This is a genomic window from Roseofilum acuticapitatum BLCC-M154 (assembly GCF_030068475.1).
In the GTDB taxonomy this organism is placed as follows: Bacteria; Cyanobacteriota; Cyanobacteriia; order Cyanobacteriales; family Desertifilaceae; genus Roseofilum; species Roseofilum acuticapitatum.
Map to the genome: position 1 here is coordinate 1 of NZ_JAQOSP010000053.1, position 52,770 is coordinate 52,770.

Genomic DNA, 52,770 nt, shown 5'->3' on the forward strand with positions numbered 1-52,770 from the left:
GGCATTATTAGCGTAGGTTACTTGTTTAATCAACTGCTATAGCCTTGCTCGAATAGATGATACAGCAGTTTTCGCGCTTTATGTGGGACATCTTGATCCCCCTAAATCCCCCTTAAAAAGGGGGACTTTCCTATTCCCCCCCTTTTTAAGGGGGGCAAGGGGGGATCTTTTCCTACTGTCCACCGATACAGCGCAAAGCCCTGTATCCCCTACGATCGCCTAAAATAACAATTAAACTCTCATCAGATAAACAGATCATGGTTGCCTTGTCTCCAGAACTGCAAGCTCGACTCTCTTCTCCCCTGAAAATCGGCACGGTAGAAGTCAACTCTAGGGTCTTACAATCTCCCCTATCCGGAGTGACGGATTTGGTGTTTCGTCGCCTGGTGCGTCGTTACGCTCCCAGTTCCATGATGTATACGGAAATGGTGAATGCTACGGGATTACACTATGTACGAGAGTTGCCGAAGCTGATGGAGGTAGACCCCAATGAGCGCCCTATTAGTATTCAACTGTTTGACTGTCGCCCGGATTTTTTGGCGGAAGCGGCGCAAATGGCGGTAGACGAAGGGGCGGATACGGTGGATATTAATATGGGCTGCCCGGTGAATAAGATTACGAAAAATGGGGGCGGGTCGTCTTTGTTACGGGAGCCGGAAGTGGCGGAGGCGATTGTGCGGGAAGTGACATCTGCGGTCGAGGTTCCGGTGACAGTCAAAACCCGGATTGGCTGGTCAAATCAAGAAATTAATATTTTGGAGTTTGCCCAACGGATGCAGGATGCGGGGGCAAAAATGTTGACGCTCCATGGTCGGACTCGCGCTCAGGGGTATAATGGGCCGGCCCGTTGGGAGTGGATTACGAAGGTTAAGGAGATTTTGTCGATTCCGGTGATTGCTAATGGGGATATTTTTTCCGTAGAAGCTGCGGTGCGCTGTTTGGAGGAAACGAAAGCGGATGGGGTGATGTGTTCGCGGGGGACGTTGGGGTATCCGTTTTTGGTGGGAGAGATTGATTATTTTTTGAAGACGGGGGAAATCTTGCCGCAACCGTCGGCGATCGCCCGTTTAGAATGTGCTAAGGAGCATTTGCGAGCCTTGTATGAGTATAAGGGCGATCGCGGCATTCGTCAGGCCCGCAAGCATATGACTTGGTACGCAAAAGAGTTTTATGGTGCGGGAGAATTGCGCGGTAAACTGGCACGGATAGAATCGGTGGAAGACGGGGTAACCTTATTAGAGGAGGCGATCGCCCAACTCAGGAAATTAGACCTCGATCCAGCTCCTGTATCCGTGGGCTAGTTTTCTCCAGTTTCCGGGAGATGGCCCCACTTGGCATGTATCCTCAAGAATGGCATTTAGACAGGAATGTGGTTATGAAAGCGCTAAAAATGGTGGCTTTAGTCGGAGGAGTGGCGATCGCCACTATAGCAGGAGCAATGGTCGCCACCAACCCCAAATCCCCCAACTATGAAGAATTTGCCTCCCAACAGCTAGTCGAATATCTCCAAGACAACGTTTGTGACAAAGCCAACCAAACCCTCGGCAACCTCCTCCAACAATCTTGTGATAACTTCCTCCAAGACGCTAGACCCCAACTGCAAAATATCATTGCCCAACGCACTGAACGGCAAGACTATATACTATTCAGTATCTATCGAACTAACCTTTCAGTTGCCGCCTTTCTGCCTGCCTACGAATTTGAAACCCTAGGGGTTTTTTCCAATTTCCATATCTTGAAGGCAGAAGAAACTTCAGCCCCATAAAGTAACCTTCCTGATCAGGATACTCCCATGAGTTACTGCGTTAACCCCGACTGCAAATCCCCCAAAAATCCCGATAGCGCTAAATTTTGCTCTAGTTGTGGCACATCCTTGTATCTCCGGCAACGCTATAGACCCGTTACCCAACTCGGTCAAGGAGGATTTGGTAAAACCTTTATTGCCATTGATGAAGATATTCCCTCCCAACCTCTACGGGTTGTCAAACAACTCTACCTCAAGGGCTTTAGCGATCAGATTATTCATAAAGCGCAACGGTTATTTCGCCAAGAAGCCATGCGCCTCGATGAGCTAGGAAAACACGATCAGATCCCCAATTTACTGGCCCATTTTGAGCAAGATCGACAGCTCTATTTAGTGCAAGAATTTGTAGACGGCCCAAACCTAGCTCAAGAACTCCAACAGAAAGGGTCTTATGAACCGGAAGAAATTGAACAACTCTTACGAGATCTATTACCCGTTTTACAGTTTGTCCACGATAATAATGTCATTCATCGGGATATAAAACCCCAAAACATCATTCGCCGCAAAAGTGATAATCTACCGGTACTTATTGATTTTGGCGTATCCAAATGGGTTTCCCAAACCACCCTAAATCAAACGGGAACCATAGTCGGGAGTGCCGAGTATATGCCCTTAGAACAGTTGCGGGGAAAAGTTTTTCCTGCCAGCGATTTATATAGTTTAGGGGCAACTTGCTTGCATTTGTTAACCGGACTACCTCCTTTAGAACTCTATGATATTGCTAATGAAAAATGGGTATGGCGAGATTACTTGCTGCCAGAAAAACGGGTGAATTTAATTTTAGCTGAAACCCTCGATCGCATGGTCTCTCGGAATGTCAATCAACGCTTTCAATCGGCCTCGGAAGTTTTGTCTGTATTATCGGCTGCTCCAGGTTCCTTAACAGCCATCGCTGCACCGAAAGCCAAAACCCCAAAACCCCAAACCTCAAAACCCCTCCCTCCTCCTTCGAGCCGGACTGCTCTAAGTAACCAACCTACGGAGATTACCCCGAAACCCTTTAACCCCCTTCATGTGGTCAAAACTTGGGTCTTTGGTTCCTCTGAAATCTACGCAAAATTAACCTCTTCTATGGGAGTGGATTATACGCAACTGCAAAGCCTCCTGCAACTCAAACGCTGGAAAGCAGCCGATGAGGAAACCTGGAACTGTCTCCATCAAGCCGCAGGTAAACCCCTCAGTCGCTTTTTAGCTCCCCGCGATCTTACTAAGATTCCTTGTGAAGATTTACAGATCGTCGATCGCCTGTGGCTAGAAGCAAGTGAGGGACGCTTTGGCTTAACCCTTCAGGTTCAAGTCTATCAACAGTCGGCAGACAACTATTTTCAGTTCTGTCAAACCGTAAAATGGCCCTTACGACCGAGTGGCAATACGGAGGACTATATTAAGTATAAAACTAATGCGGTTGTTGCTCATTTGCCCTCCCCGATTCGCTTCAAAGGCTCCGATTGGTCAAAGCATGTGGAGGCGATCGCCTCTAAGTGTATCAGTTGTGGCTTGGTTTAGGGTCTTGATTATCTCTAGGAGAAAACCGGTTTCTCTCTCCCTAAACTTCGGCTTCTAATTAAAAAGTAAACCTTAAAAATGCTCTGCTCTGTGTCAAGGGTAACTTAGGATTAGGGTATTCATTGACTAGGTTATTGAGTACAAGATTATGGGTCTGAATAGTTCTTCGGTGTGGCTATTGTTTGGTGCTTTTTTCATTCTGCTGCTCATCTCAGCAACTCCCATCCTGGGATCGCTGGAAGTTAAAGGATCTCTAACCTTTCTTCTCTGGCTGTTTGGGATCTTTTTTGTGGGAGGATGGGTGCTGTTTATTTGTTATCCTTTGTTTTCTTGAGTTGGCTTTGTTGATGTTTCGCTTGTTGACGGGCCCGTTTTTCTGGGGTAAGGCGATCGCCGCAATGGGGACAGCAAATCCCTTCTTCATACTCTGGTGAAGCCTTATCTGCTTCAGAAATGGGATAACCACATCCGGCACAGAGATCGTAACTCCCTGGACGTAAGCCGGTTTTGACAGCGATCCTTTGGTCAAAGACAAAGCATTCCCCTTCCCATAAACTTTCAGGTTCGGGGACTTCTTCGAGATATTTCAGAATCCCTCCTTGCAAATGGTAGACTTCCTGAAAGCCTTGTTTGAGCATAAAGGCGGTTGCTTTTTCGCAGCGAATGCCCCCAGTACAGAACATGGCTACCTTGGGATGCTTTTGGGGGTCGAGATGGGTTTTCACATAGTCGGGGAAGTCCCTAAATGACTCGGTGTGCGGATTTTGGGCCCCTCGGAAGGAGCCGATCTGTACTTCGTAGTCATTGCGGGTGTCAATGAGGGTGACTTCTGGATCGCTAATTAATTGATTCCAGTCTTGGGGACTGACATAGGTTCCCACTTGCTCATTGGGATTAACGTCGGGTTGGCCGAGGGTGACGATTTCGGATTTGAGCCGCACTTTCAGGCGATCGAAGGGATAGTCTGGAGCAGTTGATTCTTTAGGGGTGAGATCCGATAGCCGAGGATCGGAGCGCAAATAGGCGAGGAGGGTATCGATAGCAGAACGGGAACCGGCGATCGTGGCGTTGATGCCTTCGGCAGCTAGGAGGATGGTTCCTTTGATCTCTTGTTGTTCACATAAAGCTTGGAGAGGCGATCGCCATTGGGCATAATCAGCAAAGGGAAAAAAGTGATAAAACGTCGCGACAACAAGGCTCATAGTCATCCCCCGAAAAAAAAATTAGCTCAACCTCTTTTCAAATGAAGTCTTATGTGTATAATAGATCGAGTGGGGTGAATTTCAACGTCTTCACCCGTGCTGAAATGTTCTGGGGGTATAGCTCAGTTGGTAGAGCGCCTGCTTTGCAAGCAGGATGTCATCGGTTCGAGTCCGTTTACCTCCATCCCAATCAATTTATATAGAGAAAAACTTTCACCGATGACATCCTGCTTGTAAGGCAGGCTTGCACCTAAATTTCACACGAAATGACTATAACCTTCCCTTTTTGGGGAAGTCAAGTGATGGGTCAGAGGGGAAATACTCATTAACCAATGAACATACCTGCTTTTTCTAGTATTTGCCCTTAAAAAGTAAGCCCCTAAAGAAATTCAAATCATACCCAGTTCAACCGGAAATAGGTTAACCTGATAAGTAAAGGAATAAAAAAGATGCCTCTTATTTTAGATACGGTTCAATCCTATCGATGAGGCAACTCAAAGTTTTGAGTGTAGTTTAGGTATAGCAAAGCTTCAATTCAGTACGCTTTGCTATAGAGCTTGGGGTGCAGAACCATCTAAAAAGGGGCAACTACCATGGGACCTAGTTTAATGGATGAAAATTATCCACCCTCTGGTTTCAAGACAACAGAACTGAGGAAGAATATTGGTCAATATCAAGAAACCATTTATTGTTATTTTTTAGCCATTGTCAAAAGGGAGAGTCCCGAACCAGTGGTGCAAAAATTTCGACAGCTATTCATCGATCATACTGAGATCGATGATCCGGCGATCAACCAAGCTTTATTGAATCTAGTTTTTGCTAATCAAGAAGAGAATTTTTCTCATACCTTAAAACGCTGTTGTTATATTTTAATTAATAACTGGGAAGCCAACAGAAATCATAATGCAGTCCGGGAATTAGTCAATAGTTTTGAAAGAGAGACCATTGGTCGTAATAGCCATTCTATAGCGATCAAGCGACTCAAAAATTGGACGATAAACTTTGTCAAAAGTCCGGATTATCAAGAACTCAAACTGTTTTGTGCTAAGTTTGACTTAGACTCAGAGCAATGGAGCGATCGCTACACATCCTATCTATTAGTGCCCCAATATATTAACCTCAAAAATTCGGCTGAACAACGCCAAGCAGCAAAAGTGCGATCCCACGAACTCAAAGAAAAGTTCAAATTTGATTTAGCTATGTACACTACCCGGTCTCAGCTTACCCATCACCAGGACAGTGAACCGCCACAAAATCCCACTCGCTTGGGGGATGAAGTCTTACACCTGATTAAAATGATTCTCCTCAGACGAGGGCCATACAATTATGTGAATTTAGCCCATATCTTTTTACAACAAACCCAGGATATTAGTTATCAGGAATTTAAGCAAGCTCTCCAACGTTACCTGGTTTTTTCTGTAGATGATACTGCTTTTATTCATTTAATCGAAAAGAAATTATCGGTTCAGTTAAATAACCTCTACTCTAACTATGACGATCTACCGGTGAATAAAGCTTTATTGCTGAGAACTTGTAACCGAGTGGTAGAGTATTTGACGACTGAAGATCGTAAGACTCCTTCAACTTTATTTGTGCTGTGGGTGGCTCAAAATAACCCGTTAACTTTGGTCACTATGATGCTGAAGTTAATCTTAATCAGTAAACCGACAAGAGTTCACCTGGAAGCGAGAATTGCGGATTTAATTCACTACTACAAAGATTATCCAGAAAATGAATGTCAGTGGCTGATTAATTTTATGGAAGTGTTGAACATTGCCTTTGCAATTTATGCGGATAATGTGCAATATAATTTGGTTCGCATTGACCAAAAGAGCTTGGGGAGTCAGTCCTTATCGAACTTAGATAAGTATAAAGTATTTTCTCAACTGAACAAAGCTCAACCCGTTGATTTTGTTCATGAAAATCATGAGGATTTCCTGGAGGACGAGGAAGAGTAATATTAAGTCTGCTTGTTCACCCTTTATCCGGACTTGATATTATGTAAGTCAATGTGTAAGGTGGGCACTGCCAGCCCTACTCGTTGGGGTCTCACTAAAATGGCTCAAAGCGCTACCCAATCTGTTATTTTTTCCCCCTATCCCCCTATCACAGCGAAAAGCGCTGTAAATCCTAATGGTTAAATGTGGATCGGGCTAATTCGAGGGCGGTTTGATAAACCTGTCGCCAAGGGAGATGGTGTTGGCGGGCTAGTTCGGCACAGTCTTCATATTCGGGTTGTAGATTGGAGAGTTGTTGCCCTTGCCAAGCGAGCTTAATCTGAACGGAGCCATAGGGGGTTTCTAGGGTGCGGAGTTCTCGACGCAAAATGGAACGGTTTTGGAGGGTTCGGCGAATGCCTAATGTGGTGGTTTCTTGGAATAATAGGGTTTCGCAGGCTGTGATGTGGGTGGGGGGACAAATGACGGTTAAGAGTACGCCGAGGCGTGATTTTTTCATGGTGATGGGTTGGGTGAATACATCTAAGGCTCCGGCAGCTAGGAGTTGATCGCAACAGTAGGCGATCGCCTGGGGACTGAGGTCATCAATTTGAGTCTCTAATACGGCTACTTGCTCTAAACCCTGCGGTTCACCTGGGGAACCCACCCACAAGCGGAGCAAATTGGGTAGGGGTAACTGTGCCGATCCGGCTCCTAAACCGACCTGTTCTAAGCGCATGGAGGGAACGGAACCGAAACCTGTGGCTAGAGTGGTGGCGATCGCCGCCCCCGTAGGAGTCACCAACTCCCGCTCAATCCCATTACTGTAAACCGGAACCTGGGCCATTTCCCACAACCTCAACACCGCCGGAGCAGGAACCGGTAAAATCCCATGAGCTGCCTTGACTGTACCCCCTCCCGTCGGCAGAGCCGAACAAAACAGGCGATCGATCCCTAACCACTCCAACCCCAAACAAGTGCCCACAATATCCACCAGAGCATCTGTTGCCCCCACCTCATGGAAATGTACCCGCTCTGGTTCAATGCCATGAACCGCAGCTTCTGCTAAAGCCAAACGGTGAAAAATGGCTAAACTGCGCTCTTCCACCCGTGGAGGCAGTTGAGCATCCTTAATCATCTCCACAATCTCCGGTAAATGGCGGCTTCCGTGGTGATGATCGTGATGAGGGTGATGATCGTGGGAATAACTCAGATCTACATGAACCTTAGTGCCCACTTGGCCATGATGGGTCACCGTTTCCTCGCGTAACTGATACTCATCCTCGATTTGTAAGGATTTCAAGCCCTCTTGCAGGTATTCTAGAGGAACTCCAGCATCCACCAAAGCGCCCAAACACATATCACCCGCTAAACCCGTGGGACAATCCAGATACCCGATTTTATTCATTCATCTACCCCCAAAGTTATGGCAATCCTGTATACCCTACATCCCGAAACACCGCAACAGCGAACCCTCCAAGAGATCAAAGAAGCTCTTCAAGATGGAGCGGTGATGTTATATCCCACTGATACCGTTTATGCGATCGGTTGCGATCTGAATGCTAAATCCGGTATCGAGCGCGTCAGACGGATTAAACAACTCTCTAATGATAAACCTTTAACCTTCCTCTGTTCCTCCCTTTCTAATGTAGCCAGCTATGCCACAGTGAGTGATGTGGCTTATCGGATTATGAAGCGTTTAATTCCTGGGCCCTATACCTTTTTATTGCCTGCAACCAAGGAGGTTCCCCGGTTGGTGATGTCTCCCAAACGCCGAACGACTGGAATTCGAGTGCCGGATAATCCCATTTGTTTAGGTCTGTTGGAGGCTTTAGAGAATCCGATTATCTCCACCTCCGCGCACTTGGTGGGCGATGAGGAAATGTCCGCCACTCCCAGCGCTCCCGAATATACTTCGACACAAGAACTCTTTGACCGTCTCGATAAACTGGTGGATATCATTATCGATGATGGTTTACCGGTTGAATCCCAAGTTTCGACCGTTCTGGATTTAACTCAGATGGAACCAAAAGTGGTGCGTGAAGGTCTGGGATGGGAAGCAGCATCGGATTGGGTGTCCGATGCTGATTAGTCTAGAGGATCGATCGTCACCCCTAGGGTTGGACGATCTCTCTAGGGTTTCGGAATCAGGGAATTTCAGAGGCATCTACCCCACACCAGTTTTTTTAGCCACTCCTGCAATTGTCTACTCATGACTGCTCTAGGGGGTTTGCTGCTCTAGCCCCCAATTAGGGAATTGAAAATGGCTTAAAGTCTAGCGTTGACCAAGGTTTGGACGATCGCCCATCAAGGTGCGATCGCCAAGTCTTCCCCTGCGCTCTTGTTCTGGAGTCGATCTACCTGATCGAAGAGTGCCACAGCAGAACCCCTTTATTTTCTGAGGGACATCTACAGTCAGAGTATAGACAGCGCGAGGGATTCAACCCGAAACGATGTCATCACGCCGAGTGCATTTAACCTAAAGGAGATTCAACTGATGAATACTAAATCCAGCCCTTCTGCTACCCTCTCTAATCTCGATTCCGCTCAATCCAATCCCTCTTTCACTGCTCTTAACTCTTGTGCAACTCCAAGCGCCCCAATTCCGGAGTCTTCTGAACCCGTGATGGATGTCCAAGCGCTACTAGGGTTAATTAGTGCTGAACTTGGCAATGGGATGCAGATTAATTGTCGCTCTATTCGGGGAGTGGCTGAACGGATGGCGCGGGAAGTCGAGCGCATTTGCCAAAAGAGCGATCGCATTCAAAAATCGGGAATCATTGAATCTTGGCAACGGACTCTAGCCCATAACCGGATTGAAAAATGCTTACAGTATTACAAACTCGGTTCCCGTCAAGGTCGGAGTGAACTCCACAGCAATCTGAGTGTAATGGTCTATCGCCATGTGGCTAAAACGAGCGCTCGCTTAGGGTTTAGGGCGCGCTATAGTTTGATAGAAGACTTCATGCAAGGTTTTTATGTGGAAACCCTGAAAGCCTTCCGTCGGGAAAATGAGCTGACACAAGAGTATAGCCCCCGCACCCGCTTAGAATTAGCTGAATATATGGCGTTTACGGAACAATATGCCAAACGACGCATTGGTTTACCCGGTGGCATTTCCCAAAGATTGATTGTCCTCAGAGCGCAAGGATTTTCTCGTCGTCAACCCCAAGAGATGTCCGTAGATATGGAAATGGCAGTAGAATCGGGGAAAACGGAAGAGGCGCAAATGTACAGCCGCGATCCTGCCCTGCATCAAATTCGTGAGAAAATGGTTGCCGGTGCGATCGATCCTTCTGAGTCGGTACTGCGCGATCGCGTCATTCGGGAATTAACCGAGTATCTCCAATCTCAGGAACAGTTCGATTGTATCGATTACCTGAATCTGAAGCTGCAAGATTTCTCGGCTACCGAAATTGATGAAACCCTAGGCTTAACCCCACGCCAACGGGATTATCTACAACAACGGTTTAAGTATCATGTGGAAAAATTCTCCCGCTTCCATAACTGGCATTTGGTTCATCAGTGGCTGGGTGCGGATCTCGATCAAAATCTAGGGTTGTCTCCTTCCCAATGGCAAGAGTTCTTTAGTCAACTCGCTCCTGAGCAACAACAACTGTTCCAACTCAAACAAGCGGGAATTGAGGATACTGAAATTGCTACCGCGATCGGCTGTACCCCCAAACAATTACAAAAGCGCTGGAATAAATTACTGGAATTGGCTTGGAAGGCACGCAATCAGGTTAACTCCTAGTCAGAGCTGTGGAGTTAGAATATGAAAAAGGGGATCTTGATGGCAGACTGTTCACCTCGAACACTCTACTTTCCCCTTTGTACCTTATGGTAATCTTGAGGGTTAGCTAGTTCGTATATTATCAACCCATCCTTTTGTTTTATCCCCTTCAAACCCGCTCATGGCAGGGAAAGTAAAAAACCCTTTGTTTCCAGAATCTAAACAAGTACCGCTTGGTTGGGTTCTGATTGTTCCTTTTCTGATTCAGATTTTTGCCGCAGTGGGTTTAACCGGTTGGTTTTCTCTGCGTAATGGTCAAACTGCCGTTGAACAGGTGACGACTCAACTGCGAAATGAACTCACCGCTCGCATTGAGCAACATCTGGACACCTATCTACAAACGCCTCATTTGATTAATCAGATGAATATCCAGGCGATCGCTAGTGGTCAATTGGATATCAATGATGAAGTAGCCGTTCGTAACCATTTATGGCAACAAATTAAACTCTTTCCCCATATTGCCCAAATTGGATTTTTGACCCCTAACGGTTATTTTCAGTCCATTAATCACGAGTTGAATCCTCCGTCTTTACATTGGATTATCAGTAATAAAAACAACTTAAAAAATTTAAATATTTATCCCCTGGATAACCAAGGGAATCCTGAAAAAGTAGCAATTCCCTGGAACTCTGGCGATCCTAGACAAGAGCCATGGTATCAAAATGCCCTAAATCATTCAGGGCTAGTCTGGACACAGCAGAAAGAATTTCCTCCCGATCGGGAACCGGAATTGATTTTAAATGCAAGTCAAATTTGGAACAATAAAGAGAAGGGAATTGCCGGAGTCATTAAAAGCAGTCTCAGCCTATCCCAAATCCAAGATTTTTTACAAGGACTACAGATTGGGCGATCGGGTCAAACCTTTATTATAGATAGTCAAGGCTATTTAATTGCCAGCTCTCTACCCGAAAAATCGGCAAATCCTCAACCCAAAACCTCCTTCCCCAAGACAGCAGAAAATAGCCCTAATGCTCTTATTCGCTTAACCACCAAACAGATCGAAAATGAATTGGGAAATATTGAACAAATTCAACAGTCTCATCAACTGAGTTTTTTATTTAAACATCAACGGCAATTTGTGCAAGTCACGCCCCTCGAAAACAATCAAGACCTCGATTGGCTCATTGTTGTTATTATCCCTGATGCAGACTTTATGGGAGTGATTTATGAAAATATTCGCAATACCATTCTCCTCTGTTTTGTAGCATTAATGGTAGCTGCAAGCCTCGGATTAGTGACTGCCCGTTGGATCTCTAAACCTATTTTTAACTTAATTAAAGCATTAGAATCAATCTCCGCAGGCAACCTGGATCAAACCTTAAACATTCATCAATCACGCCTACCCAAAATCCATGAATTGGAGGTTTTATCTCGGTCTTTTAACCAAATGTCGGATCGATTTCGTCAGTCCTACGAAGAACTGGAAATTCGAGTCCAATTGCGAACGTTTGAATTAAAAGAAGCCAAAGAAGCAGCCGATGCTGCCAATTCTGCTAAAAGTGAGTTTCTCGCCAACATGAGTCATGAATTACGCACTCCCCTCAATGGCATTCTAGGCTATACCCAAATCTTAAAACGTTCCCAAAGTATTCCCGAAAAAGAACAAGATGGAATTGAAATCATTCATCAATGCGCCACTCACTTACTGACCCTGATTAATGATATTCTCGATCTGTCTAAAATTGAAGCTAGAAAATTAGATATTCATCCATCAGATATCCATTTCCATACCTTTTTAGAAGGAGTGGCAGAGATTTGTCGGATTCGCGCCGATCAAAAAGCAATTGGCTTTAACTATTTAGCCGATCCAAACTTACCCCATGGCATCCATGGAGATGAAAAACGAATTCGTCAAGTTTTAATTAATTTATTAGGAAACGCAATTAAATTTACCGATGTGGGCAAAGTTTCCTTTAAGATAGAGAGTTTAGAGAAAATCGAGCAAGAAGAACAAACTATCCATAAAATTCGCTTCCAAATTCAAGATAGTGGAATTGGAATTGATTCAGAAAAATTAGAGTCCATTTTTTTGCCGTTTGAACAAGTAGGAGATGTCTCTAAACAAGCTGCCGGTACAGGGTTAGGACTAGCCATCAGTCAAAAAATTGTGGCGATGATGGGCAGTAAGATCCAGGTAGAAAGTGAACTCGGTAAAGGAAGTTTATTCTTTTTCGATTTAGAGTTACCTGAAGTGTTAGCATATAAAGAAGAGAGCAATACTCTTCCCACGAAAAAAATTATCGGTTTTGAAGGACTTGAAACTGCCAAAATCATGGTCGTTGATAATCATTGGGAAAATCCATCCATTATTAGGAATCTTCTAGAGCCAATGGGATTTACTATCACTGAAGCTAATAATGGTCAAGAGGCTCTCGAACTACTGCCTGTGTTTGTCCCTAATTTGATAATTACCGATTTAGAAATGCCGATTATGGATGGAATTGAGTTAATTAAAGCTGTGCGATCGCACCCAGATTGGCAAAATTTACCCATTATCGTATCCTCTGGTCGTGTCTTTGAAGCCGATCGCCATCGCGCTCTAGAAGTAGGTGCGAATGCCTTTTTACCCAAGCCTCTAGATACCCATGGACTTCTAGAACAGATTCAAGCTTGGTTAAATCTCGAATGGATCACGGAGTCCTCGTCAACAGAAATGAATCCTGAAACTCTGGCTGTTCCCATCGCCCCAGATGCCTCAGATGAGCTATTGATCCCCGATCGAGAACATTTAGCTGAATTATATCGCTTGGCTCTGGAAGGAAATCTCAAGAAAATCCAAAAGAAAGTCAATTTAATTGCTGAAGCCGATCCCGATCTCCACCCATTCTGCGAGCAAGTGATTCGCCTGGCTAAAGGGTTTAAGGAAAAAGAACTACTCGAATTAATTGAAACTCATTATCAGAGCCTCAGAGGAGAAAACCATGAGTTATAACGAGCCGGAATCCAATATTATTTTAGTTGTGGATGACAATCCCAATAATTTAGCTGTTTTATCGGATTTTCTGGATGAATCTGGATTTGAGGTTAGGGTAGCTAGAGACGGAGAAAGTGCTTTAGAAAAGGTCAATTATGCTCCTCCCGATTTAATCTTATTAGATGTCATGATGCCGGGAATTGATGGGTTTGAAGCCTGTAGACAATTAAAGTCTAATTCAGAGACGGAGCCTATACCGGTTATTTTCATGACAGCTTTATCTGATACAGTAGATAAGGTTAAGGGTTTGGAATTAGGCGCAGTTGACTATATTACTAAACCCTTTTCTCAAGAAGAGGTGTTAGCTAGGGTTAGGCTCCATTTAAGATTGAGGTCAATGGCGAAAGAGTTGACCGAACAAAATCAAATGCTAAAACAGGAAATTGAGGAAAAAAATCGAGCCGAAGCAGCATTACAGGCTTTAACTCAAGAGTTAGAAGAACGAGTCCAAGCCAGAACTGCCGAGCTTCAACAGGCCATTAAAGATTTACAAGATGCCCAAGTGCAGTTGGTGCAAAGTGAAAAAATGTCTACCTTGGGTCAGTTGGTGGCGGGAGTTGCCCATGAAATTAATAATCCGGTGGGGTTTATTATGGGTAATTTAAGTCATGCCCAGGAGTATATTGATGATATTATTGAACATTTGAGTTTATATCAAGATCATTATCCTGAACCGGTTGCAGAGATTCAAGATCATTATGAAGAGATTGAATTGGATTTTTTGCTTAAGGATTTGCCGGATTTAATTTCCTCAATGCATGAAGGAACGGATCGGATTCGCAATATTAGTCAATCGTTGAGAACGTTTTCGCGATCGGATACGACGAGTAAGGTAATCAGTAATATTCATGAGGGCATCGATAGCACTCTGCTGATTCTCAAGCATCGCTTAAAGGCATCGGATGAACGGCCAGCGATCGCCATTATTAAAGAGTATGGAGATACAGCAGAAGTCCCCTGTTATCCGGGTCAACTGAACCAGGTGTTTATGAATTTGCTGGCCAATGCGATTGATGCCTTAGATGAATCCAATCAGGGGCGCACCTTCCAAGAGATTGAAGCCAATCCGAACAAAATTACAATTCAAACCCAATTGTCCCCTTCTGGAAATGAAGTGATGATTAGCATTGAGGATAATGGTAAGGGGATTCCCGCAGAGATTCAGAGTAAAATCTTCGATCATCTCTATACGACCAAAGCTTGCGGACAAGGGACGGGTTTGGGGCTATCGATTAGTCGGCAGATTGTGGAAGAAAAACATGGGGGTAAACTCAGTTGCGATTCAGCTAGAGATCGCGGCTCCGTCTTTACCATTACGTTACCCCTAAAGTAAACTCACCTCTTGGCTATAGTAGAACAGAAGTCTAGTGCGATCTGGAGTTAATGCTTGATGGATTTATCTTCTGCGTCCTTACCTCCCCCAGAATTAAGTCAATCCCAACCGTGGCAGTCCACCTCTTCCCCCCAAGATATCGGTATTTCATTACTGATCGAAATGGCTCAACGGGGAGAAATTGATCCTTGGGATGTCCAAGTGATTGATGTGATCGATCGCGTTTTAGAGCAACTGAGCGCCCGTGCTGCCCTGAGCGGGGAAGAGTCGGCTGTTAATCGGGCGGACTTATCGGAGTCTGGGCAAGTGTTTCTTTATGCTTCTATGCTCGTCCTCTTAAAAGCCGAAAGTCTAGAAGAAGATAGTCAGGAGCTTTCGCCAGAAGACTTCGCTGACGAAATGGAGAATTACGAAGATCGGGCTGATGGTTCTCGTCCTCGTGTCCCCTTTCGCTTAGAAAATCAACTGCGTCGCCGAGCCATTGCCCGACCGGCGAAACAACGGCGCGTTACCCTACAAGAGCTGATCGATCAACTGCAAACCATGAGCCAAACTCTGGCGGATCGCTCTGGGACATCCCCTCGTCGTCGCGCTCTTTCCCGCGCCCAAACGGCCAAAGCTATCCGCCAATTGGCACATGAAGAAAATTTATCGGAGGTGGCAGAAAAATTGGAAAAGTTTCTGGGTCAATATGGAACCACTGAGGAGGAGAAACCGGAATGGCTGGAACTTGAACAATTGCTGGTTTCCCATCCCCAATGCGATCGCGTGGGCACATTCTGGGGCCTGCTTTTGCTCTCGGCCCAATCTAAAGTCGAATTAAAGCAAGAAGAATTCTATCAAGACCTAAAAATCCGTGTCCTAGGCGAACTGAGTCCGGCTTAAGGATTTTTTGCCCAAAAATCGACAGATTCAGAAGTTAAGGAGTAAAATCACTGATAACCTATACACATATGGATCAGGTTGTTATCGAACTCCAGAACCTGATCGGTTGAGTCTGATTAGCGTATTGGAATCCCCGTAGTGAAGAAAGACCTGTGGTTGAGGAATAGACAATTATGAAAGCCATGATTCTGGCGGCTGGTAAGGGAACTCGTGTCCGGCCCATTACTTACACCATTCCCAAGCCGATGATTCCCATCCTACAAAAACCGGTAATGGAGTTTCTCCTGGAACTATTGCGCCAGCATGGTTTTGACCAGGTGATGGTCAATGTGAGCCACCTGGCCAATGAAATCGAAAGTTATTTTCGGGATGGACAACGGTTTGGGGTGCAAATTGGTTATTCTTTTGAAGGACGAATTGAACCCGATGGAACCCTCGTCGGCGATGCTTTAGGCTCGGCGGGGGGGATGCGCCGTATTCAAGATTATAATCCGTTTTTTGATGATACTTTTGTGGTTTTGTGTGGAGATGCCCTGATTGATTTGGATTTAACGAAGGCCGTTAAGTGGCATAAGGAAAAAGGGGCGATCGCCACGGTGATTATGAAATCTGTCCCTAAAGAAGAAGTGTCCAGCTATGGAGTGATTGTCACTGATAAAGACGGACGGGTGAAATCCTTCCAAGAAAAACCCTCTGTTGAAGAAGCTATTAGCACGGATATTAATACCGGGATTTATATCTTTGAGCCAGAAGTGCTAAATTATATTCCCTCTGGTCAAGAATATGATATTGGGGGTGAACTGTTTCCTAAGTTGGTGGAAATGGGTGCGCCTTTTTATGGCATTTCTATGGATTTCCAATGGGTGGATATTGGCAAAGTTCCGGACTATTGGCGAGCGGTGCGTGGGGTGCTGCTCGGAGAGATTAAGAATGTGTCCATTCCCGGACAGGAAGTTGCTCCTGGAATTTATACAGGTCTCAATGTGGCGATTAATTGGGATAAGGTCGATATTACTGGCCCTGTTTATATTGGCGGCATGACCAAAATTGAAGATGGGGCTAAGATTGTGGGCCCGGCGATGATTGGGCCAAATTGCCATATTTGTAGCGGAGCAACGGTAGAAAATAGTGTTATTTTCGAGTATTCCCGCCTGGGTGCAGATGTGCGATTGGTCGATAAATTGGTGTTTGGACGCTATTGTGTGGATAAAACCGGGGCATCCATTGATGTGCGATCGGCTGCTTTAGATTGGTTGATTACCGATACTCGTGCTGTGCCGCCCCCTGTGCCACCAGAGGAACAACAGGCGATCGCCGAATTACTAGAATCCGATACTTAACCGCAAGGGAATGGGGGAAGCTTGCAGGTAGTGGGTTCGTGCGGGTTTCCGCAAGCGGACATGAATACAAAAATAGTTTTCAGTCTACAAGATTTGGGTATAACCCGCCCCTACAGAGAACAGCAAGCGTAAATAAATAGATTTGATATTAGAAGTTCCAAGAGTGACAGAAGAGGGTTAGCCTAAATTCTGCCGGTTTTTGGGTTTTTGTCTCCAGGCCCAAGAGCCTGGATTTTTTTCGCCTAAATTTGTTGTACATTCTTATGATAACCATTATCTACTTCTATGATTTGACCCATTACTTGACTTCCCGAAAAAGGGAAGGTCATAGTCGTTTTAGGCAGATTTTAGGCATAGGCACAGCTTCCCATGACCTTAAAAGTCGTGAGAGTGAGAGTCCGTAAGCGTTAGTTCTTGATGGGGGCAGAGGGACTTGAACCCTCACGACTTTTAAGGTCAACGGATTTTCATTCTCCCACAGCTTTCGCTGTTGCCTTGAGACGTTGCTCACCGGTTTTGAGAATCGGACCCTCCCTTTACCCTCGGCTTAATACGTTAGGGTAGCTCCCGTCGGGCCTCTGCACCTTCCTTTGATACTCAGTTGGGGATCGTAATCCTCAATTTTTCTCTTAGGCTTGGCTCAGGATTGCCATGTCTGTTACCAGATTTAGGTTTCCCTGAGTTTGAGAGCTTACACTTAGCAAGTTTCTCTGCTAAGGCTCAGTTTTCTAAGTCCGTAGCGTCTACCATTCCGCCATGCCCCCCAACTCAAGCTGAGTGTGGGATGGTGAATCAAAGATGTCACACAATATATAATTACATCATGAATCTGTTTTTTTGGCAAGTCTCTGAATCAAATTGGGGTAAAAACCGAGTTAAGGGGAGAGAAACCCAGGGGGCTAAAAGTGGTATGATCTCTCTGGATCGCTCACTTATTAAGTATAGCTAGATGGATATAATCACGTTACTGCTCTACGGAATTTTGGGGGGAACCTATCTCCTAGTCTTACCGGCTCTGATCTACTTCTACCTCGATCGCCGTTGGTATGTAGCCAGTTCCATCGAACGGTTGTTGATGTACTTCATGGTCTTTTGGTGCTTCCCTGGAATGCTGGTATTGGCTCCCCTCATTAATCTGAGACCCAAACCCAGACAAATCTCGTAAACTCCATCATCGATTAAAGGTAAGCAGGACGTGCGACGAATTGATGTGATTATCTATTGCGTGGCGATTTTGGCCACGGGGGGTTTGGTCTATGGGCTGTTTCAACTCGCTGGGTTAGATAGCCTGGATGCTGGCCGCTGGAGCCAAGTAATCCTGATGGGTGGGGTGTTGGTTTGGGTGTCTACCTATTTATTTCGGGTGGGAACCCAGAACATGACCTACAATCAGCAACGTCGCGACTATGAAGAGGCTCTGCTACAAAAACGGTGGGAATCTCTAACTCCAGAGGAGAGAGCAAAACTGGAAGCCGAGGTGGCTTCAGAATCCGATCCTTCTATCTCCCCTGATTGACGAAATATTACTGTTATGACCTATGCGATTACTGAGTGTTTTCAGCGATTGCGATCGCAAAACACTCCAGCGTTAATTCCCTTTATTACTGCCGGCGATCCGGATTTGGAAACCACGGCTCAAGCCTTACAAGTTCTCGATCGCCAAGGGGCGGATATCATTGAACTGGGGGTTCCCTATTCCGATCCCTTGGCAGATGGCCCGGTGATTCAAGCGGCTGCTACCCGCGCTCTACAACGGGGAACCCGTCTAGAGTCGGTCTTAGAACTGCTCAGTCAAGTAAGTCCCCGTTTGCAAGCGCCAGTGATTTTATTTACTTATTACAATCCCATTCTCCATCGGGGAATAGAGCGATTTTTAGATGAAATTCGTCAAGCGGGAGTGGCGGGTTTAGTGGTTCCTGATTTGCCCCTAGAAGAGGCAGAGTGTATCCTAGAACCGGCGGCTGCACGGGGGATTGAGGTGGTGTTATTGGTTGCGCCAACGAGTTCGCCAGAGCGAATTGAGGCGATCGCCCAAAAGTCCCAAGGATTCATCTATTTAGTCAGCGTCACCGGAGTTACCGGAGTGCGTACCGAAGTCGCCACCAGAGTGCCAGGTTTAATTCAGCAGATTCGTCAAGTTACGGATAAACCCATCGGAGTTGGCTTTGGCATTTCCCAGCCCGAACATGCCCAGCAAGTGGTGGAGTGGGGGGCTGATGCTGTGATTGTTGGCAGTGCGATCGTTCGCCGACTCGCCGATCGGGGAATTGACTCCGTGGGCCCCTTTTGCCACAGCTTAAAACAGGCCATGATTCAATCGGTCATCCCTAGCCCATAACCCTCAATGGTGGAGCCAGTGGCTCCACCCAGTCAAAGCTACAACATCACCGTATTGGCATCCCGAATCCCAGGAACCTTAAGAATCTCCTCTAAAATTCCTTCCGGTAGGGGATCGTCAATCGTCAGCACCATCACAGCATCACCGCGCACAATCTGGCGACCCACCTGCATACTGGCAATATTGACATTAAAACTACCCAACAGAGAACCAATCTTACCAATAATCCCCGGCATATCCCGGTGACGAGTAAACAGCATATGTTGATTGGGGGGCACATTAATGGGGAATCCATCCACCGTGGTAATCCGAATCTCGCCATCACCGAGCAATGTACCCGTTACCTCATGCTCCTCTGAAGGCCCCTTCACTTGCAATAACAGAGAACCCTTATAATCCCGGATACTGGCATCGCGAGTTTCAATCACCCGAATGCCCCGCTCTTGAGCTTCAATAGACGCATTCACATAGTTAACGCGCTCGCGCAAAGCACGGGAAAGTAAGCCCTTGAGCGCCGCAATTACAATCGGTTGGCTTTGATTATTCGCCAGTTCCCCTTGCAGACGAATATTGAGGCTTTCCACACGCCCGCCCACCAATTGACTCACCAGGTTACCCAGAGTTTCCGCCAATTGCAGATAGGGGCGCAATTGTTCCAAGGCATCGGGATGCAGTCCGGGAATATTCACCGCCGAGCGTGCAGGCAATCCTAGCAGTACATCCCGAATTTGCTCGGCCACATCCACGGCTACATTCACTTGAGCTTCCGTGGTTGAGGCTCCTAAATGGGGGGTTAAAATCACCTCTTTTCCTAGCTCCGTTAGGGGAGATTCACCCAGGGGTTCATTCGCATACACATCCAGAGCTGCTCCGGCAATTTGACCGTTTTTAACGGCTTCAGCGAGGGCCGCTTCATCAATAATCCCCCCTCTGGCACAGTTAATAATCCGCGCCGTAGGTTTCATTTTGGCCAAAGACTGAGCATTGATTAAATTGGCTGTTTCTGGGGTTTTGGGAATGTGGAGGGTAATATAGTCAGATTCTTGCATCAGAATATCCATATCCACCAGCCGACAGCCTAATTGATCTGCCCGTTCTGCGGAAATGAAGGGATCGAAGGCAATGAGCTTCATACCCATGGCTTTGGCGGCTCCTGCGACATGGGAGCCAATTTTGCCTAAGCCGACAATTCCCAAGGTTTTTTTATAGACTTCTGTACCGACAAATTTTTTACGCTCCCACTGGCCATTTTTGACGGACTGGTTAGCATCAGGAATATGGCGGGATAGCGATAGCATTAAGGCTATGGCATGTTCAGCCGCAGCAATGGTGTTGCCTTCTGGGGAATTAACGACAATCACTCCTCTACGGGTGGCAGTGGGGACATCGACATTATCGACTCCAACCCCAGCGCGACCAATAATTTTCAGTTGTACACCCGCTTCAATGATTTCTTGGGTGACGCGGGTTCCGGAGCGAATCATAAGAGCATCGTATTCCGGAACGACTTTCACCAGCTCCTCTACGGGCAGGCCGGTTTTTACGTCAACCTGGGCAACTTGAGATAGGATATCTATTCCAGCTTGATCGATGGGGTCGCAAACGAGAACTTTAGGCATGATCGGGGGAGAACGTGATGAACAAGTTGTTGAGTGAGATGGACAGGGGGTTGAGGATAGAGAAAGTATAGGTCAAGTGCGATCGCCGATGCAAAAAACACCTGACCTATTCACCGATGACCCGCGATCGGGACAACCGTAGGTTATTGTAACCCTAAAACCGGCCCCGTCATAATCTATATATTATTGCCCTTCTCTCAGCCCTTACCCCAAGACCAAAATCTCCTATCTCAAGTGCAAAATACCACACTTCCTCGTCGGTTCTAACCTTGAAAAAGATGAGCCGCCATCCGGTTGTGATCCCCTAAAATATAATCAATAGACTTGTATCCGACAGAAGCGATCATCGATTTAAATACATCAGGGGGATATTTGAAAGAACTCAAGGTATGAACTTTCTGCCCTTTTTCAATGACTACAGTGTGTCCTTGAATTTCAATATTTTGCGTTTCAGTTGCCGTCAAAACATGCTTGAGATCGTGAGTTTCAGATACCCATTCTGGTTTATAACTAAAGGCTTCTGGTTTCATTCCCACTGCACCCGAATCCCGATCGACACGAAACATAATGTTCTCCATGAAAACAGCCATTTTTGGCGTATCATAGGCCTTCATCAAAGAAACTTCATCTTGGTTAGCATCATGAACCAGGAGTAAATAGTGGGGTTTACCAATTAATTCCTTGATATGAGCGATAAAAACGGGAACTTCTTCTTTTCTCAGATTGGCAATGGTACTCCCCTTGAATAAAACAACCGGTTTTTCATATTCGGGTAGAGTCTCCAGTTGAGTGAAGTCTTGCTGCATTCCTTCAACCGAAATGTTAGGCAGTTCAGCACGAATCACTTCAACGACTTTATCCACAAAATCTTGGGAAATATCAATTCCCAAATATCCTTTCAATTCATCGCAAGAGCGAAGCAGGGGCAACGTTTTCAGGCGGATACTTGTCTCACTTCCAGGGCCTAACTCAACAAAGGTCGCGTTACCACCAATTTTTTCCGTTAGCAAATTGCCTTTACCTTGGAAAAGTTCAGCCTCGTACTTGTACAGGTAATAATCTTTTTCACCCTTGAGCATCTCATTGTACAAAATGCCACCTTGAACTGGATCGTTGTCATCTTCAGGTGTTCCATACAGATAAGGCCATAAATTTCCACTGATTTTACCGAGCAAGAAGTCCATTGCATCTTGCTCTAGTTTATTAATGACTTTTTTATCTCCGATTAGTTTAGTCATGTTTTCTGTGGTTAATCGACAAACACTATCATTCTATTTAAGCAGAGAATACTCTTTTGCAAAGGTTTTGTTATTTTTTCTTTACAAATTAATTGAGTGAGGTGGTTCTTGGAGAATTTTTATAGAAACAATCACTGAAATAAAAGAGTCAATCCAGTAAATAATTACCCTTAAGACGGGCTTTTAGGAAGGTGGATAATAAAGCTAGTTTCTTGGGGTGAAGAGGTACACTTCAGACGACCTCCATGTTTTTCAACAATAATTTGATAGCTAATCGCCATGCCCATCCCCGTTCCTTTACCCACTGGTTTTGTGGTAAAGAAGGGGTCAAAAATGCGGGGTTTAACCTCTGGAGGAATCCCAATACCATTATCACTAATCTCAATTTGAGCTTGCTCTGAATCTTCAAGCCATTGAGTTTCAATCGTTAGAGTATAGGGGGTTTTTGGGTTCTCCTTTTCTGCTTGATATTTTTCCTGGAGCGCATCAATCCCATTCATCATAATTTGCATGAAGGCTTGATTGAGTTCTCCAGCAAAACAGTCGATTTTTGGTAGTTTTCCATAGTGGCGATCGACTTTAATTTCCAGTTCATTAACTTCAGTCGTTCTAGGAGAATTTTGGAGTTTGAGGCGATTATTCAAAATAGTGAGTACGCTTTCAAGTTCATCATGAATGTCTACCTTTTTGAGTTTGGCTTCATCTAAGTGGGCAAAGCGACGTAAGGAGTTAACAATTTTAGTGATTCTATCGGTTCCACTTTTCATGGAAAGGATAACATTGGGTAAGTCGGTAAGGGTAAAGTCAAGCTCTAGATCCGTAATCAGTTCGTTTATGGCAGGAGGGGGAGTAGGATAGGATTGCTGATAGGCATAATAGACATGCATGAGATCTTGGATATAGTTTTCCATATGCTCGATGTTGCCAGCAATAAAGCTAACTGGATTGTTGATTTCATGGGAAATTCCGGCTACCAGTTGCCCTAAGCTCGACATTTTTTCGCTTTGGATCAGTTGGATTTGGGTCGTTTTAAGTTGGTGGAGCGCTTGGGCGAGATCTTGGGCTTGTTGTTGCAGTTGTAGTTCGCTTTGTTTGCGTTGGATCAGGAGACTGATTTGGCTGGCGATCGCCTGAACCAGGGCGACGAGATTTAATTGGCAAGCGGTATTTTTATTTTGGTAAAAGACTAAGATCGCCATCACTTTTTGATCGACAATAATGGGAAGACCAAAAGCTGACTTGAATCCAATAGCCAGGGCTTGGGATTGTCTAACATATAAGCTTTCAGGATTTTGACTAATATCTTGAATCCATTCTAGGGTTTGAGTCTTCCAGATTTTTCCGGGTAGCCCTTCCCCTGGCTGAAAGTGTAAGGTTTCACTGAATTCACAAAAGGATTGAAAATTAGGGTCATTAGCAAAAGGATTGGCCAGATAGGATAAGGTTTGCCGATCTTCCTGGGGTAGCCAAGCTTCTCCATAAGTCCAAAGAATACGCTCGCAAATAATTTTTATGATTTGGGCAATTGCCTCTTGCCAAGTGGAGGTATGGGTTAAATACTGAGTGACTTCTAATAAGAGCCGTGTTTCTCGCTCTGCTTCTTGCAGTTGATAGTTTTTCTGGACTAAAGCTTGATTTTGTTGCTGAAGCTGGAGGTTAAGTTCAGTTAACTTTAAGTGGTGGGCAACCCGTGCTAAAACTTCTTCGGCTTGAAAGGGTTTAGTAATATAATCTACGGCTCCTACTTGAAAACCCTTAACTTTATCTGCTCCTTCATTAAGCGCGGTTAAGAAGATTACCGGTATATTTTCGGTTTCGGGATTATGTTTTAAATGCACACATAGCTCATATCCGTCCATTTCCGGCATCATGATATCTAAGAGAATCAGATCGGGCAGAAATCGAGTCAGACTCGCAAGGGCAAATTTAGCATTAGGGGCGAATCTTACATCATATCCTTCATTCTTCAGTAGACCTTTGAGCAGACGTAGATTTTCAGGAACATCATCAACCACTAAGATTTTGCTGGCTTCGTGACTGAAAACTGCGATCTCTTCAGGGGTTGTCCTATTGCTATCTGCCATTACTGTAACCCATTGATTTGAGAACTGATGCTTACTGAGAAGCATTGAGGACTGTCTCTCTATCTTAAATGAGTGGAGAGAATATGGGAAAGGGAGGAAATCAAGGGAAATAGAGTTTTGCCCGTTGGGTCAAGTATTTTAGGGTACAATTAACGCGATCTATAGGGATTCGTCGTCTTATTGGCGATCGCTCCTTCCTTGTTCTCTATTGCTGTATTCTATGGTTGCGTCATCCCCGTCTACACCTTGGATTATTCCTCCTCCTCAGCGCTTTGACGCTCCCTTGCGTCTGTTTTGTTTTCCTCCCGCAGGAGCTGGTGCTTTTTTATTTCGTCCTTGGTTAACCTACAGCTCTGCTGAAATTGAGATTTTTGCTATTCAATTACCGGGTCGAGAACATCGGTTAAAAGAACCTTGTTTTACTCAACTAGAGCCATTAATTCAAGCACTTACAGAAGCAGTTATTCCGACTTTAGAGCAAGGAAAGTTTGCTTTTTTTGGCCATAGTATGGGCGCTTTAATTGCCTTTGAACTCACCCGCGAATTGCGCCGCCAAGGTAGTGTTTTGCCAGAGCATTTGTTTGTATGTGGTCGCCGTGCCCCCCAAATTCCGATCGATCATCCCCTTTATCCAGAGTCAGATGCTATCTTAATTGAAGCGTTGCGTCAATATGGAGGAACACCGGAAGCGGTGCTACAAAATGCGGATTTAATGGAGTTGTTTTTACCCATTTTTCGGTCGGATTTGAGGGTCAATGAGAAGTATCAGTATCAATCAAAAATCCCTTTAGAGTTGCCGATTACGATGTTTGGAGCAATGAACGACTCGGTGGCTACTCCTGAGCAGTTTGAGCAATGGAGTCAACATACTTCTGCGAGGTTTGATTTACAGCTTTTTGAGGGAGGACATATGTTCTTTAAGGATGATCCTAGGTTGCTCTTAAATCCAATTTTTGAGCAATTAAATTGTCATATCAAGTCCGGATAAAGGGTGGAGAAGCGGGCAAGATGCCCGCACTCCTCTAATCCCTTGATATTACTGGAGTGGGAGCGTCTCGCTCCCTAAATTTTTAATCATGGTATTTCCGCTTCGCGGACATGAACAATCGGACTTGATATCATTTATGAGACGCTTTCTTGTAAGGTATCACTGAGCTTAACCCAGTTTTCTAGGCTGAGGTCTTCAGCACGAGCTTGGGGATTGATGTGGAGTTGCTCTAGAATGGTAGCCAGGCGATCGCTCTCAATCATCGATTTTAAGTTATTCCGTAACATTTTCCGTTTGGAGGAAAAGCCTAGAGTGACAATTTGTTCTAAATGACGGGGGTTAAGCGCGGGTTTTTCTAGACTTCTGGGAGTTAAGCGAATGACGGCTGATTCGACTTTGGGAGGGGGATAAAAGGCTTTTGCGGGTACAGGGCAGATGAGTTCACAATGGGCTAAATACTGGACGCGAACGGATAGCGCACCAAAGGCTTTGGTACTGGGATGGGCAACTAGGCGATCGGCGACTTCTTTTTGTACTAATAAAACAATGCTATCATAGTTTTTGGGCACAGGTGAAGCAATTTTGCCCAAGAGTTTTTCTAAAATGGGCCCGGTAATATTATAAGGAATATTAGCGACTACCTTATTAAGATTTTTAAATAAGGGATAAGGAGAAAGTAAATCTTCTAGGTTTAAGGATAAGATATCTCCTTGTAAGAGGAGAAAATTTTGCTTTTCTCTAAACTTTTTGGCTAATTTTTTACACAAATCTCGGTCAATTTCTACAGAAACTACAGCCTCTGCATGGGTAATGAGTTGACGGGTTAAAACTCCCATTCCTGGGCCAATTTCTAAGATTTTATCGCTGGCTTGTAAATTGGAAGCTGCAACAATTTTATTCAGAATCGATTCACTGTTGAGCCAATGTTGGGCAAATCGTTTGCGGGGTTGAAAATTCATGTTCTATCAAGTCCGGTTAAACCATTCAAAAAGCCTCCCCTTAACCTCTAATATAGTATCTACGAGTGGGGAGGCTAGGTTACTTAATACCCTACTGCAAATAACCCATTTCTACTAATTTATTCCAGACTTTATCCACACTTTCAGATAACTCTTCGAGATCGGTGCGGCATTCAATTTCGGGGTTTTCTGGGGGTTCATAGGGGTCAGAAATACCGGTGAATTGTTTAATTTCTCCCGCTCTAGCCCGTTTGTATAATCCTTTGACATCCCGTTCTTCACAAACGGCTAAGGGAGCATTAACAAAGACTTCTACAAAATCCCCGATTCTCTGGCGTACTTCTTCTCGAATGGCGCGATAGGGAGAAATGGCAGAGACTAAAACAATGACCCCATTTCGGGTTAATAAATGGGAGACAAATCCAATGCGGCGGATATTTTCATCTCGGTCTTCTTTGCTAAAGCCTAATCCTTTAGTCAGGTTTGTGCGGACAATATCGCCATCTAGGACTTCTAATTTAACTTCAGCAGCGCGTAATTTTTTTTCTAGGGCTTGGGTAATGGTGGTTTTACCAGCGCCACTGAGGCCGGTAAACCAGAGTGTAACACCACGGTGATTCATATCGAAGAACAAGTTTTAGGATTTGGATCTACTGTACTATTTTCCGGTCAACTTGCGAAAGTCAGTAATGAGTAAGGAACTGACAAGGGGCAATTGGCTCTCAGCCCCTTGTCTTAAAGGATTAGCGGCCGTAGGATTGGGTTAGGTGTCGCAGGCGATCGCCTAATTCATCACTCAACATCCCTAGATTATCATAGCGCCAACGCCAGTTTCCCGCACTGACGCTGGGATCGTTCATCCGTCCCTGATTGTCTAAACTGAATAAATCTTGTAGAGGAAGAATTGCCCAAACTGCCACAGAACTTAAGGCTGTGCGAATCAACAGCCAAGAAATCTCAGTAATTTCTTCCGGGGAAGCATAACCGAGATATTGGGCTAAATGCTGTTTTTCTTTTTCCCCGGCGTTTTTCCACCATCCCACTGACGTATCATTATCGTGGGTTCCTGTGTAGACGATCGCGTTTTGGGGATAATTATGGGGTAAATAGGCATTATCTGCTCCACCGCCAAAAGCAAATAGGAGAATTTTCATTCCGGGAAAGTTAAAATGATCCCGTAATTCTTCCACTTCTGGGGTAATAATGCCCAAATCTTCAGCTAAAACCGGTAGATTTCCCAAGGCTTCAGCCAAGGTTTGGAAAAATTCAAATCCGGGAGCTTTAACCCATTCTCCATTCATGGCTGTTTCTTCTCCGGCTGGCACTTGCCAATAGGCTTCAAAGCCTCGGAAATGGTCAATCCTTACCACATCTACATATTGCAGGGTGGCTCGGAAGCGTTCAATCCACCAAGCATAATTCGTTTCTTGTAATTTATCCCAATCGTAAACCGGATTGCCCCACAATTGCCCGGTAGCACTAAAATAATCGGGGGGTACACCCGCCATCCAAGCGGGTTCTAAGGTGTCCGGATCTAACTTGAAAATTTCGGGATTTGCCCAGACATCGGCGCTATTGTGGCAGACGTAAATCGAGACATCACCGATAATTTGAATGCCTTTTTCGTTGGTGTACTGGCGCAGATTTTGCCACTGTTCAAAAAACTTGAATTGCAGAAATTGATGGTATAGGATGGAATCAGCAAGGGTTTCTTTTTTCTGAGTGAGGACTTCGGGATGACGACGGGCGATCGCCGATTCCCAATGATTCCAAGCTTGTCCTCCATTTTCTTCCATCAGGGACATAAACAACACATAGTCATCCAACCAACTCGCCTGTGCCTGGCAAAATTCAGTGAAGGCAGGATTTTCTTCTTCTGCTAACTGTTCCTTAAAGGTTTCATAGGCTTGTTTGAGGAAGCCATACTTATGGGGAATTACGCGATCGAAATTGACTCGGTTATCTGAAATATCTTCTCCACTTAGAGGGGTTAATTCTTCAGAATTTAATAATCCTTCTGCGGCTAATTGCTCTAAACTAATCATCAATGGATTACCCGCAAAAGCGCTGTAATTCATGGTGTAAGGAGAATGTTCATAACCGGTTGGCCCCAAGGGCAAAATTTGCCATATTTTTTGCCCACTGCGAGCGAGGAAATCAACAAACCCATAAGCATTCTCTCCTAAATCGCCAATTCCAAAGGAACTGGGCAAGGAGGTTGGGTGTAATAAGATGCCACTTGCGCGTTCAAAAGCCATAGTGATTACAAACTCTACAAGAGATACGGACGATTCGTCCTCTCCATAGAATAAGGCAAAAAGTGCCCGGCGATCGCTGGGACGGATTTGTTGTTTTTTTAGTCAGCTACTGATTTTCCCAGGCTACCCCTATTTTTTGCTTCAGGTATTAAAATGAAAAGTCAAGAACATTGGACGATAGAAGAAATGCGCCACTCCATCCTCAAAGACGATCCCCTTTGGTTTAAAGATGCCATTATTTATGAAGTCCCTGTCCGCGCCTTTGCCGATAGCAACGGAGACGGTATTGGTGATTTTGGTGGACTGAAGGACAAGCTCGATTACATCCAAGAATTAGGGGTAACTGCTCTGTGGATACTGCCCTTTTTCCCTTCTCCTCTCAGAGATGATGGCTATGATATTGCTGATTACAATAGCGTCAACCCCATTTATGGAAACCTAGAGGACTTCAAAGAATTCTTACGGGAGAGCCATAAACGAGGGATTCGAGTGATTATCGAATTAATTGTGAATCATACCTCTGACCAGCATCCCTGGTTTCAGCGAGCCAGAAAAGCACCACCAGGGTCACCAGAGCGAGAGTTTTATGTCTGGAATGATAGCCCGAACAAGTATCAAGGCGCTCGGATTATTTTCCAAGATTTTGAACATTCTAACTGGTCTTGGGATTCGGTGGCGAATTCCTATTATTGGCATCGGTTTTATTCCCATCAACCGGACTTGAATTATGAAAATCCGGCGGTGCAAAAAGCGGTTTTGGAAGTAGTGGATTTTTGGTTAGAGATGGGGGTGGATGGTCTGCGCTTAGATGCGGTTCCCTATCTGTATGAGGAGGAGGGAACGAATTGCGAAAACTTGCCCCAAACCCATAAGTTTTTGCAAGATCTGCGGAGCCATATGGATACTAAATTTCCCAACCGCATGTTATTAGCGGAAGCCAATCAATGGCCAGAGGATGCGGCGGCCTATTTTGGCCAAGGGGATGAATGCCATATGAATTTCCATTTTCCCCTGATGCCGCGTCTGTTTATGGCTCTGAAGATGGAGGATAGTTTTCCGATCATTGATATTTTGCAGCAAACGCCCCAGATTCCGAATAATTGTCAGTGGGCGCTGTTTTTGCGAAATCATGATGAACTGACTCTGGAAATGGTGTCTGATGAAGACCGGGATTATATGTATCGGGTGTATGCTCAAGATCCGCAAGCGCGGATTAATTTGGGGATTCGTCGGCGTTTGAGTCCGTTGATGGATAACGATCGCCGCCGGATAGAATTGCTCAATAGTCTGCTCTTCTCTCTGCCAGGAACTCCCGTCCTCTATTATGGGGATGAAATCGGCATGGGGGATAATATTTATTTAGGCGATCGCAACGGAGTCCGTACCCCCATGCAATGGAGCGCAGACCGGAACGCCGGATTTAGCCGCACCAACCCCCAACGGCTCTATGCTCCCCCCATTCTCGACCCCGAATACCACTATGAAGCGGTCAATGTGGAAGCTCAACGGAGCAATACCAACGCTCTTTGGTGGTCAATGAAACGGCTGATTGCCACCCGCAAACGGTTCCAAGCCTTCGGTCGCGGTAGCTTTGAATTCCTCTATCCTGATAACCGCAAAGTGCTTGCCTTTACTCGCACCTATGCCGGAGAACATATCCTAATTGTCTCTAACCTCTCCCGGTTCGTGCAAACTGTCGAGCTAGATCTGACTCCCTTCCAAGGGATGAAACCCGTAGAAATCTTTGGGCGGACGGAATTTCCCACCATTGAGGATGCTCCCTATTTTCTCAGTCTCAGTCCCTACGCCTTCTACTGGTTCACCCTACAGGTAGAAGAGAACATCATCCCCACCCCCGTCCCTGTTACTCAACTCCCGACCCTAGAAGTGCCTACAGGCCCCTGGCCGAGCGCGTTCTATCAAAATGAACCCAAAACCCGCTTTGAACTGCATCTGCCCCACTACCTGATGACTCGCTCTTGGTTTAAGGGGAAATCGCGCACGATTCAATCGACCCAAATCAGTGATGTGATTCCCATTGCTTACCAAAACCGGGAAGCGCAGATTCTGCTCATTCAGGTGAACTATACCGAAGGTTCAGCCGAAACCTATGCTTTTTCCATTGCTTATGAAGCCATCAGTGATGATGAAAACCCCCTTCATGGAGAGCATATGATTGCCAAAATCAATGTTCAAGAAGCGAGCGAAATGGGGATTTTATATGAAGCTAGTGCCGATCCAGACTTCTTGAAATTTATGTTAGAGGCGATCGCCAACGGTTGGGAATATCAAGGCATTGAAGGCAAAGTCGTCCCCTATGTGTTCCAAAAACCGGAACAATTCGAGCAAGGGATTGAGTCCTTCGAGCCACACCTACTACGGGGAGAACACAAACATACCTCTATTATCTATAGCGATCCCCAAACAGAAGCCGATCGCCATCATCTGGTTCTCAAACTTTTCCGACAAATTGAAGAAGGAATCAATGCCGATCTAGAAATTGGGGAATTTCTCACCCGCAGAATTAGCTCAGAGCTAGAACCCAACCCCAAAACCTTCTCCCTGCGATCGGGGCAAATTACTCCCTTTTATGGCTCCCTAGAATATCGTCGCCCCGGTAAACCCTCCATGACCATTGGGGTACTGCGGGACTTCATCCCCGATATCCGCGACGCTTGGTCGTACACCCTGGATACTCTGCGCGGTTATTTTGAGCAAGTGATGGCTACTCCCACCGAGATTGCCGATCTTCCCCTACCTACCCTCAAGGACTTCACCCTAGATGTGACCTCCAAACCCGACGACTTAGACAACGACGATCCCATTGATGAGATTCCCGAAGTCGTTTACTCCCTGATTGGGTCTTATCTGGGTTCTGCGGAACGTCTGGGCCAATATATGGCCGAGTTTCATCTGGCTCTAGCTGGCGATCGCGAAAATCCCCACTTTGCCCCAGAACCCTTTTCTTCCTTCTATCAACGCTCAATCTACCAATACATGCGGAATCTGAGCGGTAAAACCTTCCTGTTCTTGCAAAAGCGCCTCAACCGACTCCCAGAAGACCTGCAACCGGTTGCCATGGCCCTCATTAATCGCAAGGAACAAGTCTTAGAACGCTTTGGCTCGGTCATCGATTTGAAAATTACCGCCCTGAGAACCCGTTGCCATGGGGATTATCACTTAGAACAAGTCCTCTATACCGGTAAAGACTTTGTGATTACCAACTTTGAAGGGGAAACCAACCGCCCCTTAAGCGAACGACGGATGAAGCGATCGCCCCTGCGAGATGTAGCCGGAATGCTCCAATCCTTCCATTATGCTGCCAGTGTTGCCCTGCAACAAGAAGTCGATAATGGCATGATTGACCCCGAAAACCTCTCGGAAATGGAGCAATGGTCAGATTTTTGGTGCAGTTGGGTAAACCTCGTGTTTATCAAAGCCTATCTGCAAACCGCCAGCCAAGGTAACTTCCTCCCCCACGATCCCAGGGAAATGCAAGTCTTACTCGACGCTTACATCCTAGAAAAATCGGTCTACGCCATTTCCTACGAACTCACCCATCGTCCCACTTGGGTGAAAATTCCCCTTTCTCGAACCTTAAAACTCTTGCAAGTTCTCGATATGTCCTATCTTATCCCGCTCCTACAGTCCCGTAGCGCTTCGGGCGGTAATGGGTAATGGGAAAACCATCCAATTAATCCATAATTTCCCCTTCTTTTAGGCAATGCCCACCTTCTGAGAAATATTTTTCAATATTTTAGATGGGTTGAGTGCTTGAATTAAAAACTTGGCGATCCGGTTAGGGGGTGAAAATCACCCCCTATTTTTGGGGTTTAAAAGAGGTTAGCTTCGGTGGTTGGGGCGATAGTTTTACGCCAGGCTTGAATGCCTCCTTCTAGACTGACGGCTTGAATACCGGCTTGTTCAAGGATTTGTTGGGCTTTGCCGGAGCGAAATCCGGAGAAGCAATAGAGGATGACGAGGCGATCGCCAGCTAATTGACGAATTTTGTCTATTCCTTCTCCAGATTCAATTTCAGCTAGGGGAATTAAGGGACTCTCGCCAATGCGATCTTGGGCGTATTCTTGAGGGGTGCGAACGTCGATAAAGAGGGCTTTTTGGGCTAAGGTTCCCGGTGTTTCAGCCACCAGTTGCCTCACCTGAGTGACACTGATTTCGGCGATCGCCTCTTGGGTATTACCGGGAAGGGCACAACCGGCGATCGAGGCACTTAAATATAAACCAGATAGAGCTAAAATCCAGCGTTTGGCTTGCATAAGGGATAAGGGATAAATTCGATCTCCAGTATAGGGCGATCGTCTGTGGAATGAGGCAATAGAGGAGAGGAGTGTGTTAGCGACAGCGCAGGGCACGCAATTAAAAACCACAGAGACACGAAGGACACTGAGTAGTTATCGCCGGATACCCAACTTTAAAAACATGGGAACTAATTTTCAGAAGTAGATCAAGGCCGATTTGAATTACTTTCGGCAGAGTTTGGGGTTGGCGGATCTAGATGTCTCTCACTCCTAGCGGAAACTGTGATAATTTCCTGGGCAAATCTCTGGGAAGCTCCTATGGAGCCAATCCGTTCTTGGCCATTTTTAACACAAGTTTCTAGATACTGCCGATCGCCGAGAATGTGCAAGATTTTGGCGGCTGCTTCTGCTAAAATAGCTGGGGTCGCGGGCCCTGTTCCTATGGTAGTAATGGATGGCCCTAACAGTCGCATTTGAGCTTCGGCAAACCGATAGGTGAATTGGGGCCCTTTACCGGCAATTTGCACAATGGGTTTCCCTAGTCCCACGGCTTGTTCTACGGCGGTTCCTGCCATACCAATCACCAGATTACACCGGTGGAGAATGTCGGGAAAGGCATCAAAATGATAGTGAATCATAGTGTGGTTTTTGGTGAGTTTTCCGGGGCTATAATGCCAACCTTCTTCAGCCGCTAGGGTTTGTATTTGACTCTCTTTAAGATTAGGAACTAAGGCCGCTTGAAATTGTAGGAGTTTCTGGGATGAGAGAATTTCGCACAGGCGCAATTGTAGGGCAAAGTTTTCTAAGGCTTCAGGAAGACGACTACCGGGTAAAAGGGCAATCAGGGGTTGATTAGAGTCTAGGTTTAAGGGTTTTCCCGTTGGCGTTAGGGTATCCATAAAGGGACACCCGATAAATGTGGTGTTGGGGAATCCTTGGTGCTGTAAATCCCTGGCAGTCAAGGCATCGCGGGTATAAATTTTTTGGCATTGGGGCGATCGCAAACATTGGGCCGTCAACCATGGTAACTTAACCTTGCCCTCATAGTAGCTAGATGTAGACACCACAAACGCCACATAAGGACGACCCGTTAACTGTGCTAACCCAATGGGGACAATATCCCCAACCGCCACCAACAGGTCACACTTCTGACTATAGCGCTGCACTGCCCGAATCTGCCGCCAAGTTAAGCCAATCAAACCCGAAAACAAATCTTTGAGCAGATAAAGGGGATTCATATACCATATCCCTCCAGAGGGTAGAGTCCGCGTCGGGCCAATAATCGGCACATCCAAGCGGCGATAAGCTCCCCCTGCACCCACCAAAGGCATAGCCGCAACCTCCACCTGGGGATAATACCCTTGCAAAGCCTTAACAATTAAACTGCCATTGAGGTCTTCCCCATGGCCATTACTGAGAAATAGGAGGGATGAGTGATGCATAGGATGAAACTCCCAGACGGTAAGTCAAGAGTATCAAATTCTCATCCCCATTTTGAAGCCATAAAAAGGGCGGGTCTTGCCTAAAGCCGTCCCGCCACCTGGTCACCAAGGAGAAACCATAAAGGGGTGACGAGGGACTCATACAGAAAGTTCCCAACTGGGATAAAAATCCCCCTAAAATGGCTTATTCCTTGACTGGCAACGTTACAGTAAAAGTAGTTCCTTCTCCGAGTTGCGAGGTAAAGCTTAGGGTTCCTTGATGTTTATCTTCAATAATTTCACGGGAAATAGCCAACCCTAATCCTGTACCTTTATTCACTCCTTTAGTCGTAAATAGATAATCAAAGATTTTCTCTTTAATTTCCGGTTTCATGCCTATGCCATTATCGTGAATCTCAATTTTCACTTGATTGTTATCGCCATCATAACCGGTAGTAATCACAATTTCATTGGGCTGATTTTGAATGTCTTGATAACTTTTGCCTTGATTAGAATCTTCTAGGGCATCAATAGCATTAGCTAACAGATTCATAAACACCTGATTCAATTGTCCCGGATAACAGGGAATGGGGGGTAAATCACCATAGTTTTTAGTAATTTGAATTTCAGGTCGATAGTCTTTCGCTTTTAGGCGATGCCTGAGAATCATAATTGTACTGTCTATGCCATCATGACAGTTAAAGTCCACTTTTTGATCGCTATCAGCACGGGAAAAGGTACGCATCGATTGACTAATGTTAGTAATGCGATTGGTTCCTTCTTCCATCGATTTAAGGAGTTTGGGAAAATCTTGCTGTAAGTAGTCAAAGTCAATGGCTTCTAATTCCTCCAGAATGTCCTCATCAGGTTGAGGATATTTGTCTTGATAGAGTTGAATCAGATTAATTAAGTCTTGGGCATAATTTTTGGCTTCGGCAATATTGCCCGCAATGAAGCCAACGGGATTATTAATTTCATGAACAATGCCCGCGACCAGTTGCCCTAAAGAGGACATTTTTTCAGTTAGAACCAATTGAGATTGGGCTTTTTTGAGTTCTGCGGTTCGTTCCTCAACTTTGTGTTCCAATGAAGCATTTACACTAGCGAGTTCTTGGGTGAGAGATTGTAATTTTAGATGTAAGTTAATGCGGGCTAAGACTTCTTCTTGTTGAAAGGGTTTGGTAATATAATCCACAGCTCCAGAACTGAGTCCTTTAACTTTATTATTGGCATCAGCTAAGGCAGTCATGAAAATAATGGGAATCGTATTAATTTTGGGAGTCTCTTTGATGCGACGGCAGGTTTCAAAGCCATCGATTCCCGGCATCATGATATCGAGTAAAATTAAGTCGGGCTGGATAGAAGTGAGTTTTTCTAAGGCGTTTAAGCCATCTTTGGCGACTAATACCTTAAATCCTTCTTCTTTGAGAAAGTTGAATAAAACTTTGATATTCGTGGGATTGTCGTCAACCACTAGCAGGGTTTTTTGATCCAGAGAAGAAGTATTCATAGGTCAATTCATGGGGTAATGTTTGAATAAAATTAGTGGCCGCTTCAGGATTTAGGGATTGGGAAAATAAGAAACCTTGGCCAAATTCGCACCCTATTTCTTGGACAATGTTCAGTTGTTGTTCAGTTTCTATGCCTTCAGCCACCAGATCCATATCCAAATGATGAGCTAAGGAAATGATGGTTTGAATGATGGCTAAACCTTCTGCACTGTCGAGACGAGCAACAAAGCATCGGTCAATTTTTAGGGTATCGACCGGAAAGGAATGCAGACGACTTAGGGAAGAGTAGCCTGTGCCAAAATCATCAATGCAAATTTTGATGCCTTGATGATGAATTTCTTCTAGGATTTTAGTGGGCATTCCTTCATTTTCTAAAAAGGCACTTTCGGTAACTTCGAGTTTGATTTGATGGGGTAAAATATCATATTCATTACAGATCGTTGTGAGGGTTTTGAGGATGTTAAAATTTTGAAGTTGTAAGGGGGAGAGATTGACATTAATGACTAAATTTTGGGTATGGGGAAATTGTTGATGCCATTGTTGGAGTTGTTTGCAGGCTAAGGTAAGCGCGATAAATCCTAGTTCTTCAATAAATCCAGTTTCTTCGGCTAGGTCAATAAAGTATCCGGGGAAAATGAGTCCCCGTTGAGGATGTTGCCAGCGAATTAAGGCTTCAAAACCGACGAGTTGATGGCTATCAAGAGCAATAATGGGTTGATAGTGTAGCTCGAATTCATGATTGTGGATGGCTAAAGGTAATTCGGCTTCGAGTTGAATGCGTTGTAAGGCGCGAGATTGGAGTTGGGGGTTGAGGATGGAATACCCGGTTTTTCCGGCACGTTTGGCTTCTGACATGACGATATCTGCATCGCGGAGAATGTCGGTCATTTGCTGATAACCGAGGATGGATGGAATGATGCCAATGCGAGCATGGAGGCAAATGGGGTAGTGACCGATGGTAATAGGCGATCGCAAATGGTCTAGAATACGGTTGGCGATCGCCTCTAAATCCATATTTTCCTGTTTTTCTAGTATTAATAAGAACTTATCCCCCCCTAAACGAGCCACCTGTCCTCGTCCTCGCCAACATCCTAATAGCCGCTCGGCTACCACTTTCAGCACTCGATCCCCAATGCGATGGCCTAAATGATCGTTGATACGCTTAAAATGTCCTAAATCCAAGAAAAAAATTCCATAATTAGTCTGATACAAACCAGAAAAATTATCTAACAATGTCGATAAATATTGAGTCACCCATAACCGATTATATAATCCCGTTAAATGATCGTGAGACGCTTCATAACTCAATTGCTCTTCCCTGGCTTGCAGTTGCTCTAAGGCAGATGAGAGTTCCTCAGTGCGCTCGATTACACGACTTTCTAAATCTTCATTTAAATGTTTTAATTGAGTTTCCGCTAATAGTCTGGCTTGAATTTCTTTGTGTAGTTGCTCATTCTTGTCTCGTAAATTTTGGGTTAAGGAGCGTAGCTTCAGATGGAGTTGAATCCGACTTAACACTTCTTCTTGATAGAAAGGTTTAGTAATGTAGTCTACCGCACCGAGTTTCAATCCCTTTACCTTATCTTCATTCTCGGATAAAGCGGTCATAAAAATGATCGGGATATCCTGAGTCTGGGGATTTCCTTGCAGTTGATGACACACCTCAAAACCACTGATTTCTGGCATCATCACATCCAACAGGATTAAATCTGGATGGGTTTGATATACTTTATCTAGGGCATTTTTGCCATCTGTAGCCACTAATACCCTAAACCCTGCTTTTTTCAGCAAGTTAAATAGCACCCTGAGATTGTTGGTATTATCATCAACAATCAGAATCAGTCCAGATTGGGTTGTATGGGGTGGGTTAACCATATCTCCATATTGCGATCTCAGTGTTGGTGTACCTGACTGGTTGCTCTCTCAATCTGTACATTTCCTTTCTAATTTTGATTGTAGCATCATTATTTTTCTTTTATAGGCAAGGGATCTCCTGTTTTCCTCAAATTTAATTTCAGATTAAATTCACGTTAAAAATTTACCGAAAGACCCACTATGAGCCGTTATCAATACTTGTTGAGCATCAGAAAAGGAATCACTCTCTTTATTGCCTCTGGATGGCTATTTACCTTATCTAGTCTAGGTTTTAGTGGCTTCCTTTCTGCTCAAGGAACTCCCCTCCCCAAGCAAAATGTTCACTCTGAACAGACTACTGAAAGAACACCCTTATCTTTGGCGATCGCCGATGTAGTACAATTAGTGATTGAAAATAACACAGAAATCAAAAACGCCTATCTCGATCGCATTTCTCAACGCCAAGATCTCGTGGTTGCCGAAGATAAATTTAACCCCAATATTACCCCTAGACTCTTACTTAACGCTCGTCGAGAATCCATTGGCCCCATTATTGCCCAAAGTGAAGGCTTAGACCTTGGTGCATCCCTAAATACCCAACTCCCTATCGGCAGTGAAATTACTCTAAACTGGAGAACTTTACGCCGTTTTGAACGACAATATAGTGCCACCGATCCCTTCGATCGAAGGACATTAAATCATGAAATTCAACTGCAATTCAAACAGCCCTTATTGCGAGGTTCAGGGGTTGAAGTTAATCAAGCATCTATTGAGCGTGCCCGATTGAGGAATCAAGTGCAAATTTTAGAAGTGCAATCCACATTAATGGATAAAGTCACTGAATCTATTTTATTATATCGTCAACTTTTTCAACGTCAAGAAGAACTGAAAATTGCCCAATTAACCCTAGAAAACTCCCGCCGTCTTCTAGAAGTCACTGAAGCTTTAATTGAGGCAGGAAAACGGGCCCCAGTAGAGCGTATTCAAGGAGCAGCAGATGTAGCCAATCAAGAACTCAATGTTTTAGATGCTCAAAATGCTTTAGATGCAGCTCGATTGCAATTGTTAAATCTATTAGAACTCGATCAAAATTTAGCGATTGTGGCTCAACCCCCCAATCTAGAAAATCGACCCATATTAGAGATCCAAGAATTATTGGCTTTAGCCCTACAAAATAGCCCTACCTACTTGGTCGCACAACTCAACCAAGAAATCGCTAACTATGATTTCATAGAAGCAGCAGATGAACGGCGATGGAATTTAGATTTAGAGGCAGATTATAATTGGCTTCCTAGTAATTTAATTGACACTCGATCCGATCTTAGTCTCGCCTTGACCTTGAGTAAAACTTGGGGAGATTTGCAGCCCGAACAGCGCTTTCAACAAAGCCAAGTTAACGTGAACAAAACTCAAAATACTCTCGATCAAATCTATTCTAGCTTGAATATTGATCTGAATAATTTAATCCGCAATATTCAACTCACTTGGGAACAGTTTGAGCAATCTAAAAGTAGAACTCAGTTGGTGCAAGAGCAACTGGAAGCAGAAGAAATTAAACTACGTTTGGGCATTGAAGGGACATCCCTAACCGATATTATTCGTTTTCAAAATGATTTAGCCCAGGCTCAACAAAATGAATTACGAATTTTAATTCAGTATCTTGATGCTTTAACTCGTCTGGATCGGAGTGTGGGAATTACCTTAGAGCGGTGGAATTTAAATCCAGAAATTTAGTAATTTTTTAGGTAATTAGTGGTTATATCTGAAGTGAACTGAGCTAGAATCTTAACCCAAGAGATGCTGGCTTTATCCTCTTAGATTGTCAATCCCTGAGAGAAGTGTTAAGATAAGAGCAAAAGAATCTACATCTTAGCCCCTCTTCCTGTAAAGGAAATCTTCTAACATCAAAAACAATACTGATTGAACTCCAAGTTCATGAACCCTTAATTATTTAGATTCGCTTAACAAGTTATGGAATTTAACCCAGTTCTGGGGAAAGAGAGATTTCAAAACTTGAAGATCGAAGGAGAGAACCAGTAATGAATTGTCTATTTAATCAAATTTTAAGCCTTAAATATAAAGTAACTTATGCGATTGTTAATTCAGAATTTTCGATCGTAGATGCTGACGATAATTTTAACTGTGTTTTTCCGGAAATCTCTCTTGAGGTTGGTGGCGATCTTCGGGAAAAGTTTCTGTTTTTAAGATCTGTGAATTTAGAGAAATTGCTCGCCAACCCATCAGTAGAGAAAGAAGGCTATTTAGGTGAGAATTACCTCAAGATCACTCTGATGGCAATTCCGAATCAGCAAGAAGCTAAGGGGGAAGCGGAATACTTGGTAATGATTGAAGATCAAACTCAATCCGATCGCAGGGAAGAGCAACTCAACCAACAAAACCAAGCCGATCGCCTCTTACGAGAGATGATTGAAAAGATCCGTCAATCTGTGGAGCTGGAAGAAATACTGCAATTAACGGTCGATCGACTGCAAACTTTCTTGGGATTAGACCGAGCCTTTATCTACTATTTTAATCCAGATTGGAGCGGTACAGTGGTGGTTGAAGCCTTAAATTCAACTTGTAATTCTATTTTGGATCAGCCCATTGAACAGTTTTACACTAAAGACCAAGTGAGCCTCTATCAAGAAGGACAATGGAGCCAAATCAACACTCTAGAAATGGCTGAACTCCCAGAAACTGAGCGAGAATTTCTGAGTAAGCTGGAAGTGCGATCGCAATTAGTTTTTCCCATTCAACTGGGAATTCCCTTAACCCAACCCACCCAAAACACCTTTAAATTAGGTCAGTCCAATTTACCCATCGCCCCCCATCACCATCACCTCTATGATAGCTATCTTTGGGGGCTGCTCATCGTCCATCAATGCCATCAATGCCGAACCTGGGAACCCTGGGAAACTGAACTGCTTAAAGATATCAGTCATCATCTCAGCATTGCCATTCAACAGTCCCAACTCTACGAACAACTCAAAGAAGCCAACCAAGAACTCAAACAACTGGCAGCCTCCGATAGCCTCACCCAACTATATAATCGTCGCCGTTTCGAGCAAGTGCTGCAACAAGAATGGCGAAGACTGGGCAGGGAGCGATCGCCCCTCGGACTCATTCTTTGTGATATAGATTACTTCCGACTCTACAACGAAGCCTACGGTTACTTAAGCGGTGACTTTTGCCTGCAACTGATTGCTGATGCCGTGCGCGAAGCCCTCAAACGGCCCGCCGACCTCGTGGCTCGGTATGGCGCAGAAGAATTTGCCGTCCTCCTCCCCAATACCGACCTTTCCGGCAGCGCCCATGTTGCCCATATGATTCAAAACAACATCATCAACCTCGATCTAGAACACAAAACCTCCCCCGTCGCCCCCCACGTTACCCTCAGTATGGGAGTAGCAGCCCTCATCCCCCGTATCGAGACCCAACCCCAATTCCTCCTGGAACTTGCCCGCTATGTTCTCGACCAAGCCAAACGCAACGGCCGTAACCAAATTGTGGCCGCCAATTCCTCCGTGCTGCTCGACTTTTAGCCAGAACCGGTAAACTAGAAAAAGTATTGAGTTAACTCCTAAACACTCCCCTATGCTAAAGCGCTCTTCCGTAGACAACCAAGAATTAATGCGTCGTGCTGAAGAACTCATTAGTGCTGCATCCAATCGCTATCGGATTACAGTACAAGTAGCCCATCGCGCCCAACGTCGCCGCTACGAAGAATTTGATAGCCTCGATGATCCGAAAATGAAACCCGTCATTCGAGCCGTAATCGAAATGTCAGATGAGTTAACCCAACCCGAAATCATTGGTGAATGAAACAAGGACGATTTTTGGTCATCGGTTTAGCTGTACTAGGGCTGATGGTGTTCTCCTTCATGCCCTTACAGCCGTTCCATTCTCCAGCCGCCTTAGCCCAGAGTCGGATTCGATCTAGGGATCTGTGGCGGTTGGTGTATGAACAACTCCCCGACTTCCCCCTTGAAAATGATTACGTCAGCACATTGACTGGGGAAGTTAACCCAGACAATACCCTAGTCGAGAGGCTGATTCGTTATCATCTCTATGTTAAAAAACGCACGCCCCTCTATCGATTAGATTGGAAGTTAACCCTAGCCGATTATTTGGGAGCGAATGAGATTATGTACGAAGAGAGTTATCCTAGTGCAGATGTGTTGACGGAAAATCCCTTCAAGAGAGACCGTCAAGCTGTGGAAAATTTGACGCGATCGCAACGGGACGCTTTAATTGATGTCCTCGTTAGTCTTTATAATCCCCAAAACCCACAGCGTGATTAAGCAAGGACTCCAATGGCGCGTTGGCTGGAAACCTGAAGCCTCAGCATATCCCGCTTTACTCGGTGGTGCAGATTGGGCGATCGAACTGACTGCCCCAGAACTACAAGAATTTCAGAACCTCTTGCAACACCTGATCCACAGCCTAGAGCAAATCGCCCCCGAACTGATGGACGAAGAAAAAATAACCTGTGAAGCCGAAGGTCGTCTTCTGTGGATGGAAGTTCAAGGTTACCCCCATAGCTTTAGCCTCCATTTCATCCTCAACACCGGTCGTAGAGCCGAAGGAAGTTGGCCGGCAACCGTCACTCCAGAAGTAATTCAAGCTTTAAATACCTTAGAGGGGTTTTAATTTTCAAAATCCTGTGTTATGATGAAAATCTGTGACCGGGGCGTAGCGCAGCTTGGTAGCGCACCACTTTGGGGTAGTGGGGGTCGTGGGTTCAAATCCCGCCGCTCCGATTGATTAAAAAGGCTTGTATGGCAGAGTTTTCACCCTCGACCGCCACTCCCAAAAGGGATGCCTGCACCTAAATTCACCATAGCACTCCCCCCAATGGGGGTCAAGTAACTAGGTCATGGGGTAAGATATAAATAGATATCCTCTATGACCACCATAGAGAACCACCATGGCCCTGAATTTTGTATTCAGGGTTGCTCTGTAGGAGGGGAGACAGTGGTATGGTGTGGGCGAAATGCTTAGTTTGAACATTTATGAATGAAGAGCAAGAACACTCCGAGTCTCCTTCCTTATCTTTCCTAGACAGGATGGGTGAGTTTTTCCAATGGGATGTTTTGAATACCACTTGGCAGACGGAAGTTTTGGCTGGGGCGACGACATTTATTACCATGGCTTATATTTTGGTCGTCAACCCGGACATTTTGTCGAATGCTGTTTTTTTACAAGAGAGTCGTGACTTATTCGGGGAGTTGGTAATCGCTACGGCCTTTTCGGCGGCGATCGCCTCTTTAGTGATGGGATGTTATGCCAAATATCCATTTGCCCTAGCTCCAGGCATGGGATTAAACGCCTATTTTACCTTCTCCATTGTCCTCAGATTGGGAATTGATTGGCGGGTGGCCTTAACGGCGGTTTTCCTTGAAGGTCTCATTTTTATCGGCTTAACCCTCTCCAATATTCGCGCTCAGATTGTCACCGCAATTCCCGCTTGTATTAAGCACTCTACCTCGGCTGGGATTGGTTTATTTATTACTTATATTGGTCTCAAAAACGGTGGTTTGATTGTGGCGAATGAGGTCACCACAACGGCTTTAGGAGAGTTAAGTAATCCTGTAGCATTAATAGCGATCTTTGGTATCCTAATTACGGCTGCATTTGTGGCTCGCCGGATTCGTGGGGCCCTGTTGTTAGGGATTTTGGCCACAGCCGTTTTAGCCTGGATTTTGGGTGTTGCCCCCCTACCCAGTGGGGTTTTGGCCCTTCCTCAATGGCCTAGTGATTTGTTCGGTCAAGCGTTTGTGGGGTTATCTAACCTCAATCAAATCCCCTTTTGGGATCTGTTGGCTATCCTGTTTGTATTGCTGTTTGTCGATTTATTTGATACCGTAGGAACCTTAGCCGGGATTGGCATGAAAGCCGGTTTGATTAATCAGCGCGGTGAGCTACCCCGTGCGAGCGAAGCGTTTATGGCCGATGCGGTGGGAACAACATTTGGAGCAATTTTAGGCACATCAACGGTCACCACTTATATTGAGTCAGCTTCAGGAATTTCTGAAGGGGGGCGATCGGGGTTTACGGCCGTGGTTGCAGCCCTATTCTTTGCCCTGTCGATCTTCTTTATTCCCCTAATTTCGGGTATTCCTCCCTTTGCTACTGCCCCCGCATTAGTCATTATTGGGGTACTAATGATGGGAAGTGTACGGTCAATTCATTGGGACGATCCGGCGGAGTCTATCCCTTCGTTCTTGACGTTAGTCTTTATACCTTTTAGTTTTTCGATTGCTGAAGGGTTGGCGATCGGATTTATTACTTATCCCTTACTCAAATCTTTTCAAGGGAAAATGCACGAAGTTCGCCCTGCGGTATGGCTAATTGCAGTCATCTTTACCTTAAGGTTTGTGCTGATGGCTCTAGAGATTGGGGGTTAGCTGTGGAATACCCAAGCATTTAAAGATATATTAATGAATTGTGGTAACTAACACTGGGGATAACCGGTATAATTGGCCCGTTCATCCATGGTTCGCTCAATAGTCCATCCATGTCGAATTTACCCCCACTTACTGATGAAACCATTTGGGCGATCGTAGACGAAAGCCTACATAATAGCCTAGACGATCAAATCGTTAATGAATTAGTCTGGCATTATTTAGGCTATCGCTATAATCCGGAAAGCCAAACCTGGAATATCAGCCAAGTCATTGATGATTGGGGCGAAGTTTATCCTGAACCCCCAGATTTTATTGATTCCCGTCCAGCAACCCTTAAGCTAACTCGCTCTATTCCTCCAGAAAATAAACAGCTTCTGAAACAAGAATTAGGATTTAAGGGATATAAAATTGGCGAATTTGGGCCGCGACAAACTCGACGAGCAACGATGGCCAATTGGTTGCTCAGTTATCGTAAAATTCATCAGTAAAGAGAAGGTTTTCATCAAGTTACGTCAATTAGAGTTTTGATTCCCATGAAGGTGCATCTGGACTGGGGTAGCGTGAAATTATTCATGGTTTTAAGGTTGGATGACTTTTCAGTGAATTATCTATGCTCACCCTCTAGCCTGAGATCTTAGATCCCTAATCTGAGATGATAGATGTACCCTCTAAGCCCTATACCCACTCTCTGATGTCTTCGTTGATTCTCATTGTTGAGGAAGATCCTCCGTTAGCTCAAGAGTTAAGTTTATCGATCCAGCCGCCTTTAAGTGAGGCGATCGCTCCCCATCAGTATGTCACTCAAACCGTCAGCGAGATTGCAGAACTGACAACAGAACAACCTCATCTGATTATTGTGGATGTCAACTGTGGGAACCTAAAACCGCTTGCTGAGGCGATCGCCTATCAAAAGGATTGCCCAGCTTACCCTCCGGCCATTTTAGCGATCAGTGCCTGCCGCCAATCGGATTTTATTACCCAAGTTTTAGACATGGGGGCTGATGACTATTTACCCAAACCCATCCATCCTCAACTGCTCAACAAACGGATTGCCAGCTTACTATGCGTCTCTAATCCCCAAGATCGCTGCCTCATTGACCCTTATTTAAACCAAGCCTTAAATCACCTACAAGCGCTCAATGAGCTAAAATCCCGCATTATTACCACCATTTCCCATGAATATCGAACCCCCCTCACCACCATTGGGTTATCTGTGGGGATGCTAGAGCGCTATCGAGATAAATGGGATAAGCAAAAGCAGGATAAGCATTTTGACCGCATTCATAAAGCCATTAACCATATGACCAGCCTCTTAGAGGATATCCTGTTTATCAAGGATGCGGATTTTGGCTTGCTGGAATTTAACCCCACAGTCGTAGAGGTGATTCCCCTATTTGAACAAGTCATCGCCAGAATGAAGGCGATCGCCGGTTCCCAATATTCCCTAGAATTTCTCCCCCAAGACTGCGTAACCTCCTGGACGCTCGATAGTAGCTTAATCGAACAAATGCTCGTTCATTTACTCTCCAATGCCATAAAATATTCTCCCCAGGGGAGTAAAGTATTTATTCGTGTCCGATGTCTGAGCAATACCATTGAATTTCAGATCCAAGATCAAGGCATTGGCATACCCGAATCCGAACAACAGCATCTCTTTGAATCCTTTCATCGCGGCAGCAATATTGGCAATATTGGCGGAACCGGCCTCGGTCTTTCCATCGTTAAAAAATGTGTTGACTTACACAATGGAACCATTCATATTGATAGCCAACTCAACCAAGGAACCACCTTTACCATTACCTTACCCGCTAGACCCTAATCCTCAATTCCCAAAATCATCTCGCTATAGCGAATCAGCGCCTGAGTATAATTACTAATTTTCTTTTTTCTCTGCTCTTTCGCCAATTTTTGGTGACTAATTTGGTAAAATGTAATTTCAGTTACCAATAATTTCATCTGTTTATGCATCTCCGTGTGAATCGACTGCCAAGCCATCCCCATGGGGGGATCGACTCCATCCCCAGCCAAGGGTGCAATCTGTTGCCCAAAAAAATCCTCAGCCTCCTGACTAGCTGAAATGAATCGGTCTGGAGTTGTCTCAGTTGTGGACAAAATTAAAACTTTATTTAAAATTTCCAGAAAATTCTGGTAAATCTGTACATGCTCTTTAGATAACATACAGGTATTTCATCCCCTCGCTTTTTTAGAGGTGTAAAGTTATATTATTCAATAACAGAGGCTTAGAGGTAACCTGACATCAGGGTAAACTTCTGCATTAACTCCACCACCAGCTATTTGCCATTACTATAATCCTCATCTCGTAATCTGGAGACCTTGGACGATTTCGAGAGCAGATTGGCTATTCTATCGATCATCCCCAAACATCCACCCGCTATGAAAACCATCATCGAATCCAACTCCCTCGATCTAACCCTTCCCAACTGGTTAACCGCCTGTTTAACCCCAGAGCAAGTGGTCATTGATCCCCCTCCTATTTGTCAAGCCCCGCAAGATCAGCGCTTAATTCGAGAAGCCTTTGAATTTGCCTATCAACTCCATCAAGGGCAATACCGCAAATCAGGAGAAGCTTATATTTCCCATCCCGTCGCAGTCGCCGGATTATTGCGCGAATTGGGGGGAAGTGCCCCCATGATTGCGGCTGGTTTCCTCCATGATGTGGTGGAGGATACCGATGTTACCCCAGAAGAACTCGAAGAGCGATTTGGCTCAGAAGTGCGCCACTTGGTGGAAGGAGTAACGAAGCTGTCTAAATTTAAGTTTTCCAGCAAAACTGAACGGCAAGCCGAAAATTTTCGGCGCATGTTTTTAGCCATGGCTCAAGATATTCGCGTGATCGTGGTGAAGTTAGCTGACCGACTTCATAACATGCGAACCCTAGAATTTATGAAGGAGGATAAACAACGGGCGATCGCCTTAGAAACCCGTGAAATCTTTGCTCCCTTAGCCAATCGTTTGGGAATTGGGCGGATTAAATGGGAATTAGAAGACCTGTCCTTTAAGTATTTAGAACCGCTTTCCTATCGGGAGGTTCAAGCCCTAGTTGCAGAAAAGCGTACAGACCGGGAAATGCGCCTGGACAATGTGATTGAAATTCTCCAGATTCGCCTGGAACAAATTGGGATCTCTAACGTAGAAATTAGTGGCCGTCCCAAACATCTGTATGGCATTTATCGCAAAATGCAACAGCAGCAAAAGGAATTTCATGAAATCTTCGATATTGCCGGGATTCGCATGATTACCCAAAGCCACGATCAATGCTATCGGGCTTTGGCGATCGTGCATGACTCCTTCCGACCAATCCCCGGTCGATTTAAGGACTATATTGGCCTGCCCAAACCTAACCGCTACCAATCCTTGCATACGGGAGTGATTGGCCCTACAGGACGGCCCCTAGAAGTGCAAATCCGTACCCAGGAAATGCATCAGGTGGCCGAATATGGGATTGCGGCCCATTGGAAATATAAGGAAGGGGGATCGAATTATAGCCAAATGACCGATGCGGATGAAAAATTCACTTGGCTGCGTCAACTGCTGGATTGGCAAAATGATCTCAAGGATGCTCAGGAATATTTGGAGAGCATCAAGGATAATCTATTTGAAGATGATGTGTATGTCTTCACGCCCCGTGGGGATGTGCTATCCCTGACTTCGGGATCGTCAACGGTGGATTTTGCCTACCGCATTCACTCGGAAGTGGGCAACCATTGCGCGGGAGCAAGGGTGAATGGGCGTATGGTTCCTTTAAGTACGGTGTTGAAAAATGGCGATATTGTGGAAGTTTTGACGCAAAAAAATAGCCATCCTAGTTTAGATTGGCTTAATTTTGTCAAGACCGCAGGGGCAAGGAACCGAATTCGTCAATGGTACAAGCGATCGCATCGAGACGAAAATGTGGCTAGAGGTCGGGAACTGTTGGAAAAAGAAATGGGCAAATCGGGATTTGAGGCTTTGCTGAAATCTCAACCCATGCACTGGGTGGTCGAACGGTGTAATTATCATTCAGTTGACGATCTGTTGGCGGCTTTGGGATATGGTGAGCTGACCCTAAATTTGGTGGTGAACCGTTTGCGGGATGCCATTCGTGCCACTCAACCCCTGGAACCCGATCGCAAATCAAGTCTTAAGGGTGAGGCCGTGATTCCCTCTTCCTCTTCTGCCTCATCTGCTGCTGCTGGGGATCAGAGTTCTCCGATTGTGGGGATTGAAGGTTTACTCTATTATCTGGCTGGATGTTGTAATCCCATTCCCGGAGAGTTGATTATTGGGGTGGTGACCAGGGGACGGGGGATTTCGATTCATCGCCAAGGCTGTCATAATGTGGAGCATGTGGAGGGCGATCGCCTGATCCCGGTTAGTTGGAATGGCAAAAATCATAAAACAACCCCCACTCCCATGACTTATATTGTGCAAGTGCAAATCCAAACCATTGACCGGGTAGGCATTCTCAAGGATATTCTTTCGCGGTTAAGCGACCAAGGGATTAACGTGCGGAATGTGGACGTGAAAACCCAGACCGGAAAACCGGCCGTGATTAATCTGGGGATGGAAATTCGCGATCGCCCCCAACTCGAATCGGTGTTTACTCAAATTCGTAATATGAGTGATATTCTCAATATTCGTCGTTTGGGACAAGCCGAAGATGCTCATCCTGAGTCAGAATAGATAAGGGAAATCATGAGGAGCAGCGATGATAGACAGGGTAGATAACAATCCTTTTCAGAGTTTGAACACTGAAAGTGCCCTAGAAAATTTAGGGGATGATTATTACGATCTCGTGTCAGCCGCCCAATTTCCTCAGCATATTCTCCGATGGCGTAATGACGATCTCTTACCCCAAATGGGACTCGATCCCCAACAGGTGAGCGATCGCCACTTTATCGACTTTTTCGGTAAATTTAACAGCTCTCTCCCCTGTTTAGCCCTCAGATACCATGGCTATCAATTTGGAGAATACAACCCCTGGTTAGGCGATGGTCGGGGGTTTTTGTATGGCCAAGTGCGAGCAGTGGATGGCCAACTCTATGATTTTGGCACAAAAGGATCGGGCATGACTCCCTATTCCAGAGGCGCAGATGGCCGGTTAACTCTCAAGGGGGGAGTGCGAGAAGTCTTAGCCGGGGAAATGCTGCACCGCTTGGGGGTTACCACCTCACGCTGTTTGAGTTTAATTGAAACCGGAGAGTCTTTATGGCGAGGGGATGAACCCTCTCCGACGCGATCCTGTGTCATGGTACGCTGGAGTCGCTCCCATATTCGCTTTGGCACATTTGAAAGATTGCGCTATTTCGAGCGATCGGACTTAATTACCAAACTCCTAGATCATGTCATCGAACAGTATTATCCCGCTCCCTTCCCCCTAGTCAAGCCTGAACCCTCACCAGAGCGCTACATCCGATTTTACGATCAATTAGTGCAACGGGTCGCCCAACTCGCCGCCCAATGGATGGCCGCAGGCTTTTGTCATGGAGTCTTAAATACCGATAATATGTCCATTACCGGTGAAAGTTTCGACTATGGCCCCTATGGCTTCATTCCCCACTACGACCCCAATTTTACCGCCGCCTATTTTGATTATTCCGGACGCTACAGCTATGGCAATCAACCCCTGGTTTGTCAGCTCAATTTAGAACTGCTCAGTGTCGCTCTGGGTAAAGTGATCCCTAAATCGGCCATGCAAGAGAGTTTAGATCAATTCAATGTTCATTATGAACAGGCTTATCAGCAGTTGATGTTACGTCGCTTAGGCTTAGAACCCAATCGAATCGAGGCAAAAGAAGCACAGGAGTTAATCGAGTTAACGCTCAAATTACTCAAAGATACCCAGAAAGGATACCCTCAATTTTTTAGCGGTCTCCGGGATCACTTCGATCCCAGTTGGTTACAACAGGTCGATGCAATTCCCAATTGGTCTAGTGCTGGCCCCAGTTCAATTTGGCAAGCTTGGAAAATATTGTATCATAGGGTATTAACTCAAAACTCGGAGGAACAGGTAGTCAAAATTGGCGATCGCCTACAAAAAGCTAATCCCCAAGTCCATCTCTTACGTCCAGAAATTGAAACCATTTGGAACGCAATTATGATCGATGATAATTGGAAGCCATTTCTACAATTTTTACAAAATATAAATCGATAGTATCCACTCTAGCCTACATAGTCTGCTGATTATGCACTCAAAACAATATTGTTTTCAAGCCTTTTTATCATGATGCGCTTATTGGAAAAAAGCCTCCTAAGAAAGATCGCAGTTTATTATTCTGGCCTCTCATTTTTGATTCTCATATTAGTTGCCAGCAGTGCTTATATCCTAGCCCGTTCTTCCCTCAAACAATCCGTAATCAATCAGCTTGGTTTAGCCGTTTCACTCAAAGAGAATGAAATTAATCAATGGTTCTTGCTGCAACTTCAGGATGTCTTTCTATTATCAAAATTACCAGAATCAACTCAAAAAATAGATGCATTAATAAACTTGAGGCAATCCATTTTTGTCATCGAAGAGTCTGATGATTATGAATACATAAAATACTATTCAGAAATCAAAGATATCCTCAATAAAGTTACTGAACTAAAATCCAATATAAAAATTGCTTCTGTTGTGAGCAATCAAGGAATTGTTCTGATTTCAACTAATCCTCTACTCGAAAAAACATACCAGCCATTAGGTCATTTAACAACTTATATCACTGACCCAAAGTCTCCCATTAATCCCATATTTTATAACTCTATTATTACTCAAAATAAAGCGATTACATTTGTTACTCCAGTCTACAATCAAGACAATATAAAAATTGCCTATATTTCCATAGAGTTAGACTTGGGTGAAATAGACAATTTTTTGCATAATAGCAACGATTATGAGCAAGATCAAAAGATTTACTTGGTTGGTCGAATTGGCGGGCAAAACACATTTGTAAACTCCCTGACTTTACAAGAAAAAAAACTTGATTTTGTTGATAGTTTTGCCATTGATACTGTTCTTGAAGGAAAAAATGGCTCAGGCTTATATATTAATCACCAAAACATTCCAGTCTTAGGATTGTATCGGTGGATTGAAGACAAAAATATGGGTTTAGTGGCTGAAATAACTCAAAAACAAGCCTTCAGTTTAGCCGAAAACCTCGCTCGTCAAATCTTTTTAATTGGTTGTTTTTTATTGATTGTCATATTATTCATTGTTTATTGGATTTCTCGTAAATTAGTACAGCCACTGACTGAAATATCCGAAGCAGCTATAAAAGTTTCTCAAGGTAATTTGAATTGTCATGTACCTGTATTGAGTAAAGATGAACTCGGTACACTAGCGATGAGTTTTAATATCATGACCGAAAAACTCAATCACTCTTTCCATGAATTAGAGCTAATGAATCAAGAGTTGCAAATTAAAATCGATCAACTGAAGACCGCTAATCAGATTGCTGAAAAAGCGAATCAAGTTAAGAGTGAGTTCATTAGCCAAATGAGTCATGAATTAAGAACTCCTTTGAATAGTATTTTGGGATTTAGCCAAATTCTAGATGAAGATCATGAGATATCTGATGGTAAAAAGCATTTTGTTCAAGGAATTTTAGCCAGTGGTTACAAGTTATTGGAATTAATTAATAATGTCATTTCTCTATGTAACCAAGATCAAAAAGAAGAATCTTTAGCCCTCAGTGTTGTAGCAGTTGATGATGTCCTTCATGAAGTTATAGATCGATTTAGAGGTCAATTGAAAAGTTTAAACTTGTCTCTAACTTACCACCTAGAACCGAAGGTTCCGCAGTATATCCAAACGGATGTTTATGGTTTGACAAACATATTAAAGCATTTAGTTGATAATGCGGTTAAGTTTACCCCTGAAGGTCAAATCACCATCAAAGTCAATTTGTTGTCTGGAGATAACATCGATCGCTTATCAGCTAAGATGCCCAGTTATTTAACGTTTAATTCAACCCCAGTTGATTGGCTTCAATGGGAAATTGAAGATACAGGGTGTGGCATTAAACCGGAAGAATGGGAAAATTTATTTCAACCTTTTTCCCGTCATGTGAAGACGGGAGGATTTCAGGAGGGAATGGGATTAGGATTACCTTTGTGCAAGAAGTTAGTGGATCAAATGGGGGGTGAAATTCAATTGGAGAGTCAAGTTGGGATAGGCACTAAGGTTAGCATTGTTTTACCCTCCCCAAAATTAGATGCTGAGGTAGAACTTCATTTAAGTCAGACGAGACTCTCCAATACAGAACCCCAAAGTGTGAGTAGAGTGAGTGGTTCTATCGAATCTTGGAATACTCTGAAAACAGGTGTTGAATCTCTTTCTGAGGTTTGGCTTAAAAAAATGCATCAAGCTTGTTGTGAAGCGGACGATCAGAAGGTGATGGAATTGCTGGATGAGTTACCAGAGTCTGAATTGGCTAAACAGGGGATGAGTGAATTGGCTCAAAATTATCGATTAGATAAAATTTTGGAATTGGTTGAACCTTTGGTTATTAAGAATTAGGGGGTTGGCGGTGTTGAACGCGATCGCGCCATACCTGAAATCCTAGCTCAACCAATCCTCCGATCGCCGCTCCCCACACAAAAGTAGACCCACTGGCTCGATCCCAAAAACCCATGGAGCCATAGGCTAAACAGGCTGTAATCACCGCATTGCGAAGAATTCGAGTCCAATCTAAAGTTTTCATCAAAACAAGGTGCAAAGGTTATGGGCACATTGTATAATACCAAGTCTGATGGAATACCATGATTAAAAATTTAGGGAGCGAGACGCTCCCACTCCAGTAATACAGCGCTTTGCGCTGCCCCAGTAATGAGTAATGAGTAATGAGTAATGAGTAAGAAAGTCCCTCTGAGTCTTGTATAAGGGCAGATTGAGGGCGATTCAAATGTACCCCATAGCAGCGAAAACTGCTGTATCAAGGGATTATATCAAGTTCGCTTATTCATGTCCGCGAAGCGGAAATACCCTAATTAAAAATCCAGGGAGCAAGATGCTCCCACTCCAGTCATATCAAAGAATTCGAGGAGTGCGGGCATCTTGCCCGCTTCTTAACAAATTTTCAT

40 protein-coding genes and 2 tRNA genes are annotated in these 52,770 nt (G+C 44.7%); 28 read left to right on the forward strand and 14 right to left on the reverse strand.

Features of this window, described 5'->3' with window-relative positions; all coding sequences use genetic code 11:
• Positions 1 to 257 precede the first annotated feature (257 nt).
• The 3 genes from dusB (at position 258) to PMG71_RS07620 (ending at position 3,310) form a co-directional block, all read left to right on the forward strand.
• The gene (dusB, locus tag PMG71_RS07610; protein WP_283753059.1) at positions 258 to 1,301 is read left to right on the forward strand and encodes a tRNA dihydrouridine synthase DusB; all 1,044 of its coding nucleotides are present in this window, start codon (positions 258 to 260) and stop codon (positions 1,299 to 1,301) included.
• A 74-nt stretch (positions 1,302 to 1,375) separates the two neighbouring features.
• Positions 1,376 to 1,765 carry a DUF4359 domain-containing protein gene (locus PMG71_RS07615; RefSeq protein WP_283753060.1) on the forward strand — a complete coding sequence of 130 codons (390 nt, stop codon included), beginning with the start codon at positions 1,376 to 1,378 and terminating at the stop codon, positions 1,763 to 1,765.
• A gap of 27 nt (positions 1,766 to 1,792) precedes the next feature.
• Entirely contained in the window at positions 1,793 to 3,310 is a 1,518-nt protein-coding gene (locus PMG71_RS07620; protein WP_283753061.1) for a protein kinase domain-containing protein, read from the forward strand.
• Between the two features lie 308 nt (positions 3,311 to 3,618).
• Here the strand turns inward: PMG71_RS07620 and trhO are convergent, their stop codons facing one another.
• A complete protein-coding gene (gene trhO / locus PMG71_RS07625) occupies positions 3,619 to 4,512 on the reverse strand; it encodes an oxygen-dependent tRNA uridine(34) hydroxylase TrhO (protein ID WP_283753062.1) in 894 nt (297 codons plus the stop codon).
• Positions 4,513 to 4,623: 111 nt separating this feature from the next.
• Between trhO and PMG71_RS07630 the strand changes: the two genes are divergently transcribed.
• A tRNA-Ala gene (locus tag PMG71_RS07630) sits at positions 4,624 to 4,696 on the forward strand.
• 409 nt (positions 4,697 to 5,105) lie between these two features.
• Positions 5,106 to 6,470: a hypothetical protein gene (locus PMG71_RS07635; RefSeq protein WP_283753063.1), complete on the forward strand. Its 1,365-nt coding sequence runs from the start codon at positions 5,106 to 5,108 to the stop codon at positions 6,468 to 6,470.
• 172 nt (positions 6,471 to 6,642) lie between these two features.
• Here the strand turns inward: PMG71_RS07635 and larC are convergent, their stop codons facing one another.
• On the reverse strand, positions 6,643 to 7,857 hold the full coding sequence (larC, locus tag PMG71_RS07640; RefSeq protein WP_283753064.1) for a nickel pincer cofactor biosynthesis protein LarC: 1,215 nt from the start codon (positions 7,855 to 7,857) through the stop codon (positions 6,643 to 6,645).
• Positions 7,858 to 7,875: 18 nt separating this feature from the next.
• Between larC and PMG71_RS07645 the strand changes: the two genes are divergently transcribed.
• From PMG71_RS07645 to trpA, 9 genes are all read left to right on the forward strand, one after another.
• Positions 7,876 to 8,541, forward strand: a complete 666-nt coding sequence (locus PMG71_RS07645) for an L-threonylcarbamoyladenylate synthase (RefSeq protein ID WP_283753065.1) — start codon at positions 7,876 to 7,878, stop codon at positions 8,539 to 8,541.
• Between the two features lie 405 nt (positions 8,542 to 8,946).
• On the forward strand, positions 8,947 to 10,203 hold the full coding sequence (locus PMG71_RS07650) for a HetZ-related protein (protein ID WP_283753066.1): 1,257 nt from the start codon (positions 8,947 to 8,949) through the stop codon (positions 10,201 to 10,203).
• A gap of 160 nt (positions 10,204 to 10,363) precedes the next feature.
• Positions 10,364 to 13,174 (forward strand): hybrid sensor histidine kinase/response regulator, encoded by a 2,811-nt coding sequence (locus PMG71_RS07655; RefSeq protein WP_283753067.1) that lies wholly within the window; start codon positions 10,364 to 10,366, stop codon positions 13,172 to 13,174.
• Positions 13,164 to 14,549 carry a hybrid sensor histidine kinase/response regulator gene (locus PMG71_RS07660; RefSeq protein ID WP_283753068.1) on the forward strand — a complete coding sequence of 462 codons (1,386 nt, stop codon included), beginning with the start codon at positions 13,164 to 13,166 and terminating at the stop codon, positions 14,547 to 14,549. Before PMG71_RS07655 ends, PMG71_RS07660 begins: the two co-directional genes overlap by 11 nt.
• A 57-nt stretch (positions 14,550 to 14,606) precedes the next feature.
• Positions 14,607 to 15,434, forward strand: a complete 828-nt coding sequence (locus PMG71_RS07665) for a segregation/condensation protein A (protein WP_283753069.1) — start codon at positions 14,607 to 14,609, stop codon at positions 15,432 to 15,434.
• A gap of 173 nt (positions 15,435 to 15,607) precedes the next feature.
• A complete protein-coding gene (locus tag PMG71_RS07670; RefSeq protein ID WP_283753070.1) occupies positions 15,608 to 16,774 on the forward strand; it encodes a nucleotidyltransferase family protein in 1,167 nt (388 codons plus the stop codon).
• Between the two features lie 949 nt (positions 16,775 to 17,723).
• Positions 17,724 to 17,939 (forward strand): NAD(P)H-quinone oxidoreductase subunit L, encoded by a 216-nt coding sequence (ndhL, locus tag PMG71_RS07675; protein ID WP_283753071.1) that lies wholly within the window; start codon positions 17,724 to 17,726, stop codon positions 17,937 to 17,939.
• Positions 17,940 to 17,969: 30 nt separating this feature from the next.
• On the forward strand, positions 17,970 to 18,290 hold the full coding sequence (locus tag PMG71_RS07680; protein ID WP_283753072.1) for a DUF3007 family protein: 321 nt from the start codon (positions 17,970 to 17,972) through the stop codon (positions 18,288 to 18,290).
• A 15-nt stretch (positions 18,291 to 18,305) separates the two neighbouring features.
• On the forward strand, positions 18,306 to 19,112 hold the full coding sequence (trpA, locus tag PMG71_RS07685; RefSeq protein WP_283753073.1) for a tryptophan synthase subunit alpha: 807 nt from the start codon (positions 18,306 to 18,308) through the stop codon (positions 19,110 to 19,112).
• A 38-nt stretch (positions 19,113 to 19,150) separates the two neighbouring features.
• Here trpA and serA read toward each other — a convergent pair whose 3' ends face one another.
• The 3 genes from serA to PMG71_RS07700 form a co-directional block, all read right to left on the reverse strand.
• On the reverse strand, positions 19,151 to 20,731 hold the full coding sequence (gene serA / locus PMG71_RS07690) for a phosphoglycerate dehydrogenase (protein WP_283753074.1): 1,581 nt from the start codon (positions 20,729 to 20,731) through the stop codon (positions 19,151 to 19,153).
• A 263-nt stretch (positions 20,732 to 20,994) separates the two neighbouring features.
• On the reverse strand, positions 20,995 to 21,969 hold the full coding sequence (locus tag PMG71_RS07695; RefSeq protein ID WP_283753075.1) for an L-histidine N(alpha)-methyltransferase: 975 nt from the start codon (positions 21,967 to 21,969) through the stop codon (positions 20,995 to 20,997).
• A gap of 170 nt (positions 21,970 to 22,139) precedes the next feature.
• Complete coding sequence (locus PMG71_RS07700) at positions 22,140 to 24,053, reverse strand: response regulator (protein WP_283753076.1); 1,914 nt, start codon at positions 24,051 to 24,053, stop codon at positions 22,140 to 22,142.
• Positions 24,054 to 24,273: 220 nt separating this feature from the next.
• Between PMG71_RS07700 and PMG71_RS07705 the strand changes: the two genes are divergently transcribed.
• Complete coding sequence (locus PMG71_RS07705) at positions 24,274 to 25,041, forward strand: thioesterase II family protein (RefSeq protein ID WP_283753077.1); 768 nt, start codon at positions 24,274 to 24,276, stop codon at positions 25,039 to 25,041.
• 134 nt (positions 25,042 to 25,175) lie between these two features.
• Here PMG71_RS07705 and rsmA read toward each other — a convergent pair whose 3' ends face one another.
• The 3 genes from rsmA to malQ all read right to left on the reverse strand — a co-directional run bounded on the left by rsmA (position 25,176) and on the right by malQ (position 28,258).
• Complete coding sequence (gene rsmA / locus PMG71_RS07710) at positions 25,176 to 26,000, reverse strand: 16S rRNA (adenine(1518)-N(6)/adenine(1519)-N(6))-dimethyltransferase RsmA (RefSeq protein ID WP_283753078.1); 825 nt, start codon at positions 25,998 to 26,000, stop codon at positions 25,176 to 25,178.
• Between the two features lie 91 nt (positions 26,001 to 26,091).
• Entirely contained in the window at positions 26,092 to 26,622 is a 531-nt protein-coding gene (gene cysC / locus PMG71_RS07715) for an adenylyl-sulfate kinase (RefSeq protein ID WP_283753079.1), read from the reverse strand.
• A gap of 121 nt (positions 26,623 to 26,743) precedes the next feature.
• A complete protein-coding gene (gene malQ / locus PMG71_RS07720) occupies positions 26,744 to 28,258 on the reverse strand; it encodes a 4-alpha-glucanotransferase (RefSeq protein ID WP_283753080.1) in 1,515 nt (504 codons plus the stop codon).
• A gap of 186 nt (positions 28,259 to 28,444) precedes the next feature.
• Between malQ and treS the strand changes: the two genes are divergently transcribed.
• Complete coding sequence (gene treS / locus PMG71_RS07725; protein ID WP_347179224.1) at positions 28,445 to 31,936, forward strand: maltose alpha-D-glucosyltransferase; 3,492 nt, start codon at positions 28,445 to 28,447, stop codon at positions 31,934 to 31,936.
• A 155-nt stretch (positions 31,937 to 32,091) separates the two neighbouring features.
• On the opposite strand, the gene PMG71_RS07730 is transcribed toward treS, so the two are convergent.
• The 4 genes from PMG71_RS07730 to PMG71_RS07745 all read right to left on the reverse strand — a co-directional run bounded on the left by PMG71_RS07730 (position 32,092) and on the right by PMG71_RS07745 (position 37,324).
• Complete coding sequence (locus PMG71_RS07730; RefSeq protein ID WP_283753082.1) at positions 32,092 to 32,535, reverse strand: rhodanese-like domain-containing protein; 444 nt, start codon at positions 32,533 to 32,535, stop codon at positions 32,092 to 32,094.
• A gap of 188 nt (positions 32,536 to 32,723) precedes the next feature.
• Entirely contained in the window at positions 32,724 to 33,959 is a 1,236-nt protein-coding gene (locus tag PMG71_RS07735; RefSeq protein ID WP_283753083.1) for a lipid-A-disaccharide synthase-related protein, read from the reverse strand.
• Positions 33,960 to 34,143: 184 nt separating this feature from the next.
• Positions 34,144 to 35,448, reverse strand: coding sequence for a hybrid sensor histidine kinase/response regulator (locus PMG71_RS07740; RefSeq protein ID WP_283753084.1), 1,305 nt, complete (start codon positions 35,446 to 35,448; stop codon positions 34,144 to 34,146).
• Complete coding sequence (locus PMG71_RS07745; RefSeq protein WP_283753085.1) at positions 35,405 to 37,324, reverse strand: two-component system response regulator; 1,920 nt, start codon at positions 37,322 to 37,324, stop codon at positions 35,405 to 35,407. The genes PMG71_RS07740 and PMG71_RS07745 overlap by 44 nt, the downstream gene beginning before the upstream one ends.
• A 180-nt stretch (positions 37,325 to 37,504) precedes the next feature.
• On the opposite strand from PMG71_RS07745, the gene PMG71_RS07750 reads away from it, so the two are divergent.
• From PMG71_RS07750 to PMG71_RS07790, 9 genes are all read left to right on the forward strand, one after another.
• Positions 37,505 to 39,037 (forward strand): TolC family protein, encoded by a 1,533-nt coding sequence (locus tag PMG71_RS07750; protein WP_283753086.1) that lies wholly within the window; start codon positions 37,505 to 37,507, stop codon positions 39,035 to 39,037.
• Between the two features lie 305 nt (positions 39,038 to 39,342).
• Entirely contained in the window at positions 39,343 to 40,845 is a 1,503-nt protein-coding gene (locus PMG71_RS07755; protein WP_283753087.1) for a sensor domain-containing diguanylate cyclase, read from the forward strand.
• Positions 40,846 to 40,897: 52 nt separating this feature from the next.
• Positions 40,898 to 41,125 (forward strand): DNA-directed RNA polymerase subunit omega, encoded by a 228-nt coding sequence (locus tag PMG71_RS07760; protein WP_283753088.1) that lies wholly within the window; start codon positions 40,898 to 40,900, stop codon positions 41,123 to 41,125.
• On the forward strand, positions 41,122 to 41,604 hold the full coding sequence (locus tag PMG71_RS07765) for a hypothetical protein (protein WP_283753089.1): 483 nt from the start codon (positions 41,122 to 41,124) through the stop codon (positions 41,602 to 41,604). Before PMG71_RS07760 ends, PMG71_RS07765 begins: the two co-directional genes overlap by 4 nt.
• Positions 41,558 to 41,953, forward strand: a complete 396-nt coding sequence (locus PMG71_RS07770; protein ID WP_347179223.1) for a DUF1818 family protein — start codon at positions 41,558 to 41,560, stop codon at positions 41,951 to 41,953. The genes PMG71_RS07765 and PMG71_RS07770 overlap by 47 nt, the downstream gene beginning before the upstream one ends.
• A gap of 36 nt (positions 41,954 to 41,989) precedes the next feature.
• A tRNA-Pro gene (locus PMG71_RS07775) sits at positions 41,990 to 42,063 on the forward strand.
• Between the two features lie 252 nt (positions 42,064 to 42,315).
• Positions 42,316 to 43,710: an NCS2 family permease gene (locus PMG71_RS07780; protein WP_283753091.1), complete on the forward strand. Its 1,395-nt coding sequence runs from the start codon at positions 42,316 to 42,318 to the stop codon at positions 43,708 to 43,710.
• A gap of 110 nt (positions 43,711 to 43,820) precedes the next feature.
• Complete coding sequence (locus tag PMG71_RS07785; RefSeq protein ID WP_283753092.1) at positions 43,821 to 44,198, forward strand: DUF1823 family protein; 378 nt, start codon at positions 43,821 to 43,823, stop codon at positions 44,196 to 44,198.
• A gap of 203 nt (positions 44,199 to 44,401) precedes the next feature.
• Positions 44,402 to 45,529 (forward strand): hybrid sensor histidine kinase/response regulator, encoded by a 1,128-nt coding sequence (locus PMG71_RS07790; protein ID WP_283753093.1) that lies wholly within the window; start codon positions 44,402 to 44,404, stop codon positions 45,527 to 45,529.
• Here the strand turns inward: PMG71_RS07790 and patD are convergent.
• Positions 45,526 to 45,888 (reverse strand): heterocyst frequency control protein PatD, encoded by a 363-nt coding sequence (patD, locus tag PMG71_RS07795; RefSeq protein WP_283753094.1) that lies wholly within the window; start codon positions 45,886 to 45,888, stop codon positions 45,526 to 45,528. The genes PMG71_RS07790 and patD overlap by 4 nt on opposite strands.
• A gap of 216 nt (positions 45,889 to 46,104) precedes the next feature.
• Here patD and PMG71_RS07800 point away from each other — a divergent pair, with 216 nt between their 5' ends.
• The 3 genes from PMG71_RS07800 (at position 46,105) to PMG71_RS07810 (ending at position 52,207) form a co-directional block, all read left to right on the forward strand.
• Positions 46,105 to 48,393: a RelA/SpoT family protein gene (locus tag PMG71_RS07800; RefSeq protein ID WP_283753095.1), complete on the forward strand. Its 2,289-nt coding sequence runs from the start codon at positions 46,105 to 46,107 to the stop codon at positions 48,391 to 48,393.
• Positions 48,394 to 48,418: 25 nt separating this feature from the next.
• Positions 48,419 to 49,864 (forward strand): protein adenylyltransferase SelO, encoded by a 1,446-nt coding sequence (locus PMG71_RS07805; protein ID WP_283753096.1) that lies wholly within the window; start codon positions 48,419 to 48,421, stop codon positions 49,862 to 49,864.
• A 69-nt stretch (positions 49,865 to 49,933) separates the two neighbouring features.
• On the forward strand, positions 49,934 to 52,207 hold the full coding sequence (locus PMG71_RS07810; RefSeq protein WP_283753097.1) for a sensor histidine kinase: 2,274 nt from the start codon (positions 49,934 to 49,936) through the stop codon (positions 52,205 to 52,207).
• Here the strand turns inward: PMG71_RS07810 and PMG71_RS07815 are convergent.
• Positions 52,197 to 52,391 (reverse strand): hypothetical protein, encoded by a 195-nt coding sequence (locus tag PMG71_RS07815; protein WP_283753098.1) that lies wholly within the window; start codon positions 52,389 to 52,391, stop codon positions 52,197 to 52,199. The genes PMG71_RS07810 and PMG71_RS07815 overlap by 11 nt on opposite strands.
• Positions 52,392 to 52,770: the final 379 nt, after the last annotated feature.

Coding starts and splice junctions, on each gene's coding strand:
- rsmA (WP_283753078.1), bottom strand. CDS start 26,000: ATGAATTTTCAACCCCGCAAACGATTTGCCCAACATTGGCTCAACAGT.
- PMG71_RS07670 (WP_283753070.1), top strand. CDS start 15,608: ATGAAAGCCATGATTCTGGCGGCTGGTAAGGGAACTCGTGTCCGGCCC.
- PMG71_RS07815 (WP_283753098.1), bottom strand. CDS start 52,391: ATGAAAACTTTAGATTGGACTCGAATTCTTCGCAATGCGGTGATTACA.
- PMG71_RS07760 (WP_283753088.1), top strand. CDS start 40,898: ATGCTAAAGCGCTCTTCCGTAGACAACCAAGAATTAATGCGTCGTGCT.
- PMG71_RS07780 (WP_283753091.1), top strand. CDS start 42,316: ATGAATGAAGAGCAAGAACACTCCGAGTCTCCTTCCTTATCTTTCCTA.
- PMG71_RS07745 (WP_283753085.1), bottom strand. CDS start 37,324: ATGGTTAACCCACCCCATACAACCCAATCTGGACTGATTCTGATTGTT.
- PMG71_RS07810 (WP_283753097.1), top strand. CDS start 49,934: ATGATGCGCTTATTGGAAAAAAGCCTCCTAAGAAAGATCGCAGTTTAT.
- cysC (WP_283753079.1), bottom strand. CDS start 26,622: ATGAATCACCGTGGTGTTACACTCTGGTTTACCGGCCTCAGTGGCGCT.
- PMG71_RS07790 (WP_283753093.1), top strand. CDS start 44,402: ATGTCTTCGTTGATTCTCATTGTTGAGGAAGATCCTCCGTTAGCTCAA.
- PMG71_RS07695 (WP_283753075.1), bottom strand. CDS start 21,969: ATGACTAAACTAATCGGAGATAAAAAAGTCATTAATAAACTAGAGCAA.
- PMG71_RS07700 (WP_283753076.1), bottom strand. CDS start 24,053: ATGGCAGATAGCAATAGGACAACCCCTGAAGAGATCGCAGTTTTCAGT.
- ndhL (WP_283753071.1), top strand. CDS start 17,724: ATGGATATAATCACGTTACTGCTCTACGGAATTTTGGGGGGAACCTAT.
- PMG71_RS07765 (WP_283753089.1), top strand. CDS start 41,122: ATGAAACAAGGACGATTTTTGGTCATCGGTTTAGCTGTACTAGGGCTG.
- PMG71_RS07635 (WP_283753063.1), top strand. CDS start 5,106: ATGGGACCTAGTTTAATGGATGAAAATTATCCACCCTCTGGTTTCAAG.
- PMG71_RS07750 (WP_283753086.1), top strand. CDS start 37,505: ATGAGCCGTTATCAATACTTGTTGAGCATCAGAAAAGGAATCACTCTC.
- larC (WP_283753064.1), bottom strand. CDS start 7,857: ATGAATAAAATCGGGTATCTGGATTGTCCCACGGGTTTAGCGGGTGAT.
- PMG71_RS07650 (WP_283753066.1), top strand. CDS start 8,947: ATGAATACTAAATCCAGCCCTTCTGCTACCCTCTCTAATCTCGATTCC.
- serA (WP_283753074.1), bottom strand. CDS start 20,731: ATGCCTAAAGTTCTCGTTTGCGACCCCATCGATCAAGCTGGAATAGAT.
- patD (WP_283753094.1), bottom strand. CDS start 45,888: ATGTTATCTAAAGAGCATGTACAGATTTACCAGAATTTTCTGGAAATT.
- PMG71_RS07665 (WP_283753069.1), top strand. CDS start 14,607: ATGGATTTATCTTCTGCGTCCTTACCTCCCCCAGAATTAAGTCAATCC.
- PMG71_RS07770 (WP_347179223.1), top strand. CDS start 41,558: ATGTCCTCGTTAGTCTTTATAATCCCCAAAACCCACAGCGTGATTAAG.
- trpA (WP_283753073.1), top strand. CDS start 18,306: ATGACCTATGCGATTACTGAGTGTTTTCAGCGATTGCGATCGCAAAAC.
- treS (WP_347179224.1), top strand. CDS start 28,445: ATGCGCCACTCCATCCTCAAAGACGATCCCCTTTGGTTTAAAGATGCC.
- PMG71_RS07705 (WP_283753077.1), top strand. CDS start 24,274: ATGGTTGCGTCATCCCCGTCTACACCTTGGATTATTCCTCCTCCTCAG.
- trhO (WP_283753062.1), bottom strand. CDS start 4,512: ATGAGCCTTGTTGTCGCGACGTTTTATCACTTTTTTCCCTTTGCTGAT.
- PMG71_RS07660 (WP_283753068.1), top strand. CDS start 13,164: ATGAGTTATAACGAGCCGGAATCCAATATTATTTTAGTTGTGGATGAC.
- PMG71_RS07755 (WP_283753087.1), top strand. CDS start 39,343: ATGAATTGTCTATTTAATCAAATTTTAAGCCTTAAATATAAAGTAACT.
- PMG71_RS07620 (WP_283753061.1), top strand. CDS start 1,793: ATGAGTTACTGCGTTAACCCCGACTGCAAATCCCCCAAAAATCCCGAT.
- malQ (WP_283753080.1), bottom strand. CDS start 28,258: ATGGCTTTTGAACGCGCAAGTGGCATCTTATTACACCCAACCTCCTTG.
- PMG71_RS07740 (WP_283753084.1), bottom strand. CDS start 35,448: ATGAATACTTCTTCTCTGGATCAAAAAACCCTGCTAGTGGTTGACGAC.
- PMG71_RS07800 (WP_283753095.1), top strand. CDS start 46,105: ATGAAAACCATCATCGAATCCAACTCCCTCGATCTAACCCTTCCCAAC.
- PMG71_RS07805 (WP_283753096.1), top strand. CDS start 48,419: ATGATAGACAGGGTAGATAACAATCCTTTTCAGAGTTTGAACACTGAA.
- PMG71_RS07735 (WP_283753083.1), bottom strand. CDS start 33,959: ATGCATCACTCATCCCTCCTATTTCTCAGTAATGGCCATGGGGAAGAC.
- PMG71_RS07730 (WP_283753082.1), bottom strand. CDS start 32,535: ATGCAAGCCAAACGCTGGATTTTAGCTCTATCTGGTTTATATTTAAGT.
- PMG71_RS07655 (WP_283753067.1), top strand. CDS start 10,364: ATGGCAGGGAAAGTAAAAAACCCTTTGTTTCCAGAATCTAAACAAGTA.
- PMG71_RS07785 (WP_283753092.1), top strand. CDS start 43,821: ATGTCGAATTTACCCCCACTTACTGATGAAACCATTTGGGCGATCGTA.
- PMG71_RS07615 (WP_283753060.1), top strand. CDS start 1,376: ATGAAAGCGCTAAAAATGGTGGCTTTAGTCGGAGGAGTGGCGATCGCC.
- dusB (WP_283753059.1), top strand. CDS start 258: ATGGTTGCCTTGTCTCCAGAACTGCAAGCTCGACTCTCTTCTCCCCTG.
- PMG71_RS07645 (WP_283753065.1), top strand. CDS start 7,876: ATGGCAATCCTGTATACCCTACATCCCGAAACACCGCAACAGCGAACC.